The following is a 56130-nucleotide window of genomic DNA, read 5'->3' on the forward strand; positions in this document are numbered from 1 at the left end:
CAAGGCGATGGCGATATTGTTGACGTTATCGATCAGGTCGTTCGACATTTCCAGCTGGGCGATATTGACTTCGACCAGGTCGGTGGTGTTCTGGTTGATCTTGCCCAGCATGTGAACGCTGGTAGCTGCAATCAGCAGCAGCAGTGCGCCAATCAGCGCGAGCGACAAGCTGAGTCGCTTGCCGATATTCAGATTCTTGAAAAATTGCATGGTAGCCCCCGATAACGATGTGGACGCCATGCTAGCTGCGCTGCGGCTAATTTTCTACAGAGAAATACTATTATGTCGCAAGTAATTTTTATTTTGGTTCGGCAGCGTACTGAGGACGTTATTTATGCTAAACATGAAACTGTGTTCATGCTATGTACCGCAAATCAGGCGCCGATATGCAAGGTTGCCACCAGGTGCGCGATCAGTGCTTGCACCTTGGGCGCATGGGAACGGCTGCGCTGCCAGACGATGTGCAGCGGCAAACCCTGCGTGGTCAGCTGCGGCAGGAGCGCCACCAGCCGTCCTTCGGCAATCTGGCGCGCCACCAGCCAGGTTGCCAGTTGCGCCACGCCGAGGCCGGCCTCCACCGCACCGACCAGGGCTTCGGCGTTACCGAGCACGGCCCGCCCGGTCATCGGCTGGCGCACCACCGGCCCCAATTCTGCGCGGATCAGCCACGGCGCCGTGCTGCCGTCGGCGCGGCCGTACAGCACCGCTGCATGAGCGAGCAATTCCACACTGGATGACGGGGTGCCATGGATGTCCAGGTACGCCGGCGCCGCGCAAAAAATCAATTCTTCGTATCCCAGCGTGCGATGGTCTAGCGCAGCAGGCCATACCTCGTTGTCGCCGCCGCCGATGCGTACTACCACGTCCACACCGTCTTCCACCAGATCGACGAAACGGTCGGTGAAGGAAACGTGCGGCATTACTTGCGGGTGCATGTCTGCAAATTGCAGCAGCGCCGGCCAGGCGCGCAGGCGGCCGAAGGTCGCCGGCAAGTCCACCCGCAAGCGCCCGGACGGCACCGCGTCGTCGGACGCCACCACCCGTTCGGCCGCTTCCAGGTCTTCCAGCACCTGCACGCACACCTGCCGGTAGGCGTGGCCGGCGTCGGTCAGGCGCAGACGGCGCGTGCTGCGCTCGAACAGCCGGTTGCCCAGCCGTTCTTCCAGGCGGGCAATCGCCTTCCCCACCGCCGAGTTGGTGAGATTGAGGCGCTGGGCGGCAGCGGTAAAACTGCCGGCTTCGGCAACGGCAACAAAGGTGGCAATGCCTTTTAAACGTTCGGTCGGATGCACTGGAATTATTTTCTTAAATTGAGTGGAATTCTTATCCAACAGTGGAATATTTTTCTTTTATATCATATGTCCCTGTTTAACCTGACAACTCACAAGAAAAACATGGCTACCTCATCTTCCAAAGCCTCGATTGCCATCCTGGCGATTGCCGCCTTCATCATCGTCACCACCGAATTCCTGATCGTCGGCCTGCTGCCGGCACTGGCGCGCGACCTGGCAATATCCGTTACCTCGGCCGGCCAGCTGGTCACGCTGTTTGCCGTGGTCGTGATGGTGGCGGGACCTTTCCTGACCGCCGCGCTGGCCCACTTCGACCGCAAGAAGCTGTTCATTGCCATCCTGGCGCTGTTTGCCGCCGCCAACGCGCTGGCCGCCGTGGCGCCGAATATCTGGGTGCTGGCGATAGCCCGCCTGTTGCCCGCACTGGCGTTGCCCGTGTTCTGGGGCACGGCCAGCGATACCGCTGCGCAAATTGCCGGTCCGGGCAACAGCGGCCGTGCCGTCTCGACCGTGTACCTGGGGATTTCGGCGGCGATGCTGTTCGGCATTCCGCTTGGCACCCTGGCGGCGGACGCCATCGGCTGGCGCGGTGCGTTCGCGCTGCTGGCCGCGCTGTCGGCCGTGATTGCAGTATTGATGACCATCAGCATGCCCACCGTGCAGGCCACCGAAGCGGTGCCGCTGCGCACCCAGGCGGCCGTGCTCAAGCGCCCTTATTTCCTGGCCAACGTGGCGCTGTCGGTGCTGGTGTTTACTGCCATGTTTACCGGCTACACTTACCTGGCCGAACTGCTGGAAAAATCGGCCGGCATTGCGCCGTCACTGGTGGGCTGGTGGTTGATGGGCTTTGGCGCGGTCGGCTTGTTCGGCAACTGGCTCGGCGGCCTGTGGGTGGACAGCAAGCCGCTGGCCACCACGGCGCTGTTTTGCGTGGTCCTGGCGCTCGGTATGGCAGCCACCACGGCGCTGGCCGGCTTCGGCAGCAATAGCGTGTGGTTTGCGCTGGCGCTCGGTGTGTGGGGCATTGCCAACACGGCGCTGTATCCGATCTGCCAGATCCGTGTGATGAAGGCAGCGACCGGCGCCCAGGCGCTGGCAGGCACCATCAATGTCTCGGCGGCCAATGGCGGTATCGCGCTGGGGGCGGCGCTCGGCGGCCTGGCCATCTCGACCTGGGGCGTGCATGCGGTGGGGTATGCGGCAGCAGCGCTGGCCGTGGTGGCCGTGATGGTGGCGGCAGTGGTGTCGGCAGCGATTGCGCCAACGGCAGTCCAGCACGCGCCGGCCGCGAAGCCGGCGCGATAATTCACCCTGCTATCAGGATTCCGCTACCTGCACCGCTTCGCTGGCGCCAGTGCTGGCGGCGCGTACCTTTTCAGCCGCGGTCCGGCCGGCCAGGAACGCGTGGTCGGAGTTGTAGTATTCCCATTCGCTATAACGCCCGGCCAGCACAATGTCGTGCTGCGCCATCCAGTCGCGCACCACGGCCACGTTGTGGGCGCGTTCGTGGTCGTATACCACGTACGCGTACGGCATATCGACCTGGTTGGCTACCAGCACCCGGTCGTCCTCCGTCATCATGCCCACTGCGATGCAGTCGTCGATGCAGCGCTGGATCAGGGCATCGCCGTCGAGCGGCAGCGGCTTCCAGGGCGAATACGAAATCTCGCAGGTGAAGCCGAAGCCGCCCGGGGCATTGCACTCGGGGCTGGCATTACCCTGCACGAAGATACGGTGGAAGATGCTGTCTTCAGGATAGTAGATCCAGTGCTTGTCGGTGACGTTTTCGCGGGCAATGCCGATATTGACGCAGCGAATCGAGATATGGCACAGCCCGCGCGCAGCAAGCCGCACTTCCTCGGGTGCTTCGGCGCCGATCAGCTTGACAAGTTCCGGCAGCGGCATGGTGCTGACCAGGTTGTCGTAGTGGAAGCGGCGGCCGTCGGCCAGCGCCACCGCGTGCTCTTTCGGCAGCACCTGCACCACGTCGGCATTGAGTTCGATCCGTCCCTTGATATGCGGCAGAAAGCCCGACACCAGCGCCTGGAAACCGCCTTTTTTCGGATAGCCGAAGCGGGCGTTCGGGCCCATCGGCCGCGCCACCGGTTGCAGTGCGCCGTCGATGATCTGGCCCAGGTCCGGCAGCGGCACCCGGCCACCGAGCCACGAGGTTTCCATTTCCGACAGTGGCACGGTCCACAGCTTCTTGTTGTAGGGAATGGCAAAGTGCTTGGCGATGCCGCTGCCCCACACTTTATAGATGAAATCCTCGAAGCTCTGGGTGCGTTCCTGGCGCACCGCGCCGCTGCCATTCGCCACGTCGGCGGTGCCATCGGCGCAGCAGTCTTCCACCGTGTCCGGTTCGCATGCAGGTGCGGCGGCGTTACCGTAGCGGGCGTCGATTGCGCCCACGATGCACTCCTTGATCACGTCGGGCGGCAAGCCGTACAAGGCGCCCTGAAACGGGTAGCGGGTAAATACCTGCTTGCTGTACACCCATGCCTCGCGCATCTGCCAGTGCTGGTTGTCGCCGAGCAGGATGTCGTAGAGCTGGAGCACGTACGGGTCGTTGGAGAACATGATGTGGCCGGCGTAGTCGAACGTGAAGCCCGCATCTTCGATCGAGCGGCACCAGCCGCCCACCGTGGCGTTACGTTCGAGCAGCACCGTGTTGGCGTCGCTGTGGTAAGCCGCAGACAGGCCGGTAGGACCGCCGCCGATGATCAGGCAACCGATGGCCGGAGCGCCCGCGCGCAGCGGGTTGATCTTGCCCGCCTCACCGTAGTTGGGCACCTGGCCAGCAGCAAGCGCGGCAGTCTGCTCGACGGCCAGCGCCGCGACATTGCCCGGCAGGCGCGCCGAGGTGTTGGCAGGCATGCCTTCGATCAGGGTGCGCATCTGGTCGGCGGTGCCGTCCCACGAGGTACGGGCGGCCACTTCGCGCATCTGGCCGGCCATTTCCAGGCGCCGCGCAGTCGTCAGTTGCAATGCCGCTTCGCAGTGGGCGATGAATTCGGCGTGGTCGTGGCCAATCGCGACGATGTCGCCGTACGGCACTTCCACGTCGGTAATTGCCGTGCTGACGATCGGCAATTCGGCCGCCATGTATTCGAGCACCTTGGTCGGGCTGATGAACTTGGTCGATTCATTGAGCGCGAACGGCAGCAGGCACACGTCCCAGCCGGCCAGGAATTGCGGCAGCGCCTGGTAAGCCTGCTGGCCCAGGTAGTGGATATTGGGCCGCTGCGGCAGCGCCGACGGCTCGATCTTGACCACCGGTCCCACCAGCACCATGTGCCACTCGGGATGGGCATCGGCCATGGCGGCGATCAGCGCCGTATCGAAGCGCTCATCGATGACGCCATAGAAACCCAGGCGTGGACGCGGAATGTCGGCGTGCAGCGGGTGGGCGTTGCTGCGGTCCAGCGCCTGTTCGAAATGCACGGTATCGACGCTGCTGGGGAAGCAATGCACGTTGGCATGGCGCGGACGCTTCGCTTCATACAGGCTGGGGCCGCCGGTGAACACCAGGTCGGCAATATTGAGCAAAGCGCTTTCGCGTTGCAGCAACTGCCTGGGCGGGTTCTTGAACGCGGACAGCTCGTCCATGCAGTCGTACACGACTAGCGACGGGTGCATGGTGGCCAGCAGCGGCAAGGCCATTGGCGTATAAAACCACACCACCGGGTCTTCGCCGTCCGGCACCAGGTTGTTCAGCAGTGCTTGCAGCACCGGGATCTGGTCGTCATGGAAGCCAGGGGAGTGCACCGGCGTATGGGGCTGGCACACGGTGACGTTGGGCGCCGGGTGGTAGGTGCGCAAGTGCGGTTCGGCCTCGTCGAACACCGGCTCTTCGACGAACAGTACTTTGTAGTGTTGGGCCAGGCGGGTCAGCAAGTGTTGCGGACGCTGATAAACGAAATCCCAGCGCAGGTGACAAAAAACGATTACGGTATGCATGACTCTCTCCCTGAGTTGCCCTTGCGGGTAATGGCCTGTTTCAATCTCTGCAAACAGGCGTGTGATCAGGCGCTGCCCCTGTTGCAGGGCAATGCCATATGGCGCCACCAGCTGCCGCGCCAGCGGGTCTGGACCCGCGCGGTCCAGATCCCACAGGCCGCTGCGGTGCCAGTGGTGTTCGTGCTCCCAGTCGTTGCGATCGACGATCGGGTAAAGACAGATGCCCTGCATGACCACGCCATGTTGCAGGGCCAGTGCGGTTTGACTGGCCATCTCGGCAATCCAGGCGCCCCGGCCGCTGCCGACGTGGCTGGTCTCGGCCAGCAGCACCGGGCGGTGGTAGCGCCGGTGCACGTCCAGCAGGCACTGGTGCAGCGGCTTGCGGCGGGTATCGCCCAGGTGCCACCACAGGCGCGCATTGGTGCCGCTCTCCCACTGGTTGGTGTCGTAGTAATTGGCGCCGATGATGTCGAGGTAGCGTGGTGCGCCGCCCAGTTCCGGCTCGCGCCTGCCGCACAACATGTCCCAGGCGTCGTACTGGGCGGCGCTGGCGCCGTCCGCCTCAGGCTGCCACTCGGGACGGCCGGTGGGGGCAATCACGTGGATCAGCGGGTCGCAATGGAGGATGCGCGCGCCGGGCGTCACTTCCCAGATGGCGTCGCAGCCGGCCAGGGTGGCGCGCACCAGCTGGCGCTTGCCTTCGGTGGCGGCGCGCGGGTCGAACATGTTTTTGCACCGGAACATGTGCACCGACAGGCCCCAGCTGGTAAACGAAATCTCGTTGATCGGCGCATACACCGGGGCAGCGCCTGTGAATGGCGCCAGGTACATGGCGGCGGCACGGCAAAAGCGCGCGAAACGGGTGACGAATTCGGGCGCGTACACGTCGATCTCGGGCGGCCAGCCGTAGTGGCAGAAGGTCCAGCAGATCTGCATGCCCAGCTCGCGCGCGGCCAGCAGGCGCGCGTCGAGGCTGGAGAAATCGAATACGCCGTCGCGCTCGGTCAGGCGCCAGCCGATCGACTCGCGCACGGTGGTGATGCCAAACTGCTGTAGTAGAAGATAGTCGGCGCGGGCGCGCTCGCGGTGGCCGTTGGCCGTGTTCATGTCGAGCGGGCGCTCGCCGTGGTTGACGTGGTCGGCCCCTTCGTAGCCGCCCTGCCAGAACGAATCGAAGGGCGTGGCGCGCGGCGGCCGGGCGGTTGGCGGTGTGGACATGGCGTGTTATCAGTACGGGACGTTGCGGGTAGCGGCGCTGATCTGCTCGAGGGGAATCTTGGGACTGCGGTCGGCATTGAGCAGGCCGTTGGTTTCCTGGAAGGTGTCGGCAAACTGGGTGTAGCAAAAGCCGCTGAACATCGCGGTTTCATTGACCACCCGCAGCAGGTCGCGGTACAGCGCGTGGAAGGCCTCGGCGGTGTTGGTACGCGAGTAGCCCCAGGTGTGGTGTTCGGGCGCGCGCGGGTCGTAGGCCACGCCGCCAAATTCGGTCAGCACGATCGGCTGGCCGCGATGGGGAAAACCGTCAAGTGTGAGTATGCGTCCGCCCGGCCGGCGGCGGTCGAACAGGGTATTGGACTGGTGCTCGGCCTCGTAGCGGGCGCGCAGCTTGTGCGGGTCGCCGTCGTAGTCGTGGATGCCGAGGATGTCGGTGGCCGAGGCTTCCCAGCCGTCGTTGCCGATCACCGGACGGGTGGCGTCGAGCATGCGCGTGAGGTGGTACAACGCCTCGACCGCATTGCGGTGCGCCTGCATGGCGGTGAGATTCGGCACGCCCCACGATTCGTTGAACGGCACCCAGACGATTACGCACGGGTGGCTGTAATCGCGTTCGATCGCTTCGGTCCATTCACTCACCAGGCGCGTCATCGCGCGCGGGCTGAATGCGTAGGCTGACGGCATCTCTTCCCATACCAAGAGGCCCAGGCGGTCGGCCCAGTACAGGTAGCGCGGGTCCTCGATTTTCTGGTGCTTGCGCACGCCATTGAAACCCATGGCCTTGGCCAGTTCCACGTCGCGCCGCAGCGCCTGGTCCGACGGCGCGGTCATCAGCGTGTCGGGCCAGTAGCCCTGGTCCAGCACCAGCCGCAGCTGGTACGGCCGACCGTTGAGCATCAGGCGGTCGCGGGTGATCGAGACCGAGCGCAGCGCAGTGTACGAGCGCACGGTATCGAGCACGGTTTCGCCACAGCGCAGCACCACTTCGGCGTCGAACAGCGTGGGGTGTTCGGGACTCCACAGCAATGCATTGCGCGAATCGTCGATGCCGGGATCGGGCAGCGCGATCTTGCGCATGGTGTCCTGCCCCATCAACGAATACCGGTCGTCGGCCAGCAGCTTGTCGCCGTGCCACAGCCGTACTTCGACCGACAGGCCGGTGCGCTGGGCCCCGGCCACGGCCACTTCGCAGCCGATCTCGAAACCGTCGAAGATCGGCGTCCAGCGCAGGCGGTCGATATAGGTCTCGCCCACGGTTTCAAGCCACACGGTTTGCCAGATGCCGGTGGTGCGCGGATACCAGATCGAGTGCGGCTGCAACTGCCAGTCCTGCTTGCCGCGCGGCTTGGCCAGGTCGGCCGGATCGTCTTCCACCCGCACCACCAGTACTTGCGGAGCATCGCTCAACAGGGCGTCGGTGATGTCGGCGGTAAATGGCGTATGGCCGCCCTCGTGCTGCACTACCAGGTGGCCGTTGAGCCATACCCGCGCAGCGTAATCAACCGCGCCGAAGTGCAGCAAGGTATGTCCGCCGGTCGCAATACCGTCGAGCGTGCGGCGGTACCACACGCATGGATGGAAACCCTGGTCGCCGATGCCGCTCGCTGCCGCTTCCGGTGCAAACGGCACCAGGACGCGATGGGTCCAGTCGATGGCATCCTGCGGACCGCGATGTTGGCGCGCATCGTCGAATGCCAGGTCCCATTCGCCGTTGAGCGACGTCCAGCCATCGCGTACCAGCTGGGGCCGCGGATATTCAAACTGGAGCATGGGATTCTTTCGCTGACAGCGCAGTGGATGAGAAAAAACATTACAAAAATAGTAGCAATTCTTTTATGTTTTTTTCTACTGCTTCCACCCGCAAGCGAGTAGGACACTACCTACGGTGCCTACCGTCCCACCGCACGGAGTGGCCGCCGGTCCTCTGCCATGCTGGCAGTTCAGCAACCCAACCCACAAGGAGTAGCCATGAGTTCCATAGCCAAACCACGCGATGCCGTCGCCCTGCTCAAGCAGGATCATGACGAAGTCAAAGCGATGTTCAAGCAATACGAAGAACTGGGTGACCGCGCGTTTGCGACCAAACAGAAGCTGGCCGAAAAAATCTGCCTGGAATTGACCAAGCATGCCATCGCCGAGGAAGAAATTTTCTATCCGGCCGTGCGCGCCGACGTCAAGGAAGGCGACGACTTGGTCGATGAGGCAACGGTCGAACATGCATCGGCTAAAGACCTGATCGCGCAAATCCACGCCATGGATCCGCACGACGACCTGTACGACGCGAAGGTGAAAGTGCTGGGCGAATACATCGACCACCACGTCAAGGAAGAAGAAGAGGAAATGTTCCCCCAGGCTAAAAAGGCCGGCATCGACCTGGTTGCGCTCGGCGAGCAGATCCAGGCGCGCAAGGACGAGATCGAAGAGATTCCCCCGCCGATGATCCCGCCAGGCGCCATGGAAGGCAGCCGCCCTTCGCTGTAAGGGCAGCGCTCATCGCGACAGGTCAGGCAGGCTGCTGTTTGCCTGGCATGTCGGACGATGCACGCTGTGGCCGGTGCGCCTGCGCGCACAGCGCCACGCCGCCGAGCAGCAACAGCAGCGCTGCGCCCTCGGCGACCGTGGGCCAGCGCTGTTCCCACATAAATCCGTACAACACGGCAAACACTGTTTCGAATACGATCAACTGGCCGGTCATGGTAAGCGGCAGCGTACGGCTGGCAACATTCCACAAGCCGTTACCGATCACCGAGCACAATACCGCTACCGCGGTGACGATGCCGATGAATACCAGCCAGCCTGCTGTGCCATGTTCGGCGTTTGGCGCGGCCAGCACGAAGGCCGGTACCGACAGTACCAGCGCCAGCGCGCCCGTCACCAGCCCCGTCAGCAAGCTCCATTCGTGCGCCGATACCTGTTGCAAGCGGCCCAGCCAGCGGCTGTTGGCGACCACGTACACCGTCCACGACAGCAAGGCGCCCAGCGCGCACAGCAGGCCCAACGTCGATTGATGACCAGGCGCGGCCAGCGATTGCCAGCTAATGCACAGCAACCCCGCCATGCTCAGCGCCAGCGAAGGCAGCAGGCGTTTGAGCGGCACCGCGTGGCGGTCGCGCGCACCCACCAGCGTCACAATCACCGGCAACAGCCCGATCACCAGCGACGTCATCGCCACCCCGCCCGCCTGCACGGCCTTGGCCAGCAACACGTAATAGACCAGGTTGCCGGTGAGCGCCAGCCACACCAGGCCGCGCCATTCGCGCCAGGTCAGGCGCCCGCGCAGGCGGCGCCAGCCCGGCCCGATCAGCAACGCCGCCACCAGCCCGTATGCCAGGTAGCGGCCGGCCGACAATTGCAGTGGCGTGAAGCCGGGCGTGAGTTCAGGCGCCAGGAACACCAGCCCCCACAGTGCGCAGGCAAGCACGCCGGCGGCGATACCCAGTCGATGATTGTTCAATAGCATGGAGATCCTTCCGAAAGAAGTGATTCTCCCTGCTGGCGCGATGAAATTCTTGGCGCTGGCTACTGCTTTGTTGACGCCGGCTCCTGCTTGCTGCGGCGATAGGCAGCTGGGGTGGTATCGAGATGCGTGCGCATGGCGCGGGTGAGCGCGCTTTGCTCGGAAAAGCCGCAAGCGAGCGCCACCTCGGCGAGCGGCCGGTTGCCCTCTGCCAGTTGCGCGCAGGCCAGGTCCAGACGCTGGCGCAGCAGCCACAGGTGCGGACTGGTATCGAGTTCTTCGCGAAACAGCGCATGCAGGCGGCTCGTGCTCAGGCGCGCAAACCCGGCCATCGACTCGGTGCTCCACGCCGCGCCGGGATCGGCCGCCACCTGCGCCAGCAATGCGGACAGGCGCGAGCGCGCTTGCGGCACGCCAAGCGCCAGCGTATCGAGCAACAACGGCGTCCAGCCGCGCAACATGCCGGGTTGCACGGCCTGCTGCTCGGCCATCAGTTGCATGAACTCGATCAGCTTGCGCGCAGCCGGGCCGATGGCAGCGAACGGCCGCTCCAGCAGCAACTGGCGGCTCGGCTGTTCGAGCTCGGCCTGGTCGAAATCGAGGATGATGGAGCGGTTGTCCACGTCGCTGCGCTGGGCATGCCAGGCGCCGGCCACCACCACCGCGCCATGCAGGGGATCGAGCCGGGCCTGGCAACCCAGCACCTCGACCTCGACCACGCCGGCAACCGGCAACACCAGCTGCGCGAACTCGTGGCGATCAGTCCCCCAGCGCTCGCCGTAGCTGCGCAGATCGATATCGACAAAGGGAGGGACAAGCGCGGACATAGAGCGGACGGACGGAATGTGTAACGGTCCAGTCTAGCATGGCGAAAAAAAACCCGCCGAAGCGGGTTTTTTCACGTCCTTGGCGGAGAGGGTGGGATTCGAACCCACGGATGGGTTGCCCCATCGCTTGATTTCGAGTCAAGTACATTCGACCACTCTGCCACCTCTCCTTTCCGCTGTTGCCAGCGGAGGCAGGATCATAGCAGGCCGTCGGCAAAAACGGAAGGGCCAACCATGCCTGTTGTACAAACTGTTTATCTTGATTTTTTGCCGCAGAAAAGAAAAAACCCGCCGAAGCGGGTTCTCTCACATCTTTGGCGGAGAGGGTGGGATTCGAACCCACGGATGGGTTGCCCCATCGCTTGATTTCGAGTCAAGTACATTCGACCACTCTGCCACCTCTCCTTTTCTTGCAGCTGGCACTAACGTGTTGCTGCGAGAAGGCAAGATTATAGCAGGCCTTCCGGAAAATGGAAGGCCTTTTTTCAGCCCGCTATCAGGCAGCTTTCAGATGGGTCAGGCCGCCCATGTACGGACGCAACACGGCTGGAATCTCGACGCTGCCATCGGCTTGCTGGTAGTTCTCGAGCACGGCCACCAGCGTACGGCCCACGGCCAGGCCGGAACCGTTGAGGGTGTGCACCATTTCCGGCTTGCCTTGCGGGTTGCGGAAACGCGCTTGCATGCGGCGCGCCTGGAACGCTTCGCAGTTCGACAGCGACGAAATTTCGCGGTAAGTGTTCTGCGCCGGCAGCCACACTTCCAGGTCGAACGTCTTGGTGGCGCCGAAGCCCATGTCGCCGGTGCACAGCGACATCACGCGGTACGGCAGGCCCAGGCGTTGCAGGATGGTTTCGGCATGGCCGACCATTTCGTCCAGCACCGCGTACGAGGTGTCGGGATGGACCACCTGCACCATTTCCACTTTATCGAACTGGTGCTGGCGGATCATGCCGCGCGTGTCGCGGCCGTAGCTGCCCGCTTCCGAGCGGAAGCACGGCGTATGGGCGGTCATCTTCATCGGCAGCGCGTCGGCGGCCAGGATTTCGTCGCGGGCCAGGTTGGTCAGCGTGACTTCCGAGGTCGGGATCAGGTAGAAGCTCTCGCCCTCGCCTTCCACGCCGCCTTTTTTCACCGAGAACAGGTCGGCTTCGAACTTGGGCAACTGGCCGGTGCCGCGCAGCGAATCGGCGTTGACCATGTACGGCGTGTAGCACTCGGTGTAGCCGTGCTCGTCGGTGTGGGTGTTGAGCATGAACTGCGCCAGCGCGCGGTGCAGGCGCGCAATGCCGCCCTTCATCACCGAGAAGCGCGAACCGGTGAGCTTGGTGGCGACGTCGAAATCGAGACCCAGCGGCGCGCCCACATCCACGTGGTCTTTCACTGCAAATTCAAACGTGCGCGGCGTACCGACCTTGCGCACTTCGACGTTGCCCGACTCGTCGGTGCCCTGTGGTACGGACTCGTGCGGCAGATTCGGGATCGCCTGCATGAAGTCGCTGATCTTGGCCTGTACCGCCGACAGCGCGATTTCGTTGGCCTTGAGTTCGTCACCGAGGCCGGACACTTCGGCCATCAGCGCGGTGGTGTCTTCGCCCTTGCCCTTCATCATGCCGATCTGCTTGGACTGCGAATTGCGCTTGCCCTGCAGTTCCTCGGTGCGCGTCTGGATCGCTTTGCGTTCCGACTCGAGCGCGTTGAACGCGTCCACATCGAGCTGGTACTTGCGGGTGGCCAGTCGCGCGGCGACGTTGGCGATGTCTTTACGGAGGAGTTGGATATCAATCATGGGAGCGAATTGCCGTTGTATCGAAAACGTCAATTGTACCAAGAGGAAGTCCGTTCCCAGCGAGTTTTACACAGCCCGCCGGCTGTCCCGATCGGGGTGGCGATTACAGTGCGGCTTTTTCAGCGGCGCTCAAGCGTTTGGCTGCCACGACCACCACTTGCATCTTGGCGTGGTGAATCACTGTTTGCGTCACCGGGGCGCTGAGCGCCAGGCGGGTGGCGTCGGCATCGGCGGCGCTGGCGAAGCTGGTGGCGCCGGCAATCACAGCGGCGGCGAGGAAGATACTTTCCATGTGTTTGGTGATGTTCATGATGCGCTCCTTTGGGTGGGTGGTCTACAAGTTGTCCTGCGATGGATGTACTGTAGCTAAAGGGCGTATGGCTTGCGCGGTGGATGCGATGAAGCGCTGTAAATGGCAGATGGAATGCAAAAAGACGGTGCCGATGCAGCCGGACTCGGCGTTTAAAAGCGGGCTTGCCGAGGACTTGCTTGCAGGATTTCAACTACGCAACTAATCGTGCGCCATGTCGGCATTGAAATGTGTACGATGAATCAACAACAAGCCTATCGGAGAATAACTTGAAAACACAATTCCTGAAAATGGGCGCCATGGGCGCATTGATGGCACTGGCTGCCGGTTGCTCGACCATGAGTGGCCCGCCGGAAAACGAAGCGCCGCCACCGGCCAACCCTGCGTTTGCTGGCATGATGGCCAAGTTCAATGCCCAGTTCCCCAGCGACAAGGCGACCAAGTACGAAGAAGTTTCGCTGAACTATAACAATACCCACAAGCTCGATGATCGCGGCAACTGCCACGACATGTCGAAGTACCCGGTCACCATCATCCTGACCCTGGACAGCGCCGGCAAAGTCGTCAGCAGCACCACCGACGTGGACAACAAGAAAGCCGAATGCTTCCGCAAGGCCTACGCCGACGTGCAACTGCCGGCACCGCCGTTCGCTCCCTACATCAAGCCGATCCGCCTGCGCTGATCAGTTGTATTGTCAGGCTGCCGCATCATCACCGGCGGCGGCCTGCTCCTCTGTAACCACGACTTCCCCGTCCCCCTCTTCCTTCGGCGCCGCCTCGGCCACGCCATCTAGCCAGTCCAGCACGACCTGGTTGAACCGTTCCGGCTCGCTCACCATGGGCCAGTGCCCGGTATTGAACGCCACCACCTTGCACCCTTTTCGCGCCGCCAGCACCTCGGTCCACGGCCCCGAATGAAACATGAACGGCTTGCGGATGCCATAGATGAACAACATCGGCACGCGCGGCTTGAACGGCACCAGCGCCCGGTACGAACCGATATTGCCGGCCGTGAGGATGTAATACGGATAGTTCATGCCCGAGTAAATATGCTCGCGCGGCGACGGCACTTTCATGATGCCTGCCATGGTGCGGGTAATCAGGTTGCCGACCGCGCCGCCGATGGCCCAGCCGAGCGCCAGCACATTCTGGTAGCCGTTGAGCATCATGCGCTGCCCCAGCGAGCGCGAGCGCAGCGTGGTCTCGGAATTGGCGTCGCCAATATCGACGCCGACGATGCGCGACACCGCAGCCCGGTGACGCATGTAAAACTCGTAGCCGAACACGCATCCCCAGTCGTGCGTCATCAGGATCACCGGTTGCTTGCGGTTGACGCTGTTGACGATGTGCAGCAGGATGCGCATGGTCGCGTCCAGCGTGTACGACCGGCGCTGCTTGCTGTTGTCAAAACCGGGCAAGGTAAAGCGCACGCAGCGGTAGCGATGCTTGAGCTCGGCCACTTGCGGCTCCCACAGCCGATACGTATCGGGCCAGCCGTGGATCATCACGATGGTCTCGGCGTGCTCGTCTTCTTCGGGACCATCGATGTAGACGTCGATGCCATCGACCACGAGCTGTTGCATGGGGTTCCTCTAGACAGGGATCAGGTTTTGCCGGCGTCGGCATCGAGCTGGCGCAAGAATGCCAGCTTGTCCGCAATCTTGCTCTCCAACCCGCGCGGCACCGGCTGGTACCAGCCCGGCTCGCGCATATCGTCAGGGAAGTAGGTTTCACCGGCGGCGTAGGCGTTCGGCTCGTCGTGGGCGTAACGGTATTCGTGGCCGTAGCCGAGTTCTTTCATCAGCTTGGTCGGGGCGTTGCGCAGATGGACCGGCACTTCGCGGCTCTTGTCAGTTCTGACAAACGCCCGGGCCTGGTTGTAGGCGTTGTAGCCGGCGTTGCTTTTGGCCGCAATCGCCAGGTAAATCACGGCCTGGCCCAGCGCCAGTTCGCCTTCGGGCGACCCCAGCCGTTCGAACGTGGTGGCGGCGTCATTGGCGATCTGCATGGCGCGCGGATCGGCCAGGCCGATGTCTTCCCACGCCATGCGCACGATGCGGCGCGACAGGTAGCGGGCGTCCGCGCCGCCATCGAGCATGCGGGTGAGCCAGTACAGTGCGGCGTCCGGGTTGGAGCCGCGTACCGATTTGTGCAGCGCCGAAATCTGATCGTAGAAATTGTCGCCGCCCTTGTCGAACCGGCGCGCGTTGAGCGTCAACGCATTTTCGATAAAGGCCGGCGTGATCTTGTTGGTCTTGGCGGCGTTGGCGGCGGTGCTGGTCTGTTCCAGCAGGTTGAGCAGGCGGCGGCCGTCGCCGTCGGCATAACCGATCAGGGTGTCGAGCGCAGCATCGTCAAACTCCAGGTGCGACAGCACCCGGGCCCGGGCCTTGTCCACCATCTCGCGCAACTCTGTTTCGTCGAACGACTTGAGCACATACACTTGCGAACGGGACAGCAGCGCCGAGTTCACTTCGAACGACGGGTTTTCGGTGGTGGCGCCGATCAGCGTCACCAACCCCGATTCCGCGTACGGCAGCAGCGCATCCTGCTGCGACTTGTTGAAGCGGTGGATCTCGTCCACGAACAAGATCGTGTGCTTGCCCAGCACCAGGTTCTGCTGGGCCTGCTCCATGGCGGCGCGGATATCCTTGACGCCCGAGAACACGGCCGACAAGGCGATAAATTCGCAGTCGAAGGCATTGGCGGTGAGGCGCGCCAGCGTGGTCTTGCCCACGCCAGGCGGCCCCCACAGGATCATCGAATGGGGCTGGCCCGATTCGAATGCCAGGCGCAGCGGTTTACCCGGCCCGAGCAGGTGGCGCTGGCCGATCACTTCATCGAGCGTTTTGGGACGCAGCGCTTCGGCCAGGGGTTGGCGGGGTTCGTTGGTGAAGAGGTCTGCCATGGTGTTGAGATGTGCGACGCTGAACGACTGGCAGCGCCCTGCTACCTAGTTGTTGAACACGTCCGCGCCCTTGGGCATCACGAACTTGAAGCTGGTGGCCGTCAAGGCCGGATTCTTTTCGATTTTCGACAGCGCCAGCACCGAGGTCTGGCCGAACGAATCTTTCAGTTCCATCGCCTCCGGCAAGCCATTGCGCAGGCCGATGGTGATTTGTTCGAAGCTCGAATCCTTGGCTTTCGGTACGGCTTTGAGCCACTCGAGACCATCGCGGGTCCCCGCTTCCGACAAGGTAAAACTCTTTTCCAGGTCGTTGCTGCCGAACAGGATGGCGGCCGGCGACGAGCCCAGCGCGTCGCCGAGCTTCTTGGTGGTGACCTGGTTCAGGTCCTTGTCGAAGATGTAGAGCTGCTCGCCATCGGCCTGCAGCACCTGTTCGTACGGCTTGGTGTAAGTCCAGATGAACTTGCCGGGGCGGGCGAACAGGAATGTGCCGCTCGACGGCGGCGTCGGTTTGGCCTTGGCGCTGCCCTCGCCCTTGACCTGGCGCTGGGTGAACTCGCCCTTGGCGGCCTTGGTGGACGCCACGAACGATTTGAACTGCTCCAGCGCGCTGGCGTGGACCGGGCCGGCAAACAGTGCGCCAGCCATGGCCAACAGGGCGGCCGATTTCTTCAACTGCATCATATTGTTTTCCTTATTCTGCGCTGGCAGCGGGCACCAGGATGTCGCGGTTGCCGTTCGATTGCATGGCCGAAACCACGCCGCTATTTTCCATTTGTTCCAGCAGGCGCGCCGCGCGGTTGTAGCCGATACGCAGGTGACGCTGCACCAGCGAAATCGACGCGCGGCGATTTTTCAGCACCACTTGCACCGCCTGGTCGTACATCGGATCGGCTTCGCCGCCGGCCTCGCCGGCCGCACCGCCTTCGGCGCCGCCCTCGCCTTCCAGCGTGCCGCCCTCGAGGATGCCCTCGATGTAGTTCGGCTCGCCAGTGGTCTTCAGGTGCGCGACCACGCGGTGCACCTCTTCGTCGGAGACGAAGGCGCCGTGCACGCGTACCGGCAGGCCGGTACCGGGCGGCATGTACAGCATGTCGCCCATGCCCAGCAGGGTTTCCGCGCCCATCTGGTCGAGAATGGTACGCGAGTCGATCTTGGACGAGACCTGGAACGCGATCCGGGTCGGGATATTGGCCTTGATCAGGCCGGTAATCACATCGACAGATGGGCGCTGGGTAGCCAAAATCAAGTGCAGGCCCGCCGCGCGCGCTTTTTGCGCGATCCGGGCAATCAGCTCTTCCACCTTCTTGCCGACGACCATCATCAGGTCGGCCAGCTCGTCGATGATGATGACGATGGTCGGCAGTTTTTCCAGCGGTTCCGGCGAATCGGGCGTGAGGCTGAACGGGTTCGGGATGTGTTCCTCGCGCTTGGTCGCCTCGGCGATCTTGGCGTTGTAGCCGGCCAGGTTACGCACGCCCAGCTTGGACATCAGCTTGTAGCGGCGTTCCATCTCGTTCACTGCCCAGTTGAGGGCGTGGCCGGCCTGGCGCATGTCGGTCACCACGGGCGCGAGCAAGTGCGGAATGCCTTCGTACACCGACATTTCCAGCATCTTCGGATCGATCAGGATCATGCGCACGTCGGCCGGATCGGACTTGTACAGCAGCGACAGGATGGTGGCATTGATACCGACCGATTTACCGGAGCCGGTGGTACCGGCGACCAGCAAGTGCGGCATCTTGGCCAGATCGGCCACCACGGCCTTGCCGGCGATATCCTTGCCCAGCGCCACGGTGAGCGGCGACGGGTTGTCGTTATAGACCTTGGAACCGACGATCTCGGACAGGCGCACGATCTGGCGCTTGGCATTGGGCAGTTCCAGCGCCATGAAGTTTTTACCGGGAATGGTTTCCACCACGCGGATCGAGGTCAGCGACAGCGAACGCGCCAGGTCGCGCGCCAGGCCCACGATCTGGCTGCCCTTGACGCCGGTGGCCGGTTCGATTTCGTAGCGGGTGACGACCGGGCCCGGATAGGCGGCCACGACCTTGGCCTCGACGCCGAAGTCCGACAGCTTTTTCTCGATCAGGCGGCTGGTGAACTCCAGCGTTTCGACCGCCACGGTTTCCTGCACCTCGGGCGCCTCGTCCAGCAGCGACAAGGTAGGCAGTTGCGGATTGCCGTTCAGGTCCTGGAACAGGCTGGCCTGGCGCTCCTTTTCCACGCGCTCGGACTTGACCACGGCAACCACTTGCGGCTCGATCTTGACGATCGGCGCGGCGACCGGATGTTTTTCCACGTGCTTGGCGCGCTCGATCACCACGGTTTCCTCGCGCTTGACGGCAGCGACTTCACCCTGGCGGCGGTCTTCGCGGTACTGGTAGCGCTGGATGAACCAGACGATGCCCGATTCGATGGTGAAGCCGATGCGCTCGGCCAGCGCCAGCCACGAGACCTGGAAGAACAGCGAAAAACCGAGGCCGAACAACAACAGCAGCAGCAAGGTGGCGCCGGTAAAGCCGAACGCCACGTGGGCCGAATGGCCGATCAGCTCGCCCAAAACGCCGCCCGAGACGCGCGGCAACTCCGCGTGGCGCGTGAGCGAACCGAGGCGCAGGTATTCAAGGCCCACGCTGCCGACGAACAGCAGCACGAAGCCGATGCCGCGTATCAGCGGCTCTTGCGCATGCTCGGGCTCGGCCGGCTTGGTCATGACAAATTTTTGCGTAAGGCTGCGGTAGCCTTGCCACACGTAGCGCAGCACGCAAAACGCCCACCACCAGGCCGAGATGCCGAAAATGTACAGCAGCAAATCGGACAGCCAGGCGCCGGCGCGGCCGCCAAGGTTGGTTACCTTGGGCACCAGCGTTTCGTGCGACCAGCCGGGGTCGAGCTTGTTGTAGCTGGCCAGGATCAGCACGAAATAAAGGCCGAGCACGGCCAGCGCCAGCCAGCGCGCTTCGGACAGCAGCTTGACCAGGCGATTGGGCAGCGGCTGGCGCTCGGTGGGCGTGCGTTTGTAGCCGTTGGCGGACGCTGCGGACGAGGTCGTTCCGGCGCCTGCGCCAGACTTGGAAGAGCGTTCCTGAACTTTTTTACTGCTCATAGGTATTAAGGTGTTGCAACGTTATCGCACAGGAAAGATTCAGAGACAGCTATTCTAAGGCATACAGGCCACATCCGCCCCACGATTCATCCTGATCTTCTGCTTGCACTATAATCTTGTATTGCCTGCGTGAATGCAAGAGGCATTGCCCTTGCCTCCACCGCAGATGCCCCCAACTCCGATGTACTCCAATCTACAAAGAAGCCCGCCATGACCACTACCAAACACGCCCGCGTTCTGATCCTCGGTTCGGGCCCTGCCGGCTACAGCGCCGCCGTCTATGCCGCCCGCGCCAACCTGAACCCGATGCTGGTCACCGGCGTGGAACAAGGCGGCCAGTTGATGACCACCACCGACGTCGAAAACTGGCCTGGCGACCCGATGGGCGTGCAAGGCCCGGACCTGATGCAGCGCCTGCTGCAACACGCCGAGCGTTTCAAGACCGAAATCGTGTTCGATCACATCCACACGACCTTCCTGTCGGAAAAACCGATCCGCCTGCTGGGCGACAGCCATGAATACACGTGCGACACCCTGATCATTGCCACCGGCGCGTCGGCCCAGTATCTGGGCCTGCCGACCGAGCAGGAATTCATGGGCCGTGGCGTCTCCGCCTGCGCCACCTGCGACGGCTTCTTCTACCGCAACCAGGAAGTGGCCGTGATCGGCGGCGGCAACACTGCGGTCGAGGAAGCGCTGTACCTGTCGAACATCGCCAACAAGGTCACGCTGATCCACCGCCGCGACAAGTTCCGCGCCGAAGCGATCCTGATCGATCGCCTGCACGCCAAGGTTGCCGAAGGCAAGATCGAGATCAAGTACAACCACACCTTGCAGGAAGTGCTCGGCAACGAAGGCGGCGTCACTGGTCTCAAGCTCCAGTCGACCGAAGACGGTGCCGTCTCCGAAATCACCGTGCACGGCCTGTTCGTGGCGATCGGCCACAAGCCGAACACCGGCATCTTCGAAGGCCAGCTGGAAATGCACAACGGCTACATCAAGACGCGTTCGGGCACCGAAGGCATGGCGACTGCCACCACCGCCCCGGGCGTGTTTGCCGCCGGCGACGTACAGGACCATATCTACCGCCAGGCGATCACGAGCGCCGGCACCGGTTGCATGGCCGCACTGGACGCCCAGCGCTACCTCGAAGCGCAGGAGTAAGCCGCGATGAAAGACTTCTCGGAACTGAAATCGCTGAGCAAGCAGCTCAGGGAGCAGACCGAGGCGCGCGCCGCCGCCGAGGCGGAGCGCGTCAAGCGGGAAAAGACGCAGGTGGTGGAGGCGAATATCTTCCAGTCGGCGCTCGGCGGCGTCAAGCGCCTGCCCGAATCGGACCGCCATGTGCCGCAGATGCCGAAAACGGCCGGTGTCGCCCTGCCCGTCAAGCGCAAGCTGACGCAGGCCGAGGACGACGCCGCAGTGCTGCGCGAATCGCTGTCCGACCTGTTTGAAGTCGATCATTACCTGGAAGAAGACCCGGCGCTCAATTACGCCGCACCCGGCGTCGGTTCCGACGTGGTGAAAAAATTGCGCAAGGGCCACTGGCCAGTACAGGACGAACTCGATTTGCACGGCATGCGGCGCGACCAGGCGCGCGACGCCATCGGCGACTTCTTGCGCCGCTCGACCATGCGCAACCATCGCTGCGTGTGCGTCATTCACGGTCGCGGTTTTGGTTCGCGCGGCCAGGAACCGGTGCTCAAATCGATGGTGCACAGCTGGCTGGTGCAGAAGGAAGAAGTGGTGGCATTCTGCCAGGCGCGCTCCTCGGAAGGTGGAGAAGGCGCGCTGATGGTGCTGCTGCGGGCCGCGCTGCGACCCGAGCGCTGAATTATCCGCGACGATACTTTTGCAGCCAGTGCGCGTACGGCGCTGGCAGTACCCACGCAGGACGCTCCACTTTAAGCTCCGCCGCCATCTGCGCGGCGTAGTGCGGATTGGCCAGGAAGGCGCGGCCGATCATCACCAGGTCCATCTGCTGGTCGGCCACCACGCGGTTGGCCACCTCCGGCACATCGATTCCCCACGACGACGCCACCGGCAAGCCCGCCTCGCGGCGCACCCGTTCGGCGATCGGCGCCAGGAACGGCGAACCCCACGGAACATTGCCGTCCGGGGTGGAGAAACCCACGCTCACATTCAGCAGATCGAGCCCGCCCTGATGCATCGCTCGCGTGACGTCGATCGACTCCGCCAGGGTCTGCTCGTCGCGGCCGTCATATTCGATCACGCCGAAACGGGCCGTCAGCGGCAGGTGCTCGGGCCATACCGCGCGCACTGCCGCCAGGGTTTCCAGCATGAAGCGGCTGCGGCCGGCATAGTCGCCGCCGTAGGCGTCCTCACGCTGGTTGGCATCGACGTTGAAGAAACTCTGCGCCAGGTAACCATGGGCGAAGTGAAGTTCGAGCCACTGGAAGCCGGCGTCACGCGCACGCTGGGCGGATGCGACGAAATCGGCTTTCACCCGTTCGATATCGTCGAGCGTCATGGCTTTCGGTACTTGCGGCAAGTTGGCGCCGAAGGCCACGGCCGACGGTGCGATGGTTTGCCAGCTGCGCGGATCGTCGGCAGCGATATGGTCGTCGCCTTCCCACGGCTTGTTGGCGCTGGCTTTGCGGCCGGCATGGGCAATCTGGATGCCGGGCACGGCGCCGGCGGCCTTGATGCCGGCGGCAATGCGGGCCAGGCCGGCGGCCTGCTCGTCGTTCCACAGGCCCAGGCAACCGGGGGTGATGCGCCCTTCCGGCGACACGGCGGTCGCTTCCACGATCACCAGGCCGGCGCCGCCACGCGCCAGGGCCGGGTAATGCACCTGGTGCCACTCGTTGGTGAGGCCATCGTCGGCGCTGTACTGGCACATCGGCGGCACCGCGATACGGTTGCGCAAGGTGACATCCTTGAGGGAAAACGGGGTAAATAATGCGGTCATCGCTCAAACTTTAAAGTTGATCTGGATAGCATCATAATTCATTAATGAATTATGAGCAGTGCGGCGGCCAAATCGGCTAAGCAGGCGCAACAAGCTTCGCAGCGTGTCAGCCGAGCAACTAAGTTACACGGTGAGCGGCGGTCATGTTAACCTGAGCAATCTTCGACTTCCTCTACCGTTCGCACCCGATGCCCTACATGTCCCACGTTCCGGTTCACGTTTCCCTGGTCACCGTCATCGAGATCGTGGCAATTCTGGTGGGCGCGTTTTCCGGGTTCGTGGAGGCACGCCGCAAGCGCATGGACCTGGTGGGTGTATTCACGGTGGCTTTCATCACCGCGTTCGGCGGCGGGACATTGCGCGACATCCTGCTCGACCGCCGGCCGCTGTTCTGGGTCATGCACCAGGAATACGCGATCCTGATTTTCGTGCTGGCCCTGATCGCCGCGCCGCTGATGCGCACCCTCAAGCAAATCCTGTCCGAACGCCTGATCGTGATTGCCGACGCCATCGGCCTGGGCCTGTTCGCGGTGGCGGGCGTGTCGCAGGCGCAGGCAGCCGGCATGCCACTGTTCATCGCCTCGATGATGGGCGTGATCACCGGCATCTTTGGCGGCGTGCTGCGCGACATCGTCTGCAACGAAGTGCCGATGGTCTTCCGCGACGGCAAACCCTACGCCATCTGCGCCTTCTTCGGCTGCTGGATGTACATCGGCCTGCAATACACCGAGGTCTCCGACGACGTCGCCCTGTGGGCCAGCGCCGCCTCGATCACGGTAATGCGGCTGGTGACGTGGAAATTCGACTTGCACCTTCCGTCCGACAAATAAGCCCCACTCGTACGAGGAGCGCGAACCGGTCGAAGTGCGCATCAGCCCGCGACGAATTGGCGATCCTGAGCTTTCCCGGTCCCGACCGTTCGATCCGGCTGGCCGACCTGGAAGCGGGACGCTCGGTGAGCCGTCGCTACCGCAACCGTCGGATTGGCGAATATCTCAAGGAACTGGACCTGACCGAGGGCCGTTCCACCGGCGTACCAAAAATACTCAAGGCGATGGCTGCCAATGGCTCTCTGGCCCCTCGATTCGAGACCGATGATGACCGCATCGCCTATGTCATCCGTCTGCCTTCCCACCCGTTTGCGCAAGCCCAGGAGGAGTCTGAAGTTAAAGCTACCGGGGAAGTCACCGGGGAAGTCGAACGCCTGATACTGATCCTGCATGGCGAGATGACACGCCAGCAAATCCAGGATCTATTAACACTCAAACACGAAAATTATTTTCGCTCCGCCTATCTGCTGCCTGCACTCGCCAGCGGCCTGATTGAAATGACGCAACCAGACAAACCGCGCAGCAGCAAGCAGCGTTACCGGCTCACCGCGGCCGGCAAGCAGTAGCGCAGCCAATCAGTAAAGTGATTTATTTGCAATTGTTGCATCGGCGGCGTTGACCGCCGCCGGGCAACGCAAGACTATGTGTGTCAGCGTGCCGGCGCGCCCTATTCAATATAAATAATATCTTTAGGGAGACACAATCATGGAAACCAATACCCTGCGCGTCCTCACCGGCGCGGCAGCACTGTCCCTGTTCGCCGGTTGCGGTGGCAGTGGCAGTAGTACCAGCGACGGCAACATGCCAGCCGCCCGCACCCTCGCCACCACCACGGTCGCGGGCGCCGACGCCAGCAACGCCACGCTGGCCAACGCCGCAACCTTCGGCCTCACCCAGGACACCAACTTCTACACCGTCGATACCGGCGCCGGACTGGTGTTCAAGATCCGCCGCACCGACAATGGCGTGAGCACCCAGTCGGCCGGCGATATCGCCTCGATGATCTACAACGGCGTGCAGTACCAGGACCAGGCGCGCGGCACCCAGCTGAACTCGGGCTTCGACTACCTGTACAACAATGTCTCGGCGGTGGCCGTGACCGCCACCACGGTCGGCGCCGACACCATCAAGATCACCGTGCAAGCAGGCGACCTTACCCATTACTACATGGCGCGCCGGGGCGATCCGAATATCTACATGGGCACGTATTTCACGACCGAACCGAGTACGCTGGGCCTGGCGCGCTTCATCGTGCGGGTACCGATCGCCGCGCTGCCAAACGGCCCGGTGCCGTCCGACCTGCGCGGCACCAACGGCGCCATCGAATCGGGCGACGTGTTCGGCATGCCCAACGGCGAAACCCGCTCCAAGCACTACTCGAACATGCGGCTCAAGGACTGGCGCTACATCGGTGCCACCAGCGCCACCGCCGGCCTGTGGATCGTGCGCGACAACCACGAAGGCGGCTCGGGCGGGCCGTTCTACCGCAGCCTGCTCAACCAGGGCACGTCCACCAACCAGGAAATCACCTACATCATCAACTACGGCGAGGCGCAGACCGAGGCGTTCCGTCCCGGCATCCTCAACACCTACACCATGACCTTCACCGACGGCAGCGCACCGGGCGCCATCGATACATCGTGGTTCGCCGGCATGGGCCTGCTCGGCTACGTGCCGGACAGCGGCCGTGGCGGCGTGGCCGGCGTGGGCATCGCCAACCGCGACACGCGCTATGCCTACACGGTGGGTTTTGCCAACGCCACGGCGCAATACTATGCCGACGCCACCCCGTCCAACGGTTACTACAGCAGCGCCGGCATGCTGCCCGGCACCTACACCATGACGGTGTACAAGAACGAGCTGGCAGTCGACACCCGCAGCGTGACGGTCAATGCCGGCGCCGTCACCACGCTCAACACCATCACCGTCGCGGGCGATCCGAGCAGCGTCACGCCCAAGTGGCGCATCGGCGACTGGGACGGCACGCCAAACGAGTTCATCAACGGCGACAAGCTCACCACCATGCACCCGCAGGATGTGCGCATGGCCGCCTGGACCGTGCCCGATTACGTGATCGGCACATCCACCCCGGCCACCGGCTTCCCCGCTTACCAGTGGAAGGAAGTGAACGGCAACCTGGTGATCCGCTTCAACCTCAAGCAGAGCGAAATCCGCGCCTACACGCTGCGCGCCGGCATCACGGTCGGTTTTGCCGGCGGCCGGCCGAAGATTTCAGTCAATGGCTGGAGCTCGGCCAACCCGGCCGCACCGAACCAGCCGAAAACCCGCACGCTCACGGTTGGCACCTATCGCGGCAATAACACCATGCTGACCTTTAATATTCCGGCCAGCGAGCTGCTGGTGGGCCAGAACACCCTGACGCTCACGGCCATCAGCGGCTCGAGCGGTGTCAAGTACCTGAGCCCCGGCTATGCCTGGGACGCCGTCGATCTGATTCCAACGCCATAACCCATAAGGAGAACCCATGAATCTACGTACCCTGGCCCTCTCGGTGCTGCTGGCCGGCGCCGCCGGCAGCGCTGCAGCGGCGGTCACCGCCACCACCGGCAACAGCGCCACCCTCGCCGGCTACAACCACGCCGCCACGTTCGAAGGCAATACGGCCTTGTCGAACACCTGGACCGAAGACGGCCTGCTGTTCTTTGCCAGCGGCTCGGCCAGCAACAACGGCTGCGGCTACGCCGGCCTCGACTGCTACGACGCGCCGGATGAACTCAGCCCTTCGTTCTCCGGCAATTACCTGGCCACGGCGGGCAGCAATGCCTACATCGGCATCCGCGTGGCCGATGGCCGCGATTTCACCAGCATCGAGTTCGGTGTCGGCTCGGGATACCTGAACCGGCACGGCTACTGGACCACTTACCTGGATGGACTGTTGACGGGGTCAGGCAATTTCAGCGGCGCTTCGGTGCTGGGACTGAGCGACGTACGCGGGATGGACGAAGTGCGGTTCTACGCATTCTCGACCGCCAACCGGACCAGCGGTTTCAGCGCGGCGGCAATCGACAATGTGCGGGTGCTGGCGGTGCCGGAACCGCAGACGTGGGCAATGCTGATGGGAGGGTTGGCGCTGATCGGATGGCGTCGCAGGGCCAACCGCCGTTAAAACGACGGCGGTGCCCGCGTCACTCCCGGGCGGGAGTGACGTATTGAACTGATTTACACTGCGTCCGGGCCGGTTTCGCCGGTACGGATGCGGATCACCTGCTCGACGTTTTGCACGAAGATTTTGCCGTCGCCGATCTTGCCGGTGCGGGCAGCCTTGATGATGGCGTCCACCACCTGCTCGGCCACGCCGTCGTCCACCACCACTTCAACCTTCACTTTCGGCAGGAAATCGACCACGTATTCCGCACCACGATACAGTTCGGTGTGGCCTTTCTGGCGGCCGAAGCCCTTGACCTCGGTCACAGTCAGGCCGGTCACGTTCACTTCGGCCAGCGCTTCGCGCACTTCGTCCAGCTTGAACGGCTTGATCACTGCGGTAATCTGTTTCATGACTTCTCCTAATATTTGAATCGAAAATTCTTGGCCAGCAATAGCAATGGATCTATTGTAATCGACAACAGCGCACTTACCAGCCGCCTTGACGCCGAGTCCGGACTTTTGTCAGTCGCGCACCGGAATGGCGCGTAATTCTTCCATCCAGACAACGCTTTGGCCATCGCTCGGTGCGCGCCAGTCGCCGCGCGGCGACAGCGAGCCGCCGCTGCCCACCTTCGGTCCGTTCGGCACGCAGCTACGCTTGAACTGGCTGGTACGGAAGAAACGGTCGAGGAAAATCCCGAGGTTGTGCTTGATCGCTGCCAGGTCGTACTCGTTGCGCGCCACGTGGTCGCCGTCGGGCCAGCGGCCGAGCGTCCTGTCGCGCCAGGCGTTGAGCGCCAGGAACGCCACCTTGGACGGCGCAAAGCCGAAGCGCAGCACGTAGTACAGGTTGAAGTCTTGCAGCTCGTACGGGCCGATCGTGCTTTCGGTGCGCTGTTCTGGCTGGCCACCGGCGGTGCCGGGCACCAGTTCGGGGCTGATTTCCGTGCCGAGGATGTCGAGCAGCACTTGCGCGTCGTTGCGGCCGATCACGCCCGATTCGGCCACCCAGCGCACCAGGTGCGAGATCAGCGTCTTTGGCACGCTGGCGTTGACGTTGTAGTGCGACATGTGGTCGCCCACGCCGTACGTGCACCAGCCCAGCGCCAGCTCGCTCAGGTCGCCGGTGCCGACAACGATGCCGCCGTGGTGGTTGGCCAGGCGGAACAGGTGGTTGGTGCGCTCGCCGGCCTGCACGTTCTCGAACGTGATGTCGTACTGCGCCTGGCCCTCGGAGTACGGGTGCCCCAGGTCCTTGAGCATCTGGATGCAGCTGGGGCGGATATCGATTTCCTGGGCCGAGCAGCCGACCAGCTGCATCAGCGCGTGCGCCTGCTTGAGCGTGCGCTCGCTGGTGGCAAAGCCGGGCATGGTATACGCCAGGATGTTGGTGCGAGGCAAGCCCAGCTTGTCCATCACGCGCGCACACACCAGCAGCGCGTGGGTGGAATCGAGCCCGCCCGAGACGCCGATCACCACCTTCCTGATGCCGCTGGAACTCAGGCGCTGCGCCAGCGCCTGCACCTGGATGTTATAGACCTCGTTGCAGCGCTCGTCGCGGCGGCGCGCATCGGCCGGCACGTAAGGGAAGCGCTCGACGCAGCGGCGCAGCGCCAGCGGTGCTTCACGCGACAGTTCCAGCTCGAAGAACACGGTGCGGAACTTGTTCACTTCGGCCGCGTGGCGCTGCACCGATTGGGCGAAGGTATTCATGCGCATCCGCTCGCGCGACAGGCGCTCGAGGTCGATGTCGGCAAAGGTGAGCACCGGCTCGTCGGTAAAACGTTTCGATTCGGCCAGCAGTTCGCCGTTCTCGAAGATCACGCCCTGGCCGTCCCACGCCATGTCGGTGGTCGATTCGCCGCCGCCAGCCGACGTGTACAGGTAGGCGGCGATGCAGCGCGCCGACTGGTTGCCGACCAGCTGGTTGCGGTAGCCGGCCTTGCCGATCACCGCGTTCGAGGCCGACAGGTTGACCAGCACCGTGGCGCCAGCCAGCGCCGCGAACGACGACGGCGGCACCGGCACCCACACGTCCTCGCAGATCTCGACGTGGAATTTCAGCAGCGGCACGTCGGCCACCTCGAACAGCAGGCCGGCGCCGAACTGCACGCGCTCACCGAGCAAGTCCATCTCGACCGCCACCGCGTAGTCGCCGCTGCTGAACTGGCGTGCTTCGTAGAACTCGCCGTAGTTGGGCAGGTACGACTTGGGCACTACGCCCTGGATCTGGCCGTTGGCCACCACCACCGCGCAGTTGTACAGTTGGTGCTCCACCCGCAGCGGCACACCGACCACGACCGCCATCTTCCACTGCAACGACGCGTTGACGATTTCCGCCAGCGCATCGAGGCAGGCGTCGAGCAACGCGCGCTGGTGGAACAGGTCGTCGCACGTGTAGGCGGCCAGGCCCAGTTCCGGGAACGCCACCAGGGCCGCGCCCTGCTCCGCCGCCTGGTTGGCCAGTAAAATGGTCTGCTCGGCGTTGTAGGCGGGGTCGGCGATGCGGCACACTGGCGCGGCAATGGCCACGCGGGCGAAATCGTGGGTGTACAGATTGAGGAAATTCGAGCTCATAAAGGATCTTTCCGACGGTGGTGCACAGGCATGGAATCCAATTATCGCATGCGCAACGCCAACGCAAAGGTCGTGGATACGCTAGACTTGGCCCACCATCATGGGCAGGAGGCAGTGTGTCAGAAGCAGAGTTTTCGATCATCGAGTCGCTGGAGGGCGTGGACGAGCAGCAGTGGCAAGCGCTGGCCGGCGACAATCCCACGCTGGCATACCGCTTTTTGCACACGCTGCACACCACCCGCTGCGCCTGCCCGCAAACGGGCTGGACCCCGCGCTACCTGGTCATGTACCGGGACGGCGTGCTGCACGGCGCCATGCCGCTCTACCTCAAGCATCACAGCCGCGGCGAATATGTATTCGACCACGCCTGGGCCGATGCCTTCCACCGCAACGGCATCGAATACTATCCGAAGCTGCTCTCGGCGGTGCCGTTTTCGCCGGTGACCGGCAGCCGCCTGCTGGCGCGCACGCGTGACGACCGCGCCCTGCTCGCGCGCGCCGTGCTGCAAGTGGCGCAACAGCTGGAAACCTCGTCGCTGCACATCCTGTTCCCCGACGAGCAGGACCGGCAAGCGCTGCAAGCGGCCGGCTTCATGCTGCGCGAAGGCGTGCAGTTCCACTGGGAAAATCCCGGCTACGCCGATTTCGACGCGTTCCTGGCCAGCTTCAAGATGGACAAACGCAAGAAAATCCGCCAGGACCGCCGCCGCGTGGTCGAAGCCGGCATCACCTTCCGGCACCTGGCCGGCGCCGCCATCACGCAGGAGGCGATGGCGTTCTTTTACCGGTGCTACGTGTCCACGTACCAGGCCCATGGCAACAGACCCTACCTGAGCCTGGCCTTTTTCGAGCAATTGCGCGAACACATGGCCGACAACTTGATGATCGTGCTGGCGCAGCGCGGCGACCAGCCGGTGGCCGTGGCGCTCAACCTGGTGGGCGGCGACATTATGTACGGACGCTACTGGGGCACGACGGAGTTCGTCTCGGGCCTGCATTTTGAAACCTGTTACGTGCAAGCGATCGAGTATTGCATTACGCACGGCATCGCCCGTTTCGAGGGCGGCGCCCAGGGCGTGCACAAGATGTCGCGCGGCCTGTCGCCCACGCCCACGTGGTCGGCGCACTGGGTGGCGGACCCGCGTTTTGCCGCCGCCATCGGCGATTTCCTGGCGCAGGAAACTGCCGCCATCGAGGAATATATCGACGAATTGGCCGAGCACGCACCCTTTAAATAAGGGCAACCCTTACGTAATTAGGTGAGGATTTCGTTAAGCGGGTAGAATGTTAGCGGTAGCAACTATCTGACCATGGATGAAACCAGTTTGCTTCACAGCATTTTCAATCGCGCCTATACTCTATGCCCGTTGACGGTTTTGTCACAACACGTGACGTAAAACAATGAATGCAGATTTTATAAAACAACGGAACCGCTTCAAGGCCGCGACAATGAAACGTCTCGGTGTCACCGAAGAGGCTTATACCAACGTAACCGACCAGCTGGCGCACATCGCCCAGCCGTTCCATGTGCGCAAGGGCGAGTTCCTGCAGCGTGCCGGCGCCGTTGCCACCCAGGTACACTGGCTGGCCAGCGGCGTGGCGCGTAGCGGGTTCTTCAACCGCGACGGCGTGGAAGTCACCCTGCGCTTTTATCGCGAAGGGGAATCGGCCACCACCCTCACCGACCTGATCGCCGGCGAGAATGGCCAGCCGGCCGTGCAATTCCTGGTGGCGGAAACCACGATCCACGGCTTTACGCTCGACTGGACCCAGGCCAGCGCCCTGCGCGCCCAAAGCGAGGTGATGCAGCACTACCACCTGCAGGCGGCCATGCACGGCATGCACAACCTGGCCCAACGCGCCTACGCCACCGGCGAGACCTCGGCCCAGGAGCGCCTGGCCGCATTCCGCGAGGAATATCCCGGCCTGGAAGCACGCATCTCGCAGCGGGCCATCGCTTCGTACCTGGGCATCACGCCGCAGTACATGTCGCGCCTGCGCCGCGAGGCGGAAGCCGAACTGGCCGGTATCGAAGCCGGTGCGGAAGCCAACGCCGAGGCGTACGCCCGCAACTGACGCGGCACGACCGGGCGCGGCCATATCGCACGCGCCTGGCCTTCACCTTCTTGCGCACTGGCGCAGCAATCATTACTGCCGCTTGCGCAATCGATTGCATACCATTTACGGCGGCTACCCTGTCGCCAGGTGAAGCACCAATCTGCGGCTGACCACTCTCTTCGGCACCGCCCTTGCAGGCGGTATCTCGAGACCATAAAAAAAGCCCGGCTGCGCAATGCAGCCGGGCTTTTTGATGGAACGCGCTGGCAGATTAGCCGGCAGCGTTTTCCTTGTTGTACGACGCAACGCCGTTCAGGATTTCTTGTTTGGCATCTTCCACGCCGTACCAGCCGTCGATCTTGACCCATTTGCCTTTTTCCAGATCTTTGTAGTGCTCGAAGAAGTGCTGGATCTGGCGCAGGCGCAGCTCGTTCAGGTCTTCCGGCTTTTGCCAGTGGCTGTAGATCGACAGTACTTTGTCGACCGGCACGGCCAGGACCTTGGCGTCTTCACCGGATTCGTCGGTCATTTTCAGCACGCCGATAGGACGGCAGCGCACGACCACGCCAGGGATCAGCGGGAACGGGGTGATCACCAGTACGTCCACCGGGTCGCCGTCGTCCGACAGGGTGTTCGGCACGTAGCCGTAGTTGCATGGGTAGTGCATGGCGGTGCCCATGAAACGGTCCACGAAAATCGCGCCGGAATCTTTATCGACTTCGTACTTGATCGGATCGGCGTTCATCGGAATTTCGATGATCACGTTGAAGTCGTTAGGCACATCGCGGCCCGAAGGCACTTTATTCAAGCTCATGGGTTTTCCTTGTTGGAGGGGTGCTGACAATTGGACAATTGATTAACCGCGTAATTATAGCGAAGTACAGCTTGCTTGTGCGGCGCAGCACCCGTGCGTGCGGCCGATTGTTGATGGTGGCGCACACGCGGGAGGGATGTTGCGATCACTCAAATGAGAATGATTGGCATTTAATATCTAAACCAACCGTGCCGCCAATTACCCTTCACGACGACAGCGCCGCCACCCTGTACAGCAACCACCACGGTTGGCTGCACGGCTGGCTGCGCGCAAGATGGGCAATGCCGGCGATGCCGCCGACCTGGCGCACGATACCTTTGTGCGCGTGCTCACCCGCAGCAGCCCGGTCCAGGCGCCGGCACTGCGCGCGCCGCGCGCCTACCAGGGCACCATCGCACGCGGCCTGATGGCCGATTTTTTCCGCCGCAAGCCGGCTCGTGGAGCCGTTATCGCGGCGTGGCCGACGTTTCCGGTGCGCTCAACGCCAGCGGCAGCGTACGCGCACGCGTCGTGCTGGCCGCGCAAAATGCCGACTCGTACATCGACTACTACCAGCGCGACACCCGCAACGCCTACGCCATCATCGAGGCCGACCTCGGTCCGCGCACGCTGCTCACGGCCGGCATCGATTACATGCGTTCGCGCGCCGATGGCGCCACCTTCGGCCATATTCCACTGTTCTACAGCGACGGCACGCAAACCGATTTCCGCCGCTCGCTCAACCCGGCTGCGCGCTGGTCGTACTGGGACAACAGCACCACCAACACCTTCGCCTCGCTCAAGCACAGTTTCGACAGCGGCTGGAAGCTCGACCTGTCGGCCAGCCACCTCAAGCAATCGAAGGAAGTGGAATACAGTTCGGCCTACAACGGTGTGGTGGACCGCGCCACCGGCGCCGGCGTGCGGCTGCTGTCCGGCGTGCTGCCCAGCCAGGCCAATACCGACAGCGCCAACCTGGCGCTAAGCGGCCCGTTCACGCTGTTCGGCCGCCAGCACGATCTGATGCTCGGCGCCGGCTATTCGCGCGCGGTAAAAGCCGCCCAGCTCTACGCCAGCCCGGCCCTGATCGCGGTGCCCGATTATTTTGCGTGGGACGGCTACCTGGCGCAGCCAGCGTCCTATGCCAAGCGGGCCGACCGCGAAACCACCATCACCGAAAAAGGGCTGTCGCTGGCCACCCGTCTGCGCCCCACGGATGCACTGTCGGTGATCCTCGGCGCGCGCATGAGCTGGTACAAGCTGTATGACTTCCAGGTAACGCCGGGGTGCGCGCCGTGGCCGGCAAGAATGTCGAAGCGGGCATCAAGGGCGAGTTCTTCGACCAGCGCCTGAACGCCGGTATCGCCGTGTTTCGTACCGAGCAAAACAACTGGGCGCAATACGTGGGCATCAACGCGGCCACCGGCGGCGAGATCTACCGCCCGATCGAGGGCGTGACCAGCAAGGGCGTGGAACTGGAAGTGTCGGGCCAGGCGGCGCCGGGGTGGAATGTGGCGGGCGGCCACACCTTCCGCACGTCGCACATCCCGTCGCAGCCCGACGTGATCCTGAGCGCGGTGAACACCAACCAGCCCAGGCACCTGTTCAAACTGAGCACGGCCTACAAGCTGGCGGGCGACGCAGCCGTCTTACGCGGTGCTGGGATTGATGGCGCGTTATGACATCAACCGGCGCGTAAGCGTGGCGTTAAACGTCAACAACGTGCTCGATAAGACCTATATGCCGGGGATGGGGTCGTACGGGACGGGCGTGTATGGCGATCCGCGCAGCGCGGTGGTGACAGCCAATTACAAATTCTAGGAAAGTTGGACCGCGCTGCGGTCCAACTTTTTTACAAAACGGTTGCCAGCGCGCACTGCCGGTAATGGCTGGCCGCCTCCTCCGTCTGCTGCAGCGCTTCGTGCAATTGCGCCAGCTTCAGGTGGGACTCGCGCACCATGCGCGGGTCGGCAGCATCCGACAGTGCCTGCTCCAGGTGGCGCTGGGCCTTGCCCCACAGCTTTTGCTTGAGGCACAGCGAGCCGAGGGTGAGCGCCAGTTCGGCGTCGGTCGGGCGGGTTTGCATCCAGCGTTCGCAGTGGTCGATCTGGGTGAGCAGCGCGGCCGAGCCGGCGGGCGCCGCCGCTTCGCGGTAGGTGCGCACCACGCGGTCATCCCAGTCTGCGTTGAGCGACTCCTCGGCCACCAGGCGCGCTTCGTCGTGCAGGCCACGGGCGTTGAGGGCAGTGGCGGCGCGGCAGGCAATGTATGGCTTGATGCGGTCGGCGTTCGGCACGGTGGACCACACGCGCAGCAGCGACTCGGCGTCGTGGGTTTTATCGGTGAGCAGGTCCTCGTAGGCCAGTTCGCGCAGGCGCGACGACAGTGCCGGATGCAACGCGCGGTGCTTGTCGAGCGAACGCACCAGGCGCAGCACCTCGGGCCAGTTCTTGGCCTGCTGCTGGGCCTTGAGCGACCATTGCAGCGCGTGGATGTGGCGGGTGCCGCTGGCGTTCAGTTCGCGCACGGCGGCCAGCGCGGCTTCGGGCTGGTGGTCGTCCACCAGCAATTCCGTCATGGTCATCAGGCGCGCCGTCTTCATGGCGTTGTCGTCCTGCAGGCGCGCCAGCCACTGGTCGCGGCGCGCAGCCTGGCGCATGCGGTGGGCGGCGCGGGCGCCGATCAGCGCGGCCACGCCGGCGTTTTCCGGCAATTCCGACGCGCGCAGCGCGGCCTTTTCGGCATGGCCGAAGCGGCCTTCGAACAATGCCTTCAACGCTTCGCGCAGGCCCTTGTTGCCATCGCGTTCGCGCTTTTGCTGGCGGTAGGCGGCCACCTTGCGCGGCATCTTGACGGTGGCGCGCACCGCGCGGATCACCACGTACAGCAGCACGAAGAGCAGCGCCAGCAGCACGCAGAACAGGTTGAGCGACAGGTCGATGCGGTGCGGCGGGTAAAACAGCACCACGTTGCCCGGGTTGAATCGGGCTGTCACGGCGATACCGATGGCCGCAGCCATCAGCGCGACTAACCAGAGAAATATCCGCATGCTATGGCTTCGCCTTGTAGTTGCGTACCGCGTTCAGGCTGTCGGACAGGGTGGGCATCTCGATGGCCAGGTTGCTGCTTTGAACCTGGCGCAGCAGTGCCTGTACGCTTTGCGTGGCGCGGGTGCGGGTGTCGTAGTACTTGACCAGCGCCTCCTGGGCGGCGGCCAGGTCGGCGCGGAACGCGGTCTCGTTGCGCGACAACAGCGCCATGCGGGCGTTGAGCAGGCGCAGCTTGAGGTTTTCGCGCATGAAGTAGGCCTGGGTGGGCGAGACCATCAGCGCATCGGGATGATCGACACTGCGCACGCGGATCAGCTCGCGCACGTCGGTCCACATCTCGGTGCTCCAGCCGCTCCAGGCGCCTTGCAGCGATTGCAGCCACGGCGTCGATTCCGGTTCAGCATTGGCGGCTACCGGCACCGGCTTGCCGTTCTTGTCGAGGACCGGCTTGCGCGGCTTGCGTTCGGGCGCGGCCGGCAGCGTGGGCTTTTCATCGGACAGCATGGGCAGCGTGTCGATCTGGGCGATCACGTTATCGAGGCGCAGGGCCACGCCCACCGAATCGACATTGGGCAGGGCCTTGAGCTTTTCGGTGTCCTTGGCAATCGCCCGGCGGATGGTGATGAACTGTGGCTTGTCCGAGCGCGACAGGCTGCGGTCGGCGTTTTGCAGCGCGATCAGCGCGCCCGGCACGTTGCCGGCCAGTTGCAGCTGCTGGCTGGCGGTGGACAGCACTTGCTCGATCTCGGTGAGCGCCCATTCGTCGCGGTTCTTGGACAAATCCTGATACAGCTGCTCGAGCGCCAGTTGCTGGCTTTGCGACTCCTGCTGCCGGCTTTCCAGCACGGCGACCTTGGCTTGCAGCTCGCGGCTGGACTCCTGCACCTGGCGCGCCAGGTTGTTGGTTTCGCCGTTGATGGTGTCGCCCTTTTGCAGGCGCAGCGCCATTTCCTGGCGCAGCTTGCTCACTTGCCTGTGCGACGACCAGGTTTGGCCGGCCAGCAGCAGCGCCAGCACCACCACGCCGATCAGCAGCACCTTGGGCTGCTGCAGCGTGGCGAGCAAGGTGGGCTCGGGGGACGACAGGACCGGCTTGGACGGCGCGGCCGAAGGGTCGGCACCGCCGGGAGCGGAAGCGCCGGAGACGGCGGGGTCGGTTAATGTAGGCAGTTCGTTCATAGGCGTGATTGTAGCGCGGCCAGCAGGCGTTCGTCGCCTGATCCGGTGAGGGATGTCCGGGAAAAACCGAGATTATGCGCAGTCTCCGCGATCCGGGCATGCGGTACGATCAAATGCTGTTGTTGCATCGATACAACACATGACGTTTCGCCTGCCGGTGCGCGCGCGTCGAGTTCGGCCAGGATGTCGCACAGGCCGCGCAGCGCCTCCGAGCTGGTGATGATCCAGTCGTTGTCCCGCGCCAGCAGGCGGCGCAGCGTGGCTTCGAGTTCAGCGGTGAGCGCTGGCGGCGCGCGGCGGTACGCGGGCACCACATCGACCTGGGCGCCAGCCGCGCGCAGGCCGTCGGCCAGCAGTTCGCGGCCGCCATCGCCGCGGATGATCAGGACGCGCTTGCCGTTCAAGGCAGCCAGATCGAGGGTTTGCAGCAGGTGTTCGGAGTCGCTGTGGGCGGTGTCATGCGGACTGACCACGTGGGCAGCGGGAGACGCCACGCCATGGGCGGCCAGCGCCAGCCGGCTGCCCTCGCCCACCACGGCCCAGGTCACGCCGGGCGGCACGGTGGTCAAATGGGCGAAAGCGGCATCGATGGCGTTGGGCGAAACAAAGGCGACCAACTGGTAATAAGGCTGGGGGTGAAGCGGGGAATGCGGCTGCGATTGAGGTTGCGATTGAGGTTGCGATTGAGGCTGATGCGCGGTGAGGCGCGCCAGGGCTGCCAGCAGTTCAACAGGCTGCGCCAGCGGCGTGATTTGGAGCAGCGGCAGCACTTCCACCGTGCGGCCCAGGGCCGCCACGCGCGCGGCCAGCGGGCGCGCCTGCGCCAGCGGACGGGTGATGATGACGGCGCCGGCCATCACAAACTCTCGCTTGACATCGGCGCCGGGCGCGCCACTCAGGTCCCGGTCCCGGGCTGAACTCCGGGCAGACTCGCGGGCTGCGGCTGCCCCGCCGGCTGAACTTCAGGCTGGTTTTGCGCCACGCCAGCTTCGACGTCGGCCTGGGCGTCGGCCTTGAGTTCGGCCGAGCGGGCCGCGTCGTCGGCTTGCGCCGCTTCGCTCAGGCACGCGGCCAGGATCTCGACCGCGCCCTGCTCGCCCAGCATCTGCGCCACTTGCGCGCCCAGCACGGCGGCGTCGACCGCCGGGCCGCGCGCTTCGGCGCTGATCATGCGCGCGCCGTCGGGCGTGGCCACCATGGCGCGCAGGTGCATCTGGTCGCCGGTGATGGTGGCGTACGACGCCAGCGGCACCTGGCAGCTGCCGCCGAACACGCGCGAGACGGTGCGCTCGGCGATCGACACCAGCGCGCTGTCTTCGTGGTGCAGGGGCGCCAGCAGCGCCACCAGGTCCACGCCGTCGCTGCGTTCGGGAATTTCAATCGCCAGCGTGCCCTGCCCGGGAGCCGGCAAGCTGGTCTCGGGATCGAGCACCGAGCGGATGCGAGCGGCCAGGCCGAGGCGCTTGAGGCCGGCGGCGGCCAGGATGATGGCGGCGTACTCGCCGCGATCGAGCTTGCCCAGGCGCGTGTCGAGATTGCCGCGCAGCGGCTTGACGACCAGGTGGGGGAAGCTGGCGGCGATCAGCGACTGGCGGCGCAGGCTGCTGGTGCCGACGATGGCGCCGTCGGGCAGATCGGCCAGGGTGGCGTAGTCGTTGGAGACAAAGGCGTCGCGCGCGTCTTCGCGCTCGAGCACCGCGCCCATCGCGAAGCCCTCGGGCAGCTCCATCGGCATGTCCTTGAGGCAGTGGACAGCCAGGTCGGCGCGGCCTTCGGCCATGGCGACTTCGAGTTCTTTGACGAACAAACCCTTGCCGCCGACCTTGGACAAGGTGCGATCCAGAATTTGATCGCCGCGTGTCGTCATTCCGACAATTTTGACATCGCACTGCGGATATAATAATGCCAAGCGTTCGCGCACATGCTCGGCCTGCCACATGGCAAGCCGGCTTTCGCGCGAAGCGATCACCAATCTGGATGGAGTACTCTGGACTACTTCGGATGTTTTCAAAACTGTTCTTTCACTGTCGCTGCTGCCCAACCGGCGCAGACCAGTCAAGCGTGTATGGCTAAGATCACAAATTTTACCATGCTCACCCTCTTGCAGACCCGGGCCACCCGCCTTTGCACCGACATTTTATTTCTTTGCGGCATAACTCATGGCAAACCAATTTAGTGCAACTGACGACTTCCAAGCTGAAAATATTCCCGAACAAGCCGGCGCCGATAAAGACGCGCCGTTGAAAGAAGATATCCGCCTGCTCGGCCGCCTGCTCGGCGACGTGCTGCGCGACCAGGAAGGCGAAGAAGTATTCGCCGTGGTCGAAACCATCCGCCAGACCGCCGTGCGCTTCCGCCGCGAAGACGACACGGCCGCCGCCAACGAACTGGACGGCATGCTGAAAATCCTCACGCGCGAACAGACCATTACCGTCGTGCGCGCATTCTCGTACTTCTCGCACCTGGCCAATATCGCCGAGGACCAGCACCACATCCGCCGCCGCCGCGCACACCAGCTGGCCGGCTCCGACGCCCAGAAGGGCAGCGTCAGCTACGCGCTGGCCAAGCTGAAAAGCGCCGGCGTCGAACGCGATACCGTCGAGACCTTCTTCCAGGACGCCCTGATCGCACCGGTGCTTACCGCCCACCCGACCGAGGTGCAGCGCAAATCGATTCTCGACGCCGAGCACGATATCGCGCGCCTGCTGGCCCAGCGCGACCAGCCGTTGACGCCAAAAGAAGACGCGGCCAACCTGCACCTGCTGCGCGCGCGCGTGGCCACGCTGTGGCAAACCCGCATGCTGCGCTACACCAAGCTGACGGTGGCCGACGAAATTGAAAACGCCCTGTCCTACTACCGCATCACCTTCCTGCGCGAACTGCCAGGCCTGTACGACGACATCGAAGGCGATATCGCCAGCCACTACGGTGAGGCCGAGACCACCACCATCGACGCGCCGTATGTGCAGATGGGCAGCTGGATCGGCGGCGACCGCGATGGCAACCCGAACGTCAACGGCGGCACCATGCAGCACGCGCTCACGCGCCAGGCCACCACCATCCTCGATTTCTACCTCGAGGAAGCGCACACGCTGGGCGCCGAACTGTCGATTTCCACCCTGATGATCGGCTGCTCGCCGGCGCTGCAGGCGCTGGCCGACCAGTCGCCCGACACGTCCGACCACCGCGCCGACGAACCGTACCGCCGCGCCCTGATCGGCGTCTATGCGCGCCTGGCCAGCACGGCGCGCGCGCTGGGCGCCACCAACATCCTGCGCAAGGAAGTGGGCCACGCCGAGCCGTACGCCACGGCCGCCGAGTTTTCGGCCGACCTGCAAGTGCTGGTCGAGTCGCTGGGTGCCCACCACGGCGCGGTGCTGGTGCGTCCGCGCCTGTCCACGCTCAAGCGTGCGGCCGACATCTTCGGTTTCCACCTCGCTTCGCTCGACATGCGCCAGTCGTCGGACGTGCACGAACGCGTGCTGTCCGAACTGTTCGCCAAGGCCGGCGCCGAAGCCGATTATTCGGCACTGGACGAAGACGCCAAGGTCGGATTGATCCTGTCCGAACTGGGCCAGGCGCGCCTGCTGTCGTCGCCGTACATCGCCTACTCGGACGAAACCCAGTCCGAGCTGGGCGTGCTGCGCGCCGCGCGCGAAATTCGTCAACGCTACGGCGTGCGCGCGATCCGCAACTACATCATCTCGCACACCGAGACCGTCTCCGACCTGCTCGAAGTGCTGCTGCTGCAAAAGGAAATGGGCCTGCTGCGGGTGGCGGAACAGGAACTGGACCTGATGGTCATTCCGCTGTTCGAAACCATCCCCGACCTGCAACGCGCAGCCGGCATCATGGAAGCCGTGATGGCGATCCCGCTGGTCAAGGCGCTGATCGCCAAGCAGGGCCAGATCCAGGAAGTCATGCTCGGCTACTCGGACTCCAACAAGGACGGCGGCTTCCTCACATCCACCTGGGAACTGTACAAGGCCGAGACCCACCTGGTCACCGTGTTTGCCAACGCCGGCGTCAAGCTGCGCCTGTTCCATGGCCGGGGCGGCACCGTCGGTCGCGGCGGCGGTCCGTCGTACGAAGCCATCCTGGCGCAGCCGCACGGCACCGTCAACGGCCAGATCCGCCTGACCGAACAGGGCGAAATCATCGCGTCGAAATTCTCGAACAAGGACATCGGCCGCCGCAACCTCGAGCTGCTGGTTGCCGCCACGCTGGAAGCGAGCCTGTTGCCGCAACCGGAAGACGCGGCCCACGTGGCGCAGTTGCAGCAGTTCGAGTCGGTGATGGCGGAGATTTCCGACCGCGCCTACAAGGCCTACCGCAACCTGGTCTATGAGACCCCGGGCTTTACCGATTACTTCTTCAGCGCCACCCCGATCGCCGAGATCGCGGAACTGAACCTCGGTTCGCGTCCGGCTTCGCGCAAATCGACCAAGCGCATCGAGGACCTGCGGGCCATTCCATGGGGCTTTTCGTGGGGCCAGTGCCGCCTGCTGTTGCCGGGCTGGTACGGCTTCGGCAGCGCCATCGGCGCGTGGGTGGCCGATGGCGGCGCCGAGCAGGAACAGCGCCTGGCGCAGTTGCAGGTGATGTCGCGCGAGTGGCCGTTCTTTGCCACGCTGCTGTCCAATATGGACATGGTGCTGGCCAAGACCGACCTGGCAATCGCTTCGCGCTACGCCGAACTGGTCGCTGACAAGGAACTGCGCGAGCGCATCTTCAAGCGCATCACCGAAGAGCATGCGAACACGCTGGACATCCTGCAGCGCATCACCGGCGCCGAAGAGCGGCTGGTGAACAACCCGCTGCTGGCGCGCTCGATCCAGAACCGCATCGCCTACATCGATCCGCTCAACCACTTGCAGGTGGAACTGATCAAGCGCCACCGCGCCTTGACCACGGAAGCGAAGACCGATGAGCGCGTGCATCGCGGCATCCACCTGTCGATCAACGGCGTGGCGGCAGGGTTGCGCAACACGGGTTGACCGGTTCGCCCCCTCCCTTCGGGGAGGGGGTGTATTCCGGCAAGTTTACGTAAAACCCGGTATCCTGGCACTATGAAATTCATCACAAGTTGGATCGTTTTCCTCATCTGCTTGCTGACGCTGGCGGCCTCCCCGCCAGCACACTCTTCCCCTGCTCCCGGCCTGCTGGACCTGTATGCCCACCGCGCGTGGACTGCGGCCCAAGGCGCACCTGCGCAAATCCAGGCGATTACCCAGACGCCTGACGGCTGGCTGTGGATTTCCACGCCGACCGGCCTGTATCGCTTCGACGGCGTGCGCTTCGAACGTCACGACGCCATCAACGGCCACGCCCTGCGCTCATCGATCGTGCTGCCGCTGCATACCGCGCCCGACGGCACCTTGTGGGTGGGCTACCGCTTCGGCGGCGCCAGCGCCTTCCTCGGCAACCGGGTGCGCCACTACGGCGCCGACCAGGGTTTTCCGCCAGGCGCCACCCACAGTTTTACGGTAGCGCCGGATGGCGTGACGTGGGTGACCACGGCCGCCGGCCTGGCATGGCTCGACAGCCGTCAGGATCGCTGGGTGCGGGTGGGGCCCGAGGCGGATTTCGCGCCGGGAGCCACGATCTGGCAGGTGCTGTTCGACCAAGCCGGCACCCAGTGGGTTTCGACGTCGCGCAAGGTGTATTACCGGCGCGCGGGCCAGGCCCGCTTCCAGGTGGCCAGTCCCGCCAATATCGCGCTGTCCTCGGTCGCCGCCGCGCCCGATGGCACGGTGTGGGTGTCGAACGGCCGCGATGCCAACTACCGGCTTTCGACGTCCGCAGCTGCCGCCACGGCGCCTCCGCCGAAGCCGGAACTGCCCGGCAGCGGCATGTGGTTCGACCGCGCGGGCACCATGTGGCTGCTCAGCGAAACCCATGTCGCACGCGTGGCGCCGGGCAGCAATGCAGCCGATCCGCGCCAGCAGCTGGCGCATGATCGCGGCCTGTCCGGCATGCACCCGCAAACCTTTTATGAAGACCGCGACGGCACCATCTGGATCGGCACCGTCGCGGGCCTCGACCAGTTCCGTCCCAACCGGGTGGCGCCGCTGCCGCCGGCCGCCGACAACCTGGCGCCGGTGGTCACGCCGGCGCTGGCCGCAGGCGCCAACGGCCTGGTGTGGCTCAGCGATGGCAACCACTCCTGGCTGACCGGCCGCGACGGGGTGCGCCACGGGCCGGCTGGACCGGCTTTCTGGAGTTCGGCGCGCGGGCGCGACGGCCGCCTGTGGCTCGGCGGCTGGGGCGGCATCTGGCGCGCCGGTGAGCCGCAGCGCACCCTGATCGCGGCGCCGGTGATCGCCGGCCAGAACGATGTGCGGGTCGATGCCCTCGCCGAAGACGCCGGCGGCGCGCTGTGGGCGGCGTTTTTGAACCAGCCCTTGCAGCGCCATGTACCAGGCAGCGGCCGCTGGGATGCGCCCTACCCCGGGTTGCCGCAGGCGCGCATCATGGCACTGCTCTCCGACAGCAAAAACCGCCTGTGGGTCGGCTACCAGGGCGGCCCCGTGGCTCTGATCGAGCATGATGCCGTGCGCCTGGTCGATACCGGCGACGGCCAGGGTATCGGCAATGTGCAGACCATCGTCGAACGCCATGGCCAGGTGTGGGTGGCCGGCGAGCGCGGCGTGGCGCGTTTTGTCGAGACCGGGCAAGGCCCGCGCATGACCGGTGCTGGGCCCGGCAGCGGCGGGCGCCTGGAGACCCTGCGCGTGGCGGACGGACGCGAGTTGCGCGGCGTGAGCGGCCTGCTGTCCACTGCCGCCGGCGACCTGTGGCTGCGCACGCACGACGGCGTGATGCGTATCGCCGCCGAGCAGGTGCAGGCCTTCGTGCGCGACGGCGGCGCTGCCCCGGTGCAGGCCGAACTGCTGGGCAGCGAGGATGGCGTGAGCGGCAATGTCCAGCCCACCGGCTCCTTCCCCGCCATCGTGGCAGCGAGCGATGGCGTGCTGTGGGTGTCCGGCACCGGCGGCGCCATGCTGCTCACGCCCTCCGCCATCCGCCGCGAAACCATGCCGCCGGCAGTCGATATCCGCGCAGTGAGCAGCGACGGCAAGGCGAGAACACCAGTCTCGCCCCTGGCGCTGCCCACCGGCACCAACAACCTGCACATCACCTACACCGCGCAAGGCCTGGCGGCGCCGCAGCGCACGCGCTTTCGCTACCGGCTCCAGGGCGTCGATAATGGCTGGCAGGATGCGGGCGACCGCCGCGAAGCCTTTTATACGAACCTGCAGCCTGGCGCCTACCGCTTCCAGGTGATCGCCGCCAACCGCGATGGCGTATGGAACACGGCCGGCGCCACGCTCGACATCACCATCCCGCCCACCTTCGTGCAAACGCTGTGGTTCAGGGCGCTGTGCGCGCTGGCGCTGCTGGCGGCGGTGGCGCTGGCCTGGCGCTGGCGCCTGGCGCAGATGGCGCGCCTGATCGAAGCGCGCCACCTGGAACGGCTGCACGAGCGCGAACGCATCGCCCGCGCCCTGCACGATACCTTCCTGCAGGAGGCGCAAGGCACGGTGCTGATGATGCACACGGCGATGGCGCAGATTCCGCCGTCGCTGCCGGCACGCGCGGCGATGGAGCGCGGCATCGGCTACATCGAAAAGGCGATGATCGAAGGCCGCGACGAGGTGATGGGCTTGCGCTCGTCGGCCCGCGCCGACGAACCGCTGGACGCCGCGCTGCAACGCTACGGCGAGCGGCTGGCGGCCGGCCTGCCGCCCGGCTTCCGCATGCACGTACGCGGCACGCCGCGCCAGCTGGCGCCGCTGGTCAAGGACGAGGTATTTGCCATCGGCCGCGAAGCGATCTGGAACGCGTTTCGCCACGCCGAGGCCACCGAGATCGAGCTGGATTTGGTGTACACGTCGGGCGGCTTGACCCTGCTGGTCAGCGACAACGGCAAGGGCATACCGCCGGACGCGCTGACGCGCGCTGAGAACGGCCACTGGGGCCTGGTGGGCATGCGCGAGCGGGCTGCCAATATCGGCGCCACGCTGGAGGTGGGCAACCGCGAGGGCGGCGGCGCCAGCCTGCGCCTGACCTTACCGCGCCAGTACGGCGCCCGCTGAGAATCTGTCCCGGCAGGGAATGCGGCGCTCGGCAGCGGGGCCGGCGTTGCCCGTCACGCTGCCGGTCTGACGCGCGCTAAGGCGTAGGGTTCTTCGGCGCGCAGGGTGAGCACCTGAACGCCGGTGCGCGTGACCGCCACCGTGTGTTCGAACTGCGCCGACAACTTGCCGTCGCTGGTGACGACGGTCCAGCCATCGTCCTCGGTGTGGACCTCGCGCCGCCCCTGGTTGATCATCGGCTCGATGGTGAAAACCATGCCTTCGTGCAAGACCAGTCCCGTATGCGGTTTACCGTAGTGCAGCACCTGCGGCTCCTCGTGCATCTCGCGGCCGATGCCGTGGCCGCAGTACTCGCGCACCACCGTGTAGTTGTGGCGCCGGGCATGGCGTTCGATGGCGTGGCCGATGTCGCCGAGCCGCGCGCCCGGACGCACCGCGTGGATGCCGTGCCACAGCGCCTCGTACGTCACCTGCACCAGCTTTTTCGCGGCGCTGGCAACGGTGCCAACCAGGTAGGTTTTGCTGGAATCGGCAATAAAACCGTTCTTTTCCAGCGTGATGTCGAAGTTGACGATATCGCCGTCCTGCAGCAACTCGGTGGTGGACGGCACGCCGTGGCACACCACGCTGTTGCGCGACGCATTGAGCGCATACGCATAATCGTACTGGCCCTTGCTGGCCGGCCGCGCGTGCAGTTGCTCGACGATGAAGGTGTCGACCAGGTCGTTGACGGCCATGGTGGACATGCCGGTCAGCTCGACTTGATCGAGGTGGCCGAATACGCTGGCCAGCAGGCGGCCGGACTCCGCCATCAGGGCGATCTCCTCGGGGCGCTTGATCATGTGGCGGTTTCCCGGAACACCTGCGCCTCCACGCCTGCGGAACGGAATTCGCGCGCCAGGATCTCGTTGAACGTGAGCGTGGGATTCATTTCGGCCAGCATGCCCATCTTGATCCAGAACGTGGCCTGGGCGTTGATGGAGCGGCACCCGACCGCACTGGCCTTGCGCAGCTGGTCGTGCAGTTCTTCGTCGATGTTGACGATGCCCATGGCGTATCCTCGCAAATTTTAATATACGAATTATATACGAACCATATATTCCGAGGTAAAACTTGGGCTCTGCCTTAACCCGGCGCCAGCCTTTTTTCGAAACACAACGCCTCGGGCCGGCCGACATATTTGCCGAAATTGGCGATACGGGCATAACCGAGCCGTTCGTAAAACGTCACCGCCCGGGTATTGACCGCACGGGTTTCCAGGCGCAGCGCGGCGTAACCAAGTTGCTGCGCTTGCGCTTCCAGGTGCGCCAGCACGGCCGCGCCGATACCGGGCACCGTGCGGCGCGAGTACATGCGCTTGAGTTCGGCCACGTCAAGCTCCAGCGGACGCAGCGCGGCGCAGCCGACGGGCTTGCCTTCGTCGTCGCGGGCAACGACAAACAGGGCACGGTCACCACGCACATCGTTGACATCGAACGAAGCCTTGCCGCTGCTGCCGGTAATCATGCTCAGTTGATCCGACAGCTCATTGAGCAGCAGCGCCGCATCCGGTGTCTCCGGATCTTCGACTGCTACACGGATGCGCGGGCGGTCGCTCATGGCGCATCAATCTGCAAGCGCACCACGCGTCCGGTGCGGTCTTCCACCAGGTAGATATTGCCGTCTGGGCCCTGCTTGACATCGACCGGCGCGCCCATGCCCTGCTCCGGCTTGCTGTGCCAGCCACCGATCAGCTCGACCGACTTGCCCAGCGGTGCGCCCTTGCTGTCCGGCAGCAGCGCCACCAGCCGGTGACCGTGGGCGCGGTAGCCGTGGTAGCCGATGATCAGGCTGTTGCGGTACAGCGCCGGCAAACGCTCACCGGTGTAAAACGTCATGCCCAGCGGCGCCGCGTGCGCAGGCAGCAGCCGCGCCGGCGCGCGGCAGGCACTGCAATCCTTGTCCGGATATTCGGGACTGGCGACGTTGGCGTCGTAACAGTAAGGCCAGCCGTAATTGGCGCCGCGTGCGATCAGGTTCAACTCGTCGTGCGGCAAGTCGTTGTCGTTGGCGAGATTCGGCATGGCGGCCTGGATGGCGTCGCGGCCGTTGTCGGCCTGCCACAGGTCGCCGCTGACGGGGTGCACGGCCAGCGCCATCGAGTTGCGCAGGCCGGACGCATAGTTTTCCCAGTCCTTGACCATGGCCATCGGCCACAGCAGCTTGTACTTGCGGATCACGCCCAGCGCCTGCGGCCCCTCGGCTTCGGCACAAGGCTGGCCGGCAGCTGGTGCCGCGCCATTCTCGCCCTCGCAATGGTCAGTGGCGGAGCCGACATTCACATATAAATCGCCGCGCGCGTCGAAGCGCATATTGGTGAGCAGGTGGCGGCCTTTGCCAGGCAACGGCGCCACGCCCGATTTGCCGCCGATGACATCGATCAGCGTGGCCTCCGGGTTTTTCGGATCGAAACGCACGATGCGCCCGACCAGCCCCAGGTATAACAAGCCATCGGGACCGAGGACGATGCCATTGGGCCGATCCAACCCCTTGAGCAGCATGACTTGCTCATAGTGCCCCGCCGCGCCCGGCTTGAGCAACCAGACGCGGCCCTGCTTCGGCTCCCAGCTGCGCATATCGACCACGACCAGTTCGCCGTTGCTCAGCGGCTGTATCCCGCGCGGAAATTTGAAGCCATCGGCCAGGACGGCTGCGCATAAGCCGTCGGGGGTGGTGACGTCGAGGCGCTTGAAACCGCCGCAGGTGTCAACCGCCTGGGCGCCGGTCGTCAAGAGGGCCGCCGCAGCCAGCACAGCCCAGCGACACGTGGAGAGAAAGTTCGATGTTTTCATTCATGCAATTGTAGCTTGAAATCAAGATTTATCGATTTTTACGCCGATCCAAAAAAAAATGCCGCCCAGCTGCAAAGCTGGACGGCATTTCAGTGAAGGAGGCCGCAGCCTCTCCGGTTAATTCTGCGTCAGGAAAGTTTTCAGCTTGTCCGAACGCGATGGCTGGCGCAGCTTGCTCATGGCCTTCGCTTCGATCTGGCGGATACGTTCGCGGGTCACGTCGAACTGCTTGCCCACTTCTTCCAGCGTGTGGTCGTTCGACATTTCCACGCCATAACGCATGCGCAGCACCTTCGCTTCGCGCGGGGTCAGCGAATCGAGCACTTCCTTGATGACATTGCGCATCGACGCATGCAGCGCGGCGTCCAGTGGGGCCAGGGTCGTGTTGTCTTCGATGAAGTCGCCCAGTTGCGAATCGCCGTCCTCGCCCATTGGCGTTTCCATCGAGATCGGCTCTTTGGCGATCTTCATGATTTCACGCACCTTGTTTTCCGGCATTTCCATCTTCAGCGCCAGGGTGGCCAGGTCCGGCTCGCTGCCGGTTTCCTGCATGATCTGGCGCGAGATGCGGTTCATCTTGTTGATGGTCTCGATCATGTGCACCGGCACGCGGATGGTACGGGCCATGTCGGCGATCGAACGCGTGATCGCCTGGCGGATCCACCAGGTGGCGTAGGTCGAGAACTTGTAGCCGCGACGGTATTCGAACTTGTCCACTGCCTTCAACAGGCCGATATTGCCTTCCTGGATCAGGTCGAGGAACTGCAAACCACGGTTGATGTATTTCTTGGCGATCGAAATCACCAGGCGCAAGTTGGCGACGGTCATTTCGCGCTTGGCCTGGCGTGCGCGTTTTTCGCCTGCAGCCATCTGCTTGTTGATCTTGCGCAGGTCGGCCAGCGGCAAGGCCACGCGGGCTTGCAGGTCGATCATTTTCTTTTGCAGCTCTTTCACGGCCGGCACGTTACGGCCGAGTACGGTGCTGTACGGGTAGCCGGCATCGACTTCGCCATCGACCCAGTCCAGGTCCGTCTCGTTGCCCGGGAAGACCTTGATGAAGTGGGCGCGCGGCATGCCGCAGCGGTTCACGCACAGGTCGAGCACGGCGCGTTCGATCGAACGCACTTCTTCCATCTGGCCACGCAGGGTGTCGCACAGCTTTTCCACGACCTTGGCGGTAAAGCGGATGCCCAGCAGCTCGGCCGAAATGGTTTCCTGCGCCGCCACGTAGGCTTTGGAGCCGTAGCCACCGGCGGCCTTGCGCATTTTTTCGAACTGGCTTTCGATGTGGGCGAACTTTTCCAGCGCCGATTTTTTCAGCTGCGCCAGTTGCTCGGTGGAGAAGCCGGCCGCGCCGCCACCGGCCGCGCCGTCGGTTTCTTCCTCTTCTTCCACTTCCAGCTCTTCTTCCTCGTCGTCGTCCGAGGCGGCAGGCGCGGCCACGACCGGCGCCGGCGCCGATTCGTTGGCATCGACAAAGCCGTCCACCACGTCATCGACCTTCATTTCGTCGGCTTCGATCTTGGCGGCCAGAGCCAGGATTTCGGCGATCGTGGTCGGGCAGGCGGAAATGGCCTGGATCATGTCTTTCAGGCCGCCTTCGATGCGCTTGGCGATTTCGATCTCGCCTTCGCGGGTCAACAGCGCCACGGCGCCCATTTCGCGCATGTACATGCGGACCGGGTCGGTGGTGCGGCCGAAGTCGGAATCGACCGTGGACAAGGCGGTGGCGGCAGCCGCTTCCACCTCGTCGTCGGACGTGACGGTGGCGACACTGTCGCTTAACAACAACGATTCCGCGTCTGGCGCGCGCTCGTAGATCGCGATGCCCATGTCGTTGAACGTGGCGATGATGCCTTCGATCGCTTCCGGATCGATGATGTTTTCCGGCAGTTGATCGTTGATCTCGGCGTAGGTAAGGAAACCGCGTTCCTTGCCCATGTTGATCAGGTTCTTGATCTGGGCGCGGCGGCGTTCAAGCTCTTCGGCGGTGCTCTTGTTATCGAGGCCCAGCAGCTCGGCGCCGCCCTTGGCCTTGCGCTCGCGCGCCTTCGACACCGCCTTCAGTTCGGCGCGCTCGACCGCGTTCAGTGCCGCGACTTCGTCGTTTTCCGGGGTGAATTCGGATGGCTTGCGGCCACGGCGGCCCGGCACCTTCACGCTCGGCAGCAAATAGCCCGAGGTATCGATCGAGGCCAGGGTGGCGGCGTCGGTCACCTGGCTCACGGTCGTGCCGCCGGTGGAAATGACGACCGGCGCCGGCTCCTTGACCGCCTTGACCAGCTTCGATTTCGGCGCGGTGCGCACGACCGGCACGGCCATTTCAGCCGTTGCGGCTGCATCGCCGGCGTCGCCAGGCTTGCGCGCCAGCTTGACGGTGCGCGCCGGGGCGTCGGACTCGGCGGCGGCAGCCATGGTGGCCACCGGCTCGATCGTTGCGGAACTCAGACGCGTTTTCTTCTTGACTACCGTTACTTTGCTCGCTGCCTCTTGCGCATTATCGATGACATAAGATAGAGTCGTCTTCGGCACGACCAGCGGGGCGGAGCTGGGACGGGCGGTCTTGACGGACAACGTTAAAGTTTTCGGCGTTTTTGTCATTAAAAATCTCTCAATGCGAAGCCGCCGGCGGGTTACAAAAGCCACAGCGCGCACCAGCCGCACTGAGCGGGGCGCATCGATGGAATGTTGTAATTTAGCTGACGATAATCCTGCGGAATAAAAAAAGCCCGCTTGGAACTACGGGCTTGTTTTTAGCGTGTTTCTAACTTGCTTCCAACTCTGTGTAGCTTTGCCAACTGTGTCATTGCACGTTGGTGAGTCGGACATTATACACATTTTTGGCGTCGAACGCACCTCGCCGCCGCGCCCCCTGCCCCTCAACCTGCTGGTCAAAGTGTCACGCTGGTCGAAAAGGCACTGCATTCCGCAGGGCCGCATGATACGATGGCGCTTGTTGCTTAACCTTTGAAGTCGATGAACACTAGCCTTACCACTCCAACTGCGGCCACCGAAGCGGACGCTGCTACTCCGGCCGCCGAAGCCGTCGCTGTCGCCGCTGTTGCCATGACGCCGCGCAGCTTGCTCAAGCAACTGCAAACCCAATTCCCCGCTTTCCGCGACTTTTTGCCGCTGTCCATCGGTATCGACAAGCAGATCCTGGCAGTCATGCCCGACCTGAACCGCAAAATCATGCGGACTGCGCTCGGCATTCACACCGGCTCGCTGCGCTACCTGAAGGTCATGGAAAAAGCCAAGGTACGTCACGACCTCGACGGCACGCCCGGCGCCGAAGTCACCGACACCCACCGCGCCCATGCTACCCAGGTCTTGCAGGAACGCTTCAAGAAAGAAGCCGACCGCAAGAAGGCCGAGCGCGAAGCCGCTGCTGCCGAAGAAGCCGCCCGTGTCCGCGTTGACAAGCTCAACCAGCTGACCGCGAAATTCTCGCGCAAGTAAGGTTCATTTCTTGGACGTGTCGCCCCGCGCACCGAGTGTGCCCTCCGCCGCCCCTGCGGTGGAGGAACAATTGCCGCCGTACACAGGCTTGCTGCTGGTTGACGTACTGCTGGTAAAAACACCAGAACAGGCGCTGGCAGCACGCGACGCCCTGCTCGCCTGCGACGCGATCGGGTTCGATACCGAATCGAAACCCACTTTTACCAAGGGCGAAGTGTCCACCGGGCCGCACCTGATCCAGTTTGCCACCGATGCCAAGGCCTACCTGTTCCAGGTGGGCAGCCACACCGACGACGCCACGCTGGCGGTGCTGCAGGCGATCCTGGAACCGGCCGCGCCGCTCAAGGTGGGTTTTGGTCTGTCCGACGACGTCAAGCGGCTGCACGCCAAGCTGGCCATCCGCGCCGGCGGCGTGGTGGACCTGTCGGTGGCGCTGCGCACTCCGGGTCAGCGCAACGACCTGGGCGCCAAGACCGCCGTGGCCAAGTTCTTCGGCCTGAAGCTGCAAAAATCGAAAAAAATCTCCACGACCAACTGGTCGTTGCCGCGCCTCTCCAGCAGCCAATTGTTGTACGCGGCCGACGACGCCCAGGTGGCGTTGCGCGTGTATCGCCAGTGGCTCGCTACCGGCGGCCAGCTCAAGCCCATGAAGGCCGTCAAGCTGCCCCGCCCGCCGAAATCGGCAACTCCTGCTGCTTAGGCATTCTGTCCACTATATCTTTTAGCAACATCGGTATATCCTGACCCGACAGCCTCGTTCGAAGGCTTTCCACCAGGAGGAGACCGGTGACCGATACCCGTGCGCTGATGCGCTTGATGCGCCTGATGGCTGGCAGCGCCAGCCTGTGCCTGATCACGACCGCAGCGGCAGCGCCACCCGATACCTTGCCACAGCGCGTGGCCGCGTGCATCGCCTGCCACGCCGTGGAGGAGCGCCGCGACGCATATTTTCCGCGCATCGCCGGCAAGCCGGCCGGTTACCTGTACAACCAGTTGCTGAACTTTCGCGACGGCCGCCGCAATTATCCGATGATGACGTATATGGTCGCGCAGCTGTCCGACGACTACCTGCGCGAGATCGCCGACTTTTTCGCCGCCCAGCACCCGGTCTATCCACCGGCCACCCCGGGCAGCGGCGCCAATGCCGGCGCCGCTGCGCTGGCACGCGGCCGGCAACTGGTGCTGCATGGCGATGCGGCGCGCAAGATTCCCGCCTGCGTGAGCTGCCATGGCGCGGCGCTCGGTGGCGTGACGCCAGCGATTCCCGGGCTGCTGGGCCTGCCCAGCGACTACATCAACGCCCAGTTCGGCGCCTGGCGCAGCGGCACCCGCCGCGCCGCCGCGCCCGACTGCATGGCCGACATTGCCGGCCGCCTGGCGGGCGACGATGTGGCAGCGGTATCGAGCTGGCTCAGCCGTCAGGCGCCCGATCCGGCTGCGCGGCCTGCTGCGGCCGGCTCGCTGCCTGCGCCGTTGCCCCTTTCCTGTGGCGGCCTCACAGGAAAGGCGGCGCCATGAGGACAGCCTTGCCTGCGTTGATGGCATTGATGGCGTTGCTGCCGGCAAGTAGCCCCTTGCCCCTGCCTTGTTGCAGCTTGGCTGAAAAGGTAGCGTCATGAAAAAGACTCTGTATGCCGTGGTTGGCCTGCTGATGACAGTGGTAGTACTGATCCTTGCCGCCTGGCTGTGGACACCAGCTGACGATCCCGGACCGCCACCGGCTGCCACCGCAGCCCTGACACCGGCGCAACGCATCGCCCGCGGCGCCTACCTGGCCCGGGCCGGCGACTGCATGGCCTGCCACACGGTGCGTGGCGGCGCGCAGTACGCTGGCGGGCGCGTCATTCGCACCGCCTTCGGCGACATCATCACGCCCAATATCACGCCCGACGTCGCCACCGGCATCGGCAACTGGAGCGCCGACGATTTTTGGCGCGCACTGCATCATGGCAAGGGCAAGGACGGCCGCCTGCTGTATCCCGCCTTTCCCTACACCAGCTACACCCACCTCACGCGCGACGATACCGATGCGCTGTATGCCTGGATGCGCTCGGTGCCGGCCGTGCGCCAGCATAGCGCGCCGCACAGCTTGCGTTTTCCGTATAACCAGCAATGGGCCTTGGCGGCATGGCGCGCGCTGTACTTCCGGCCCGGCGTCTATCGCGTCGATATGGCGCAATCGGTGGACTGGAACCGGGGCGCCTATCTGGTAAATGGAGTGGGCCATTGCAGCGCCTGCCATAGCCCGCGCAACGGCCTGGGCGCGGAAGGCGCGAACTTATCGGGCGGCATGCTCGAGGGGCTTGGCTGGTATGCGCCGGAACTGACCTTCGGGGCGGGTTCAGGCAAGCCGGCCTGGTCGCAGGACGACCTGGCGACTTTCCTGAAAACCGGCGTGGCGCCGCAGGCAACCGCCTCTGGCCCGATGGCCGAGGTGGTGCGCGCCAGCCTGCAACATCTGAACGACGCCGATGTGAACGCCATGGCACAGTACCTGCGCAGCCTGCCTGCTGCGGCGCCAGCCCTGCCGTACCAGCGTAAAGTGAATTCGCAGACGGACGCCTTCCTGGCGGCCGGGGCCAGGCTGTATCGACAACACTGCGTGGAATGTCATGGAGAAAATGGCGGTGGACAGGCGCCGCATTATCCGCCACTGGCGGGCAATCGCGCGCTCGGCCAGGCGCCGGCGGTCAACGCCATCCGCATCGTACTCAATGGCGGCTTCGCGCCAGCGACGGCAGGCAATCCGCGTCCGTATGGCATGCCGCCGTTCGGCCATGTGCTCAATGATGCCGAGGCGGCGCAACTGGTGTCGTACCTGCGCAGCACCTGGGGCAACAATGTAGCGCCGGTCACAGCCAATGAAGTCAATCGCTACCGGGCGGTGCCGCTCGACCAGTGATCGGCAGCCGATGGCCAGTTAGCTGCGCAGCTTCGGGTAGCGGAAGCCGGTGCGCAAGTCCATGCTGTAGCGTTCCTTGCCATCGACTACCAGCACGTGGTCCGGCGGCGCTTCGCCGGCCAGTTCGCGCTGGATCAGCGGCAAGCCTTCGCCTTTGCGGATCAGCTCATCGCAACGCTCGTAAACATTGGGACAGCCGGTTTCGGCCAGCAGGGCCTGGACGATCGGCACTTTCCAGGCATCGACGCCGCCCGACTGGAACTGGCAGATCAGATAGCCCTGCACGCCGCCCCAGCTGTGCACGATCAGGCCGGACAGGCCGTCTTCTTCGCCCAGTACCACCGGCACCAGCGCCTGCGGATGGGCGGCGCGCACGCTGTCGGCGCGCTTGGCGATGGCGGCCTTGACGCGGCGCTTCATCATGGCGTGATCGACCGGCTCGTCTTCCTTGTAGCTCCACATGCGGGCGCGGATTTGCGACTTGGAGTTGTAGGCTGCGCGGCCGATGAACTGGCGCGACGAACTCTGGACGATGGCGGTGGAGCCGGGTTTCATTTTTTCCTGCGGCTTGCCATCGACCTTGTCGATCGCGGTGGGATAAATCCAGGGGTCGCCGGCCAGCAAGGATTTTTCCTTGCCTTGTTTGATAGTGATGATGAGCATGGTAGTGGTGCGGCGTGGGCGGGCGTAAAAGCCGAATGATACCTCATGGCGCCGTCCAGGTGCCTGCCTCCGGTCGCGGCAAGCTGCATTTCAGGGCGCCGGGAATGCGGTCTGTCGCAAGGCGCTGTCGTGTTTCGTGGCGCATCGTTACTATCGCTTCCATACCACCCCTACCGGAGAACACCATGTCCTACCCTATCTTGCGCAGCACCCTGCCCGCCTTTCGCGCCCTGTTGATGACCGCCGGACTGCTGGCGCTGGCCGCTCCGGCCGGCGTGGCCCACGCCGGCCTGATGGACGGCTGGAGCAGCGAACGGGTCCAGGGTAGCGGCAAGATCACCACCCAGAGCCGCGAACTCGGCCATTTCAGCGCGTTGGCAAGCAGCGTCAGCGGTGATGTCGAAGTCCGGCTCGGCAATACCGAAAGCGTCACCGTGGAAACCGACGACAACCTGCAAGCGCTACTGGAAACCGTGGTGGAGAAAGGCACGCTGCGTATCCGCCCGGTGCGCAAGGGCCTGTCGCTGTCAACCAGAACCATGAAGATCATCGTGCAGGCACGTTCGCTGGACCGGGTGTCGGTGGCCGGCTCCGGCGCGGTACGGGCCGATAATTTGCGCGGCGAGACCTTGCGGTTCGACATCGGCGGCTCAGGCTCGCTGATCGCGCGCCAACTGGCAGCGGAAGCAGTGACCGTATCGCTGGGCGGCAGCGGCAGCGTGGAATCGAGTGGCAAGGCGGAACGCCTGCAAGTATCGATCGGCGGCTCGGGCGACGTTCAGGCCGGCAATCTGGCCACCAGCACGGCCAGCGTCAGCATCGGCGGCTCGGGCGAAGCCACGGTGTGGGCAACCAACACGCTGTCGGTGAGCCTGGCGGGTTCGGGCGACGTTGCTTACTACGGCGATCCCAAGCTCAGCAAAAGCATCGTGGGGTCGGGCAGCGTGAAACGCCTGGGTGCGGCACCTCGGTGAAATAAACCTGGTCAGCCCCCGCCAAACAGCTGGCGCGGGTTGGCGCCGCGCGCGAGGGATTTGATCCACTCGCGCAACTGGTCGGGGTTGGCGGCGTTGATTTTTTCGGCTATGTGGGATTGCCACTGGCTTTGATTGCCCTGATCCCGGAGCTGGAGGATGTCTTGCAAGACTTCTCTCAAGCTTTGTTGGGTGCCTTGTTGCATTCCCTCATGCAGCCCCTCTTGCCGCCCTTCCTGAATTCCTTTTTGCGCCCTTTTTCGATCGCCTCGTACTCCAGCCCGTCCGGTGCGGCAGCGTCAACTCGGCCAGTTCGGTCGCGGCGCGTCAAAGCTGGCGGTGAAATGCACGCGGTTTGCGATGGATCAAACCGCGTGAGAGCAGATGGCTAGCGCGCTTCCTTGAGCGTTTCGCGCGGAAATTCGATGGTGGTGACGCCGTCGGTCAGCCAGATCTGGCCGTCCTGGATCGTGCATTGCAGTTGCATGGTGCGCTGGGCCATCAGCGCCAGCTGCTCGGTCGCTTCCGACGGCAGGTCGATCACGGTCAGGTTCTTGCAGCGTTCGACCTTGTTGGCGATGCCCTTCCACCAGATATTGCTGGTGGCCGCGTAGCTGTACACCACCACCTGGTTCGAGCGTCCGCTGGCCTTGAGCATGATTTTTTCGTCGGGCTGGCCGACGTTGATCCACAGCTCGATGGCGCCGGTCAGGTCCTTCTGCCACAGGTCCGGTTCGTCGACGTCGAACAGCCCCTTGGTGAACGTGAGCGAGTCGCTGGCGTGGATGGCAAAGGCCAACAGGCGCACCATCACGCGCTCGTCGGTTTCGGACGGGTGCTTGGCCAGGGTGAGCGCGTGGGTGCCGTAGTAATTGCGGTCCATGTCCGCAATCGATAATTCGGCTTTGTAGATTGTTGCTTTGAGTGCCATGGGTATTTCTCTGTAAATTATTTGAAGACGACAGTCTTGTCGCCGTTCTGCAAGATGCGGTGTTCGACAAACCATTTCACGGCGCGCGCCAGCACCACGCATTCGACGTCGCGGCCGATGGCCGACAGCGTCTCGGCATCCATCGAATGATCGACGCGTTCGACGTCCTGCTCGATGATCGGGCCTTCATCGAGGTCGCCGGTCACGAAGTGCGCGGTGGCGCCGATCAGCTTGACGCCGCGGTGGTGCGCCTGGGCATACGGCTTGGCGCCTTTGAAGCTGGGCAGGAACGAATGGTGGATATTGATGGCCTTGCCCTTGAGCGCGGCGCACATGCCCGGCGACAGGATCTGCATGTAGCGCGCCAGGACCACCAGGTCGATCTGGTGATGCTGCATCAGGTCCTGCACCCGTGCTTCCTGCGCCAGCTTGGCCGATTCCGGCGCACCAGCGGCCAGTGGCAGGTGGTGGAACGGAATATTGTAGCTCGCTGCCAGCTGGTAGAAATCCATGTGGTTCGAAACGATGGCCGGAATTTCCACCGGCAGCAAACCGCTTTTATAACGGAACAGCAAGTCGTTCAGGCAATGGCCGATTTTCGACACCATCAGCAGCACGCGCGGCTTGTAGTGCGCGTCGCGCAGTTCCCAGTCCAGCTGCATGCCCGCTGCGAGCAGCGCAAAGTCGGCGCGCAGCAGCTCGTCGTTGACGCCGCCATCCTCCAGCGCGAAATGCACGCGCATGAAAAACAGCCGCGATTCGCTGTCGCCAAACTGGGCGGAGTCGATGATGTTGCAACCGTGATCGGCCAGGAAACCGGATACGCGGTGCACGATGCCGCGCTGGTCGAGGCAGGAAAGAGTGAGGATGTATT

Annotated in this window: 51 protein-coding genes, 2 tRNA genes and 1 pseudogene (2 of these 54 only partly in view); 23 read left to right on the forward strand and 31 right to left on the reverse strand. The window is 64.0% G+C overall.

Going from position 1 to position 56130, the window contains the following annotated elements; all coding sequences use genetic code 11:
• Positions 1 to 210, reverse strand: the start of a protein-coding gene (locus ASF04_RS28570) for a methyl-accepting chemotaxis protein (protein WP_056138690.1). 1338 nt of this gene lie to the left of the window's left edge; only the first 210 of its 1548 coding nucleotides appear in the window; it begins with the start codon at positions 208 to 210; its stop codon lies beyond the left edge, outside the window.
• A 164-nt stretch (positions 211 to 374) separates the two neighbouring features.
• On the reverse strand, positions 375 to 1292 hold the full coding sequence (locus ASF04_RS05010; protein WP_056138692.1) for a LysR family transcriptional regulator: 918 nt from the start codon (positions 1290 to 1292) through the stop codon (positions 375 to 377).
• A 102-nt stretch (positions 1293 to 1394) separates the two neighbouring features.
• Between ASF04_RS05010 and ASF04_RS05015 the strand changes: the two genes are divergently transcribed.
• The gene (locus tag ASF04_RS05015; RefSeq protein ID WP_156368528.1) at positions 1395 to 2597 is read left to right on the forward strand and encodes an MFS transporter; all 1203 of its coding nucleotides are present in this window, start codon (positions 1395 to 1397) and stop codon (positions 2595 to 2597) included.
• Between the two features lie 12 nt (positions 2598 to 2609).
• Here ASF04_RS05015 and ASF04_RS05020 read toward each other — a convergent pair whose 3' ends face one another.
• Positions 2610 to 6470: an NAD(P)-binding protein gene (locus tag ASF04_RS05020; protein ID WP_056138695.1), complete on the reverse strand. Its 3861-nt coding sequence runs from the start codon at positions 6468 to 6470 to the stop codon at positions 2610 to 2612.
• A gap of 9 nt (positions 6471 to 6479) precedes the next feature.
• Positions 6480 to 8240, reverse strand: a complete 1761-nt coding sequence (locus ASF04_RS05025; protein WP_056138698.1) for a glycoside hydrolase family 2 protein — start codon at positions 8238 to 8240, stop codon at positions 6480 to 6482.
• 198 nt (positions 8241 to 8438) lie between these two features.
• On the opposite strand from ASF04_RS05025, the gene ASF04_RS05030 reads away from it, so the two are divergent.
• Positions 8439 to 8951 (forward strand): hemerythrin domain-containing protein, encoded by a 513-nt coding sequence (locus tag ASF04_RS05030; protein WP_056138699.1) that lies wholly within the window; start codon positions 8439 to 8441, stop codon positions 8949 to 8951.
• 22 nt (positions 8952 to 8973) lie between these two features.
• On the opposite strand, the gene ASF04_RS05035 is transcribed toward ASF04_RS05030, so the two are convergent.
• The 6 genes from ASF04_RS05035 to ASF04_RS05060 all read right to left on the reverse strand — a co-directional run bounded on the left by ASF04_RS05035 (position 8974) and on the right by ASF04_RS05060 (position 12853).
• A complete protein-coding gene (locus ASF04_RS05035; RefSeq protein WP_056138701.1) occupies positions 8974 to 9930 on the reverse strand; it encodes a DMT family transporter in 957 nt (318 codons plus the stop codon).
• A gap of 59 nt (positions 9931 to 9989) precedes the next feature.
• On the reverse strand, positions 9990 to 10754 hold the full coding sequence (locus ASF04_RS05040) for an AraC family transcriptional regulator (protein ID WP_056138704.1): 765 nt from the start codon (positions 10752 to 10754) through the stop codon (positions 9990 to 9992).
• An 80-nt stretch (positions 10755 to 10834) separates the two neighbouring features.
• Positions 10835 to 10924: transfer RNA gene (locus ASF04_RS05045), tRNA-Ser, on the reverse strand.
• 145 nt (positions 10925 to 11069) lie between these two features.
• Positions 11070 to 11159 (reverse strand) — tRNA-Ser (locus ASF04_RS05050).
• 91 nt (positions 11160 to 11250) lie between these two features.
• Complete coding sequence (serS, locus tag ASF04_RS05055; RefSeq protein WP_056138706.1) at positions 11251 to 12543, reverse strand: serine--tRNA ligase; 1293 nt, start codon at positions 12541 to 12543, stop codon at positions 11251 to 11253.
• Between the two features lie 103 nt (positions 12544 to 12646).
• Entirely contained in the window at positions 12647 to 12853 is a 207-nt protein-coding gene (locus ASF04_RS05060) for a hypothetical protein (RefSeq protein WP_056138708.1), read from the reverse strand.
• Here ASF04_RS05060 and ASF04_RS05065 point away from each other — a divergent pair.
• Both ASF04_RS05065 and ASF04_RS05070 read left to right on the forward strand, forming a co-directional pair.
• A complete protein-coding gene (locus tag ASF04_RS05065; protein ID WP_056138710.1) occupies positions 12852 to 13058 on the forward strand; it encodes a hypothetical protein in 207 nt (68 codons plus the stop codon). The two genes, ASF04_RS05060 and ASF04_RS05065, sit on opposite strands and share 2 nt — an antisense overlap.
• A 64-nt stretch (positions 13059 to 13122) precedes the next feature.
• Positions 13123 to 13536: a hypothetical protein gene (locus ASF04_RS05070; protein WP_229204922.1), complete on the forward strand. Its 414-nt coding sequence runs from the start codon at positions 13123 to 13125 to the stop codon at positions 13534 to 13536.
• A 12-nt stretch (positions 13537 to 13548) separates the two neighbouring features.
• Here the strand turns inward: ASF04_RS05070 and ASF04_RS05075 are convergent, their stop codons facing one another.
• From ASF04_RS05075 to ASF04_RS05090, 4 genes are read right to left on the reverse strand one after another with little or no spacing between them, the layout of a single operon-like run.
• A complete protein-coding gene (locus ASF04_RS05075; protein ID WP_056138715.1) occupies positions 13549 to 14436 on the reverse strand; it encodes an alpha/beta fold hydrolase in 888 nt (295 codons plus the stop codon).
• Positions 14437 to 14456: 20 nt separating this feature from the next.
• Positions 14457 to 15761 carry a replication-associated recombination protein A gene (locus ASF04_RS05080; RefSeq protein WP_056138717.1) on the reverse strand — a complete coding sequence of 435 codons (1305 nt, stop codon included), beginning with the start codon at positions 15759 to 15761 and terminating at the stop codon, positions 14457 to 14459.
• Positions 15762 to 15806: 45 nt separating this feature from the next.
• The gene (gene lolA, locus ASF04_RS05085) at positions 15807 to 16445 is read right to left on the reverse strand and encodes an outer membrane lipoprotein chaperone LolA (protein WP_056138719.1); all 639 of its coding nucleotides are present in this window, start codon (positions 16443 to 16445) and stop codon (positions 15807 to 15809) included.
• 10 nt (positions 16446 to 16455) lie between these two features.
• Positions 16456 to 18870, reverse strand: a complete 2415-nt coding sequence (locus ASF04_RS05090; RefSeq protein ID WP_056138720.1) for a DNA translocase FtsK — start codon at positions 18868 to 18870, stop codon at positions 16456 to 16458.
• 210 nt (positions 18871 to 19080) lie between these two features.
• Here ASF04_RS05090 and trxB point away from each other — a divergent pair, with 210 nt between their 5' ends.
• Positions 19081 to 20034 (forward strand): thioredoxin-disulfide reductase, encoded by a 954-nt coding sequence (gene trxB, locus ASF04_RS05095; RefSeq protein ID WP_056138722.1) that lies wholly within the window; start codon positions 19081 to 19083, stop codon positions 20032 to 20034.
• A gap of 6 nt (positions 20035 to 20040) precedes the next feature.
• Positions 20041 to 20703 (forward strand): Smr/MutS family protein, encoded by a 663-nt coding sequence (locus ASF04_RS05100; protein ID WP_056138724.1) that lies wholly within the window; start codon positions 20041 to 20043, stop codon positions 20701 to 20703.
• A 1-nt stretch (position 20704) separates the two neighbouring features.
• Here the strand turns inward: ASF04_RS05100 and ASF04_RS05105 are convergent, their stop codons facing one another.
• Positions 20705 to 21802, reverse strand: a complete 1098-nt coding sequence (locus ASF04_RS05105) for an NADH:flavin oxidoreductase/NADH oxidase (protein ID WP_056138726.1) — start codon at positions 21800 to 21802, stop codon at positions 20705 to 20707.
• 197 nt (positions 21803 to 21999) lie between these two features.
• Here ASF04_RS05105 and ASF04_RS05110 point away from each other — a divergent pair, with 197 nt between their 5' ends.
• The 4 genes from ASF04_RS05110 to ASF04_RS05125 all read left to right on the forward strand — a co-directional run bounded on the left by ASF04_RS05110 (position 22000) and on the right by ASF04_RS05125 (position 25759).
• Positions 22000 to 22632 (forward strand): trimeric intracellular cation channel family protein, encoded by a 633-nt coding sequence (locus ASF04_RS05110; RefSeq protein ID WP_056138903.1) that lies wholly within the window; start codon positions 22000 to 22002, stop codon positions 22630 to 22632.
• A gap of 56 nt (positions 22633 to 22688) precedes the next feature.
• Positions 22689 to 23198 carry a Fic family protein gene (locus tag ASF04_RS26505; RefSeq protein WP_156368529.1) on the forward strand — a complete coding sequence of 170 codons (510 nt, stop codon included), beginning with the start codon at positions 22689 to 22691 and terminating at the stop codon, positions 23196 to 23198.
• 139 nt (positions 23199 to 23337) lie between these two features.
• Positions 23338 to 25101 (forward strand): rhamnogalacturonan lyase B N-terminal domain-containing protein, encoded by a 1764-nt coding sequence (locus ASF04_RS05120; protein WP_056138730.1) that lies wholly within the window; start codon positions 23338 to 23340, stop codon positions 25099 to 25101.
• Between the two features lie 16 nt (positions 25102 to 25117).
• Positions 25118 to 25759, forward strand: coding sequence for a PEP-CTERM sorting domain-containing protein (locus tag ASF04_RS05125; RefSeq protein WP_056138732.1), 642 nt, complete (start codon positions 25118 to 25120; stop codon positions 25757 to 25759).
• 53 nt (positions 25760 to 25812) lie between these two features.
• On the opposite strand, the gene ASF04_RS05130 is transcribed toward ASF04_RS05125, so the two are convergent.
• Complete coding sequence (locus ASF04_RS05130) at positions 25813 to 26151, reverse strand: P-II family nitrogen regulator (RefSeq protein ID WP_019922031.1); 339 nt, start codon at positions 26149 to 26151, stop codon at positions 25813 to 25815.
• Positions 26152 to 26262: 111 nt separating this feature from the next.
• Positions 26263 to 28317 carry an NAD(+) synthase gene (locus ASF04_RS05135; protein WP_056138734.1) on the reverse strand — a complete coding sequence of 685 codons (2055 nt, stop codon included), beginning with the start codon at positions 28315 to 28317 and terminating at the stop codon, positions 26263 to 26265.
• Positions 28318 to 28433: 116 nt separating this feature from the next.
• Here ASF04_RS05135 and ASF04_RS05140 point away from each other — a divergent pair, with 116 nt between their 5' ends.
• Positions 28434 to 29555, forward strand: a complete 1122-nt coding sequence (locus tag ASF04_RS05140) for a GNAT family N-acetyltransferase (protein ID WP_056138736.1) — start codon at positions 28434 to 28436, stop codon at positions 29553 to 29555.
• Positions 29556 to 29766: 211 nt separating this feature from the next.
• The gene (locus tag ASF04_RS05145) at positions 29767 to 30393 is read left to right on the forward strand and encodes a Crp/Fnr family transcriptional regulator (RefSeq protein ID WP_056138738.1); all 627 of its coding nucleotides are present in this window, start codon (positions 29767 to 29769) and stop codon (positions 30391 to 30393) included.
• Positions 30394 to 30646: 253 nt separating this feature from the next.
• Here the strand turns inward: ASF04_RS05145 and ppa are convergent, their stop codons facing one another.
• A complete protein-coding gene (gene ppa / locus ASF04_RS05150; RefSeq protein WP_019922024.1) occupies positions 30647 to 31189 on the reverse strand; it encodes an inorganic diphosphatase in 543 nt (180 codons plus the stop codon).
• 274 nt (positions 31190 to 31463) lie between these two features.
• Here ppa and ASF04_RS28665 point away from each other — a divergent pair.
• The 4 genes and pseudogenes from ASF04_RS28665 to ASF04_RS28450 form a co-directional block, all read left to right on the forward strand.
• A pseudogene (locus tag ASF04_RS28665) lies at positions 31464 to 31559 on the forward strand (RNA polymerase subunit sigma); the annotation flags it as partial.
• Positions 31560 to 31645: 86 nt separating this feature from the next.
• Positions 31646 to 32521 (forward strand): TonB-dependent siderophore receptor, encoded by an 876-nt coding sequence (locus tag ASF04_RS28065; RefSeq protein ID WP_056138739.1) that lies wholly within the window; start codon positions 31646 to 31648, stop codon positions 32519 to 32521.
• Positions 32464 to 32850 carry a TonB-dependent receptor domain-containing protein gene (locus ASF04_RS28070; protein WP_255360902.1) on the forward strand — a complete coding sequence of 129 codons (387 nt, stop codon included), beginning with the start codon at positions 32464 to 32466 and terminating at the stop codon, positions 32848 to 32850. Before ASF04_RS28065 ends, ASF04_RS28070 begins: the two co-directional genes overlap by 58 nt.
• Positions 32837 to 32989 carry a TonB-dependent receptor gene (locus ASF04_RS28450; RefSeq protein WP_255360903.1) on the forward strand — a complete coding sequence of 51 codons (153 nt, stop codon included), beginning with the start codon at positions 32837 to 32839 and terminating at the stop codon, positions 32987 to 32989. The genes ASF04_RS28070 and ASF04_RS28450 overlap by 14 nt, the downstream gene beginning before the upstream one ends.
• Positions 32990 to 33020: 31 nt before the next feature.
• Here the strand turns inward: ASF04_RS28450 and ASF04_RS05165 are convergent, their stop codons facing one another.
• From ASF04_RS05165 to hemC, 4 genes are read right to left on the reverse strand one after another with little or no spacing between them, the layout of a single operon-like run.
• Positions 33021 to 34217, reverse strand: coding sequence for a heme biosynthesis protein HemY (locus tag ASF04_RS05165; protein ID WP_082488557.1), 1197 nt, complete (start codon positions 34215 to 34217; stop codon positions 33021 to 33023).
• A 1-nt stretch (position 34218) separates the two neighbouring features.
• Positions 34219 to 35397: a uroporphyrinogen-III C-methyltransferase gene (locus ASF04_RS05170; protein ID WP_056138743.1), complete on the reverse strand. Its 1179-nt coding sequence runs from the start codon at positions 35395 to 35397 to the stop codon at positions 34219 to 34221.
• Complete coding sequence (locus ASF04_RS05175; protein WP_056138745.1) at positions 35394 to 36254, reverse strand: uroporphyrinogen-III synthase; 861 nt, start codon at positions 36252 to 36254, stop codon at positions 35394 to 35396. The genes ASF04_RS05170 and ASF04_RS05175 overlap by 4 nt, the downstream gene beginning before the upstream one ends.
• A gap of 38 nt (positions 36255 to 36292) precedes the next feature.
• Entirely contained in the window at positions 36293 to 37369 is a 1077-nt protein-coding gene (gene hemC, locus ASF04_RS05180) for a hydroxymethylbilane synthase (protein WP_056138747.1), read from the reverse strand.
• A gap of 187 nt (positions 37370 to 37556) precedes the next feature.
• On the opposite strand from hemC, the gene ppc reads away from it, so the two are divergent.
• Both ppc and ASF04_RS05190 read left to right on the forward strand, forming a co-directional pair.
• On the forward strand, positions 37557 to 40394 hold the full coding sequence (ppc, locus tag ASF04_RS05185; protein WP_056138748.1) for a phosphoenolpyruvate carboxylase: 2838 nt from the start codon (positions 37557 to 37559) through the stop codon (positions 40392 to 40394).
• Between the two features lie 72 nt (positions 40395 to 40466).
• Positions 40467 to 43496 carry a sensor histidine kinase gene (locus ASF04_RS05190; RefSeq protein ID WP_056138749.1) on the forward strand — a complete coding sequence of 1010 codons (3030 nt, stop codon included), beginning with the start codon at positions 40467 to 40469 and terminating at the stop codon, positions 43494 to 43496.
• A 53-nt stretch (positions 43497 to 43549) separates the two neighbouring features.
• Here the strand turns inward: ASF04_RS05190 and map are convergent, their stop codons facing one another.
• The 5 genes from map to rpoD form a co-directional block, all read right to left on the reverse strand.
• Complete coding sequence (map, locus tag ASF04_RS05195; protein WP_056138750.1) at positions 43550 to 44338, reverse strand: type I methionyl aminopeptidase; 789 nt, start codon at positions 44336 to 44338, stop codon at positions 43550 to 43552.
• A complete protein-coding gene (locus ASF04_RS05200) occupies positions 44335 to 44547 on the reverse strand; it encodes a ParD-like family protein (RefSeq protein WP_019922013.1) in 213 nt (70 codons plus the stop codon). Before ASF04_RS05200 ends, map begins: the two co-directional genes overlap by 4 nt.
• 74 nt (positions 44548 to 44621) lie before the next feature.
• Positions 44622 to 45095 (reverse strand): GNAT family N-acetyltransferase, encoded by a 474-nt coding sequence (locus ASF04_RS05205; protein ID WP_082488558.1) that lies wholly within the window; start codon positions 45093 to 45095, stop codon positions 44622 to 44624.
• Positions 45092 to 46327, reverse strand: a complete 1236-nt coding sequence (locus tag ASF04_RS05210; protein WP_056138751.1) for a sorbosone dehydrogenase family protein — start codon at positions 46325 to 46327, stop codon at positions 45092 to 45094. The genes ASF04_RS05205 and ASF04_RS05210 overlap by 4 nt, the downstream gene beginning before the upstream one ends.
• A 117-nt stretch (positions 46328 to 46444) precedes the next feature.
• On the reverse strand, positions 46445 to 48928 hold the full coding sequence (rpoD, locus tag ASF04_RS05215; RefSeq protein ID WP_056138752.1) for an RNA polymerase sigma factor RpoD: 2484 nt from the start codon (positions 48926 to 48928) through the stop codon (positions 46445 to 46447).
• 375 nt (positions 48929 to 49303) lie between these two features.
• On the opposite strand from rpoD, the gene ASF04_RS05220 reads away from it, so the two are divergent.
• From ASF04_RS05220 to ASF04_RS05235, 4 genes are all read left to right on the forward strand, one after another.
• On the forward strand, positions 49304 to 49786 hold the full coding sequence (locus ASF04_RS05220; RefSeq protein ID WP_019922009.1) for a ProQ/FINO family protein: 483 nt from the start codon (positions 49304 to 49306) through the stop codon (positions 49784 to 49786).
• Between the two features lie 70 nt (positions 49787 to 49856).
• Entirely contained in the window at positions 49857 to 50486 is a 630-nt protein-coding gene (locus ASF04_RS05225) for a 3'-5' exonuclease (RefSeq protein ID WP_229204923.1), read from the forward strand.
• Positions 50487 to 50602: 116 nt separating this feature from the next.
• Positions 50603 to 51304 carry a c-type cytochrome gene (locus ASF04_RS05230; protein ID WP_056138909.1) on the forward strand — a complete coding sequence of 234 codons (702 nt, stop codon included), beginning with the start codon at positions 50603 to 50605 and terminating at the stop codon, positions 51302 to 51304.
• A 97-nt stretch (positions 51305 to 51401) separates the two neighbouring features.
• Positions 51402 to 52688: a cytochrome c gene (locus ASF04_RS05235; protein WP_056138756.1), complete on the forward strand. Its 1287-nt coding sequence runs from the start codon at positions 51402 to 51404 to the stop codon at positions 52686 to 52688.
• Between the two features lie 18 nt (positions 52689 to 52706).
• Here ASF04_RS05235 and ASF04_RS05240 read toward each other — a convergent pair whose 3' ends face one another.
• Positions 52707 to 53351, reverse strand: coding sequence for a hypothetical protein (locus ASF04_RS05240; RefSeq protein WP_019922005.1), 645 nt, complete (start codon positions 53349 to 53351; stop codon positions 52707 to 52709).
• Between the two features lie 185 nt (positions 53352 to 53536).
• On the opposite strand from ASF04_RS05240, the gene ASF04_RS05245 reads away from it, so the two are divergent.
• Complete coding sequence (locus tag ASF04_RS05245) at positions 53537 to 54325, forward strand: head GIN domain-containing protein (RefSeq protein WP_056138758.1); 789 nt, start codon at positions 53537 to 53539, stop codon at positions 54323 to 54325.
• An 11-nt stretch (positions 54326 to 54336) separates the two neighbouring features.
• Here the strand turns inward: ASF04_RS05245 and ASF04_RS27325 are convergent, their stop codons facing one another.
• From ASF04_RS27325 to purU, 3 genes are all read right to left on the reverse strand, one after another.
• On the reverse strand, positions 54337 to 54495 hold the full coding sequence (locus tag ASF04_RS27325; protein ID WP_156368530.1) for a hypothetical protein: 159 nt from the start codon (positions 54493 to 54495) through the stop codon (positions 54337 to 54339).
• A gap of 218 nt (positions 54496 to 54713) precedes the next feature.
• Positions 54714 to 55256, reverse strand: a complete 543-nt coding sequence (locus ASF04_RS05250) for a YaeQ family protein (protein ID WP_019922002.1) — start codon at positions 55254 to 55256, stop codon at positions 54714 to 54716.
• Positions 55257 to 55273: 17 nt separating this feature from the next.
• Positions 55274 to 56130, reverse strand: partial view of a formyltetrahydrofolate deformylase gene (gene purU / locus ASF04_RS05255; RefSeq protein ID WP_019922001.1) — the 3' portion only. The gene runs 13 nt beyond the window's last position; 857 of the gene's 870 nt are visible here — the last part of the coding sequence; the start codon falls outside the window, past its right edge; it ends in the stop codon at positions 55274 to 55276.

Origin of the sequence: Duganella sp. Leaf61, from assembly GCF_001421905.1 — a bacterium.
Classification (GTDB): Bacteria; Pseudomonadota; Gammaproteobacteria; order Burkholderiales; family Burkholderiaceae_D; genus Rugamonas; species Rugamonas zoogloeoides.

What these genes read in the sequence shown, in the direction of transcription:
- ASF04_RS05015 (WP_156368528.1), top strand. Translation starts at nt 1,395, where the DNA reads ATGGCTACCTCATCTTCCAAAGCCTCGATTGCCATCCTGGCGATTGCC.
- ASF04_RS05020 (WP_056138695.1), bottom strand. Translation starts at nt 6,470, where the DNA reads ATGTCCACACCGCCAACCGCCCGGCCGCCGCGCGCCACGCCCTTCGAT.
- ASF04_RS05025 (WP_056138698.1), bottom strand. Translation starts at nt 8,240, where the DNA reads ATGCTCCAGTTTGAATATCCGCGGCCCCAGCTGGTACGCGATGGCTGG.
- ASF04_RS05030 (WP_056138699.1), top strand. Translation starts at nt 8,439, where the DNA reads ATGAGTTCCATAGCCAAACCACGCGATGCCGTCGCCCTGCTCAAGCAG.
- ASF04_RS05035 (WP_056138701.1), bottom strand. Translation starts at nt 9,930, where the DNA reads ATGCTATTGAACAATCATCGACTGGGTATCGCCGCCGGCGTGCTTGCC.
- ASF04_RS05040 (WP_056138704.1), bottom strand. Translation starts at nt 10,754, where the DNA reads ATGTCCGCGCTTGTCCCTCCCTTTGTCGATATCGATCTGCGCAGCTAC.
- serS (WP_056138706.1), bottom strand. Translation starts at nt 12,543, where the DNA reads ATGATTGATATCCAACTCCTCCGTAAAGACATCGCCAACGTCGCCGCG.
- ASF04_RS05065 (WP_056138710.1), top strand. Translation starts at nt 12,852, where the DNA reads ATGATGCGCTCCTTTGGGTGGGTGGTCTACAAGTTGTCCTGCGATGGA.
- ASF04_RS05060 (WP_056138708.1), bottom strand. Translation starts at nt 12,853, where the DNA reads ATGAACATCACCAAACACATGGAAAGTATCTTCCTCGCCGCCGCTGTG.
- ASF04_RS05075 (WP_056138715.1), bottom strand. Translation starts at nt 14,436, where the DNA reads ATGCAACAGCTCGTGGTCGATGGCATCGACGTCTACATCGATGGTCCC.
- ASF04_RS05080 (WP_056138717.1), bottom strand. Translation starts at nt 15,761, where the DNA reads ATGGCAGACCTCTTCACCAACGAACCCCGCCAACCCCTGGCCGAAGCG.
- lolA (WP_056138719.1), bottom strand. Translation starts at nt 16,445, where the DNA reads ATGATGCAGTTGAAGAAATCGGCCGCCCTGTTGGCCATGGCTGGCGCA.
- ASF04_RS05090 (WP_056138720.1), bottom strand. Translation starts at nt 18,870, where the DNA reads ATGAGCAGTAAAAAAGTTCAGGAACGCTCTTCCAAGTCTGGCGCAGGC.
- trxB (WP_056138722.1), top strand. Translation starts at nt 19,081, where the DNA reads ATGACCACTACCAAACACGCCCGCGTTCTGATCCTCGGTTCGGGCCCT.
- ASF04_RS05100 (WP_056138724.1), top strand. Translation starts at nt 20,041, where the DNA reads ATGAAAGACTTCTCGGAACTGAAATCGCTGAGCAAGCAGCTCAGGGAG.
- ASF04_RS05105 (WP_056138726.1), bottom strand. Translation starts at nt 21,802, where the DNA reads ATGACCGCATTATTTACCCCGTTTTCCCTCAAGGATGTCACCTTGCGC.
- ASF04_RS05110 (WP_056138903.1), top strand. Translation starts at nt 22,000, where the DNA reads ATGTCCCACGTTCCGGTTCACGTTTCCCTGGTCACCGTCATCGAGATC.
- ASF04_RS05120 (WP_056138730.1), top strand. Translation starts at nt 23,338, where the DNA reads ATGGAAACCAATACCCTGCGCGTCCTCACCGGCGCGGCAGCACTGTCC.
- ASF04_RS05125 (WP_056138732.1), top strand. Translation starts at nt 25,118, where the DNA reads ATGAATCTACGTACCCTGGCCCTCTCGGTGCTGCTGGCCGGCGCCGCC.
- ASF04_RS05130 (WP_019922031.1), bottom strand. Translation starts at nt 26,151, where the DNA reads ATGAAACAGATTACCGCAGTGATCAAGCCGTTCAAGCTGGACGAAGTG.
- ASF04_RS05135 (WP_056138734.1), bottom strand. Translation starts at nt 28,317, where the DNA reads ATGAGCTCGAATTTCCTCAATCTGTACACCCACGATTTCGCCCGCGTG.
- ASF04_RS05145 (WP_056138738.1), top strand. Translation starts at nt 29,767, where the DNA reads ATGAAACGTCTCGGTGTCACCGAAGAGGCTTATACCAACGTAACCGAC.
- ppa (WP_019922024.1), bottom strand. Translation starts at nt 31,189, where the DNA reads ATGAGCTTGAATAAAGTGCCTTCGGGCCGCGATGTGCCTAACGACTTC.
- ASF04_RS28450 (WP_255360903.1), top strand. Translation starts at nt 32,837, where the DNA reads ATGGCGCGTTATGACATCAACCGGCGCGTAAGCGTGGCGTTAAACGTC.
- ASF04_RS05165 (WP_082488557.1), bottom strand. Translation starts at nt 34,217, where the DNA reads ATGCGGATATTTCTCTGGTTAGTCGCGCTGATGGCTGCGGCCATCGGT.
- ASF04_RS05170 (WP_056138743.1), bottom strand. Translation starts at nt 35,397, where the DNA reads ATGAACGAACTGCCTACATTAACCGACCCCGCCGTCTCCGGCGCTTCC.
- ASF04_RS05175 (WP_056138745.1), bottom strand. Translation starts at nt 36,254, where the DNA reads ATGGCCGGCGCCGTCATCATCACCCGTCCGCTGGCGCAGGCGCGCCCG.
- ppc (WP_056138748.1), top strand. Translation starts at nt 37,557, where the DNA reads ATGGCAAACCAATTTAGTGCAACTGACGACTTCCAAGCTGAAAATATT.
- ASF04_RS05190 (WP_056138749.1), top strand. Translation starts at nt 40,467, where the DNA reads ATGAAATTCATCACAAGTTGGATCGTTTTCCTCATCTGCTTGCTGACG.
- map (WP_056138750.1), bottom strand. Translation starts at nt 44,338, where the DNA reads ATGATCAAGCGCCCCGAGGAGATCGCCCTGATGGCGGAGTCCGGCCGC.
- ASF04_RS05200 (WP_019922013.1), bottom strand. Translation starts at nt 44,547, where the DNA reads ATGGGCATCGTCAACATCGACGAAGAACTGCACGACCAGCTGCGCAAG.
- ASF04_RS05205 (WP_082488558.1), bottom strand. Translation starts at nt 45,095, where the DNA reads ATGAGCGACCGCCCGCGCATCCGTGTAGCAGTCGAAGATCCGGAGACA.
- ASF04_RS05210 (WP_056138751.1), bottom strand. Translation starts at nt 46,327, where the DNA reads ATGAAAACATCGAACTTTCTCTCCACGTGTCGCTGGGCTGTGCTGGCT.
- rpoD (WP_056138752.1), bottom strand. Translation starts at nt 48,928, where the DNA reads ATGACAAAAACGCCGAAAACTTTAACGTTGTCCGTCAAGACCGCCCGT.
- ASF04_RS05220 (WP_019922009.1), top strand. Translation starts at nt 49,304, where the DNA reads ATGAACACTAGCCTTACCACTCCAACTGCGGCCACCGAAGCGGACGCT.
- ASF04_RS05230 (WP_056138909.1), top strand. Translation starts at nt 50,603, where the DNA reads ATGCGCCTGATGGCTGGCAGCGCCAGCCTGTGCCTGATCACGACCGCA.
- ASF04_RS05235 (WP_056138756.1), top strand. Translation starts at nt 51,402, where the DNA reads ATGAAAAAGACTCTGTATGCCGTGGTTGGCCTGCTGATGACAGTGGTA.
- ASF04_RS05240 (WP_019922005.1), bottom strand. Translation starts at nt 53,351, where the DNA reads ATGCTCATCATCACTATCAAACAAGGCAAGGAAAAATCCTTGCTGGCC.
- ASF04_RS05245 (WP_056138758.1), top strand. Translation starts at nt 53,537, where the DNA reads ATGTCCTACCCTATCTTGCGCAGCACCCTGCCCGCCTTTCGCGCCCTG.
- ASF04_RS05250 (WP_019922002.1), bottom strand. Translation starts at nt 55,256, where the DNA reads ATGGCACTCAAAGCAACAATCTACAAAGCCGAATTATCGATTGCGGAC.